The sequence below is a fragment of the Salinibacillus aidingensis genome, assembly GCF_055393355.1.
On record NZ_AP043759.1, the window covers coordinates 3,157,484 to 3,215,154 of the forward strand.

The 57,671-nt window shown below is 41.8% G+C and carries 51 protein-coding genes (1 of these 51 cut by a window edge); 18 read left to right on the forward strand and 33 right to left on the reverse strand.

Annotation, left to right across the window (positions count from 1 at the left end; genetic code table 11):
- Window positions 1-1,258 carry the 3' portion of an EAL domain-containing protein gene (locus ACZ5OK_RS16290; protein WP_343838727.1) on the forward strand. The gene continues 425 nt to the left of window position 1, outside the view, so the window shows 1,258 of its 1,683 coding nt (coding positions 426-1,683); the start codon falls outside the window, past its left edge; it ends in the stop codon at window positions 1,256-1,258.
- A 44-nt stretch (window positions 1,259-1,302) separates the two neighbouring features.
- On the opposite strand, the gene ACZ5OK_RS16295 is transcribed toward ACZ5OK_RS16290, so the two are convergent.
- From ACZ5OK_RS16295 to ACZ5OK_RS16325, 7 genes are all read right to left on the reverse strand, one after another.
- Window positions 1,303-1,482 (reverse strand): hypothetical protein, encoded by a 180-nt coding sequence (locus ACZ5OK_RS16295; protein WP_343838729.1) that lies wholly within the window; start codon window positions 1,480-1,482, stop codon window positions 1,303-1,305.
- 58 nt (window positions 1,483-1,540) lie between these two features.
- Entirely contained in the window at window positions 1,541-2,002 is a 462-nt protein-coding gene (locus tag ACZ5OK_RS16300; protein WP_343838730.1) for a DUF6884 domain-containing protein, read from the reverse strand.
- 94 nt (window positions 2,003-2,096) lie between these two features.
- Complete coding sequence (gene nagZ, locus ACZ5OK_RS16305; RefSeq protein WP_343838732.1) at window positions 2,097-3,290, reverse strand: beta-N-acetylhexosaminidase; 1,194 nt, start codon at window positions 3,288-3,290, stop codon at window positions 2,097-2,099.
- A 76-nt stretch (window positions 3,291-3,366) separates the two neighbouring features.
- A complete protein-coding gene (locus ACZ5OK_RS16310; RefSeq protein ID WP_343838734.1) occupies window positions 3,367-3,891 on the reverse strand; it encodes an acyl-CoA thioesterase in 525 nt (174 codons plus the stop codon).
- A gap of 257 nt (window positions 3,892-4,148) precedes the next feature.
- Window positions 4,149-4,976: an STAS domain-containing protein gene (locus tag ACZ5OK_RS16315; RefSeq protein WP_343838736.1), complete on the reverse strand. Its 828-nt coding sequence runs from the start codon at window positions 4,974-4,976 to the stop codon at window positions 4,149-4,151.
- A gap of 299 nt (window positions 4,977-5,275) precedes the next feature.
- The gene (locus ACZ5OK_RS16320; RefSeq protein WP_343838738.1) at window positions 5,276-6,232 is read right to left on the reverse strand and encodes an L-threonine 3-dehydrogenase; all 957 of its coding nucleotides are present in this window, start codon (window positions 6,230-6,232) and stop codon (window positions 5,276-5,278) included.
- 175 nt (window positions 6,233-6,407) lie between these two features.
- Window positions 6,408-7,604, reverse strand: a complete 1,197-nt coding sequence (locus ACZ5OK_RS16325; RefSeq protein ID WP_343838739.1) for a glycine C-acetyltransferase — start codon at window positions 7,602-7,604, stop codon at window positions 6,408-6,410.
- Between the two features lie 272 nt (window positions 7,605-7,876).
- Between ACZ5OK_RS16325 and ACZ5OK_RS16330 the strand changes: the two genes are divergently transcribed.
- The 3 genes from ACZ5OK_RS16330 to ACZ5OK_RS16340 all read left to right on the forward strand — a co-directional run bounded on the left by ACZ5OK_RS16330 (window position 7,877) and on the right by ACZ5OK_RS16340 (window position 10,937).
- Complete coding sequence (locus ACZ5OK_RS16330) at window positions 7,877-8,119, forward strand: stage VI sporulation protein F (protein WP_343838742.1); 243 nt, start codon at window positions 7,877-7,879, stop codon at window positions 8,117-8,119.
- A gap of 191 nt (window positions 8,120-8,310) precedes the next feature.
- A complete protein-coding gene (locus ACZ5OK_RS16335) occupies window positions 8,311-8,997 on the forward strand; it encodes a CPBP family intramembrane glutamic endopeptidase (protein WP_343838744.1) in 687 nt (228 codons plus the stop codon).
- A gap of 407 nt (window positions 8,998-9,404) precedes the next feature.
- Window positions 9,405-10,937, forward strand: a complete 1,533-nt coding sequence (locus ACZ5OK_RS16340) for an FAD-dependent oxidoreductase (RefSeq protein ID WP_343838746.1) — start codon at window positions 9,405-9,407, stop codon at window positions 10,935-10,937.
- A gap of 90 nt (window positions 10,938-11,027) precedes the next feature.
- Here ACZ5OK_RS16340 and ACZ5OK_RS16345 read toward each other — a convergent pair whose 3' ends face one another.
- Window positions 11,028-11,888 (reverse strand): DUF421 domain-containing protein, encoded by an 861-nt coding sequence (locus tag ACZ5OK_RS16345; RefSeq protein WP_343838748.1) that lies wholly within the window; start codon window positions 11,886-11,888, stop codon window positions 11,028-11,030.
- A gap of 76 nt (window positions 11,889-11,964) precedes the next feature.
- Between ACZ5OK_RS16345 and ACZ5OK_RS16350 the strand changes: the two genes are divergently transcribed.
- Entirely contained in the window at window positions 11,965-12,318 is a 354-nt protein-coding gene (locus ACZ5OK_RS16350) for a DUF4363 family protein (protein WP_343838749.1), read from the forward strand.
- Window positions 12,319-12,387: 69 nt separating this feature from the next.
- On the opposite strand, the gene ACZ5OK_RS16355 is transcribed toward ACZ5OK_RS16350, so the two are convergent.
- From ACZ5OK_RS16355 to ACZ5OK_RS16365, 3 genes are all read right to left on the reverse strand, one after another.
- Window positions 12,388-12,594, reverse strand: coding sequence for a DUF1657 domain-containing protein (locus ACZ5OK_RS16355; protein ID WP_343838751.1), 207 nt, complete (start codon window positions 12,592-12,594; stop codon window positions 12,388-12,390).
- A gap of 97 nt (window positions 12,595-12,691) precedes the next feature.
- A complete protein-coding gene (locus tag ACZ5OK_RS16360; RefSeq protein WP_343838753.1) occupies window positions 12,692-13,588 on the reverse strand; it encodes an NAD(P)/FAD-dependent oxidoreductase in 897 nt (298 codons plus the stop codon).
- Between the two features lie 84 nt (window positions 13,589-13,672).
- A complete protein-coding gene (locus ACZ5OK_RS16365) occupies window positions 13,673-13,873 on the reverse strand; it encodes a cold-shock protein (RefSeq protein WP_044162557.1) in 201 nt (66 codons plus the stop codon).
- A gap of 246 nt (window positions 13,874-14,119) precedes the next feature.
- Here ACZ5OK_RS16365 and ACZ5OK_RS16370 point away from each other — a divergent pair, with 246 nt between their 5' ends.
- Complete coding sequence (locus ACZ5OK_RS16370; protein ID WP_464758228.1) at window positions 14,120-15,016, forward strand: FtsZ/tubulin family protein; 897 nt, start codon at window positions 14,120-14,122, stop codon at window positions 15,014-15,016.
- A 67-nt stretch (window positions 15,017-15,083) separates the two neighbouring features.
- Here the strand turns inward: ACZ5OK_RS16370 and ACZ5OK_RS16375 are convergent, their stop codons facing one another.
- The gene (locus tag ACZ5OK_RS16375; protein WP_343838758.1) at window positions 15,084-17,321 is read right to left on the reverse strand and encodes a S8 family serine peptidase; all 2,238 of its coding nucleotides are present in this window, start codon (window positions 17,319-17,321) and stop codon (window positions 15,084-15,086) included.
- A gap of 196 nt (window positions 17,322-17,517) precedes the next feature.
- Between ACZ5OK_RS16375 and ACZ5OK_RS16380 the strand changes: the two genes are divergently transcribed.
- The 3 genes from ACZ5OK_RS16380 (at window position 17,518) to ACZ5OK_RS16390 (ending at window position 19,553) form a co-directional block, all read left to right on the forward strand.
- Complete coding sequence (locus tag ACZ5OK_RS16380; protein WP_343838760.1) at window positions 17,518-18,411, forward strand: SGNH/GDSL hydrolase family protein; 894 nt, start codon at window positions 17,518-17,520, stop codon at window positions 18,409-18,411.
- 93 nt (window positions 18,412-18,504) lie between these two features.
- A complete protein-coding gene (locus tag ACZ5OK_RS16385; protein ID WP_343838762.1) occupies window positions 18,505-19,122 on the forward strand; it encodes a YpmS family protein in 618 nt (205 codons plus the stop codon).
- A gap of 260 nt (window positions 19,123-19,382) precedes the next feature.
- Window positions 19,383-19,553 carry a hypothetical protein gene (locus ACZ5OK_RS16390; protein ID WP_162038889.1) on the forward strand — a complete coding sequence of 57 codons (171 nt, stop codon included), beginning with the start codon at window positions 19,383-19,385 and terminating at the stop codon, window positions 19,551-19,553.
- 84 nt (window positions 19,554-19,637) lie between these two features.
- Here ACZ5OK_RS16390 and cysK read toward each other — a convergent pair whose 3' ends face one another.
- Window positions 19,638-20,567 (reverse strand): cysteine synthase A, encoded by a 930-nt coding sequence (gene cysK, locus ACZ5OK_RS16395; protein ID WP_343838765.1) that lies wholly within the window; start codon window positions 20,565-20,567, stop codon window positions 19,638-19,640.
- 210 nt (window positions 20,568-20,777) lie between these two features.
- Between cysK and ACZ5OK_RS16400 the strand changes: the two genes are divergently transcribed.
- Window positions 20,778-21,953, forward strand: coding sequence for an MFS transporter (locus ACZ5OK_RS16400; protein ID WP_343838767.1), 1,176 nt, complete (start codon window positions 20,778-20,780; stop codon window positions 21,951-21,953).
- A 59-nt stretch (window positions 21,954-22,012) separates the two neighbouring features.
- Window positions 22,013-23,491 (forward strand): amidase family protein, encoded by a 1,479-nt coding sequence (locus ACZ5OK_RS16405; RefSeq protein WP_343838769.1) that lies wholly within the window; start codon window positions 22,013-22,015, stop codon window positions 23,489-23,491.
- A gap of 264 nt (window positions 23,492-23,755) precedes the next feature.
- Here the strand turns inward: ACZ5OK_RS16405 and ltaE are convergent, their stop codons facing one another.
- Window positions 23,756-24,775, reverse strand: a complete 1,020-nt coding sequence (gene ltaE / locus ACZ5OK_RS16410; protein WP_343838771.1) for a low-specificity L-threonine aldolase — start codon at window positions 24,773-24,775, stop codon at window positions 23,756-23,758.
- 130 nt (window positions 24,776-24,905) lie between these two features.
- On the opposite strand from ltaE, the gene ACZ5OK_RS16415 reads away from it, so the two are divergent.
- A complete protein-coding gene (locus tag ACZ5OK_RS16415) occupies window positions 24,906-25,085 on the forward strand; it encodes an H-type small acid-soluble spore protein (RefSeq protein ID WP_343838773.1) in 180 nt (59 codons plus the stop codon).
- 38 nt (window positions 25,086-25,123) lie between these two features.
- On the opposite strand, the gene ACZ5OK_RS16420 is transcribed toward ACZ5OK_RS16415, so the two are convergent.
- The 8 genes from ACZ5OK_RS16420 to ACZ5OK_RS16455 all read right to left on the reverse strand — a co-directional run bounded on the left by ACZ5OK_RS16420 (window position 25,124) and on the right by ACZ5OK_RS16455 (window position 36,147).
- Complete coding sequence (locus tag ACZ5OK_RS16420; protein WP_343838775.1) at window positions 25,124-25,456, reverse strand: DUF2680 domain-containing protein; 333 nt, start codon at window positions 25,454-25,456, stop codon at window positions 25,124-25,126.
- Between the two features lie 75 nt (window positions 25,457-25,531).
- Complete coding sequence (locus tag ACZ5OK_RS16425) at window positions 25,532-25,618, reverse strand: BBE domain-containing protein (protein ID WP_425542196.1); 87 nt, start codon at window positions 25,616-25,618, stop codon at window positions 25,532-25,534.
- Window positions 25,611-26,900, reverse strand: coding sequence for an FAD-binding oxidoreductase (locus ACZ5OK_RS16430; RefSeq protein WP_343838777.1), 1,290 nt, complete (start codon window positions 26,898-26,900; stop codon window positions 25,611-25,613). Before ACZ5OK_RS16430 ends, ACZ5OK_RS16425 begins: the two co-directional genes overlap by 8 nt.
- Window positions 26,901-27,332: 432 nt before the next feature.
- Entirely contained in the window at window positions 27,333-28,898 is a 1,566-nt protein-coding gene (locus ACZ5OK_RS16435) for a BCCT family transporter (RefSeq protein ID WP_343838779.1), read from the reverse strand.
- Window positions 28,899-29,430: 532 nt separating this feature from the next.
- Window positions 29,431-31,770 carry an RNA polymerase recycling motor HelD gene (helD, locus tag ACZ5OK_RS16440; RefSeq protein WP_343838781.1) on the reverse strand — a complete coding sequence of 780 codons (2,340 nt, stop codon included), beginning with the start codon at window positions 31,768-31,770 and terminating at the stop codon, window positions 29,431-29,433.
- 69 nt (window positions 31,771-31,839) lie between these two features.
- Window positions 31,840-33,354, reverse strand: a complete 1,515-nt coding sequence (locus tag ACZ5OK_RS16445; RefSeq protein WP_343838783.1) for an amidase family protein — start codon at window positions 33,352-33,354, stop codon at window positions 31,840-31,842.
- 130 nt (window positions 33,355-33,484) lie between these two features.
- Window positions 33,485-35,134, reverse strand: coding sequence for a peptide ABC transporter substrate-binding protein (locus ACZ5OK_RS16450; protein ID WP_343838785.1), 1,650 nt, complete (start codon window positions 35,132-35,134; stop codon window positions 33,485-33,487).
- Between the two features lie 83 nt (window positions 35,135-35,217).
- Window positions 35,218-36,147, reverse strand: coding sequence for a fumarylacetoacetate hydrolase family protein (locus tag ACZ5OK_RS16455; RefSeq protein WP_425542191.1), 930 nt, complete (start codon window positions 36,145-36,147; stop codon window positions 35,218-35,220).
- Between the two features lie 197 nt (window positions 36,148-36,344).
- Between ACZ5OK_RS16455 and ACZ5OK_RS16460 the strand changes: the two genes are divergently transcribed.
- Window positions 36,345-36,836 (forward strand): CarD family transcriptional regulator, encoded by a 492-nt coding sequence (locus ACZ5OK_RS16460; RefSeq protein ID WP_343838789.1) that lies wholly within the window; start codon window positions 36,345-36,347, stop codon window positions 36,834-36,836.
- Between the two features lie 204 nt (window positions 36,837-37,040).
- Here ACZ5OK_RS16460 and ACZ5OK_RS16465 read toward each other — a convergent pair whose 3' ends face one another.
- The 5 genes from ACZ5OK_RS16465 to ACZ5OK_RS16485 form a co-directional block, all read right to left on the reverse strand.
- Window positions 37,041-38,207, reverse strand: coding sequence for a M24 family metallopeptidase (locus tag ACZ5OK_RS16465; protein ID WP_425542192.1), 1,167 nt, complete (start codon window positions 38,205-38,207; stop codon window positions 37,041-37,043).
- A 49-nt stretch (window positions 38,208-38,256) separates the two neighbouring features.
- Window positions 38,257-39,243 (reverse strand): cyclodeaminase, encoded by a 987-nt coding sequence (locus tag ACZ5OK_RS16470; protein WP_343838791.1) that lies wholly within the window; start codon window positions 39,241-39,243, stop codon window positions 38,257-38,259.
- Complete coding sequence (locus ACZ5OK_RS16475; protein ID WP_343838793.1) at window positions 39,240-40,292, reverse strand: pyridoxal-phosphate dependent enzyme; 1,053 nt, start codon at window positions 40,290-40,292, stop codon at window positions 39,240-39,242. Before ACZ5OK_RS16475 ends, ACZ5OK_RS16470 begins: the two co-directional genes overlap by 4 nt.
- Before the next feature lie 82 nt (window positions 40,293-40,374).
- A complete protein-coding gene (locus tag ACZ5OK_RS16480) occupies window positions 40,375-41,727 on the reverse strand; it encodes an MATE family efflux transporter (protein WP_343838795.1) in 1,353 nt (450 codons plus the stop codon).
- Window positions 41,728-41,855: 128 nt separating this feature from the next.
- Entirely contained in the window at window positions 41,856-42,791 is a 936-nt protein-coding gene (locus ACZ5OK_RS16485) for a 1,4-dihydroxy-2-naphthoate polyprenyltransferase (RefSeq protein WP_343838797.1), read from the reverse strand.
- Window positions 42,792-42,966: 175 nt separating this feature from the next.
- On the opposite strand from ACZ5OK_RS16485, the gene ACZ5OK_RS16490 reads away from it, so the two are divergent.
- The 3 genes from ACZ5OK_RS16490 (at window position 42,967) to ACZ5OK_RS16500 (ending at window position 47,088) form a co-directional block, all read left to right on the forward strand.
- A complete protein-coding gene (locus tag ACZ5OK_RS16490; protein ID WP_343838799.1) occupies window positions 42,967-44,358 on the forward strand; it encodes a hypothetical protein in 1,392 nt (463 codons plus the stop codon).
- 259 nt (window positions 44,359-44,617) lie between these two features.
- Window positions 44,618-46,726, forward strand: a complete 2,109-nt coding sequence (locus ACZ5OK_RS16495; protein WP_343838801.1) for a metallophosphoesterase family protein — start codon at window positions 44,618-44,620, stop codon at window positions 46,724-46,726.
- Between the two features lie 23 nt (window positions 46,727-46,749).
- Window positions 46,750-47,088 (forward strand): CZB domain-containing protein, encoded by a 339-nt coding sequence (locus ACZ5OK_RS16500; protein WP_343838803.1) that lies wholly within the window; start codon window positions 46,750-46,752, stop codon window positions 47,086-47,088.
- Window positions 47,089-47,101: 13 nt separating this feature from the next.
- On the opposite strand, the gene ACZ5OK_RS16505 is transcribed toward ACZ5OK_RS16500, so the two are convergent.
- From ACZ5OK_RS16505 to ACZ5OK_RS16520, 4 genes are all read right to left on the reverse strand, one after another.
- The gene (locus tag ACZ5OK_RS16505; protein WP_343838806.1) at window positions 47,102-47,827 is read right to left on the reverse strand and encodes an alpha/beta fold hydrolase; all 726 of its coding nucleotides are present in this window, start codon (window positions 47,825-47,827) and stop codon (window positions 47,102-47,104) included.
- A gap of 4 nt (window positions 47,828-47,831) precedes the next feature.
- A complete protein-coding gene (locus ACZ5OK_RS16510) occupies window positions 47,832-48,371 on the reverse strand; it encodes a hypothetical protein (RefSeq protein ID WP_343838808.1) in 540 nt (179 codons plus the stop codon).
- 170 nt (window positions 48,372-48,541) lie between these two features.
- Window positions 48,542-49,435 carry a formyltetrahydrofolate deformylase gene (gene purU, locus ACZ5OK_RS16515; RefSeq protein WP_343838810.1) on the reverse strand — a complete coding sequence of 298 codons (894 nt, stop codon included), beginning with the start codon at window positions 49,433-49,435 and terminating at the stop codon, window positions 48,542-48,544.
- 73 nt (window positions 49,436-49,508) lie between these two features.
- Window positions 49,509-51,686: a type IA DNA topoisomerase gene (locus ACZ5OK_RS16520; protein WP_343838812.1), complete on the reverse strand. Its 2,178-nt coding sequence runs from the start codon at window positions 51,684-51,686 to the stop codon at window positions 49,509-49,511.
- A 268-nt stretch (window positions 51,687-51,954) separates the two neighbouring features.
- Between ACZ5OK_RS16520 and ACZ5OK_RS16525 the strand changes: the two genes are divergently transcribed.
- Window positions 51,955-53,160: an MDR family MFS transporter gene (locus ACZ5OK_RS16525; RefSeq protein WP_343838814.1), complete on the forward strand. Its 1,206-nt coding sequence runs from the start codon at window positions 51,955-51,957 to the stop codon at window positions 53,158-53,160.
- 192 nt (window positions 53,161-53,352) lie between these two features.
- The gene (locus tag ACZ5OK_RS16530; protein WP_343838816.1) at window positions 53,353-53,784 is read left to right on the forward strand and encodes a flavoprotein; all 432 of its coding nucleotides are present in this window, start codon (window positions 53,353-53,355) and stop codon (window positions 53,782-53,784) included.
- A gap of 86 nt (window positions 53,785-53,870) precedes the next feature.
- Here the strand turns inward: ACZ5OK_RS16530 and ACZ5OK_RS16535 are convergent, their stop codons facing one another.
- On the reverse strand, window positions 53,871-55,268 hold the full coding sequence (locus ACZ5OK_RS16535; RefSeq protein ID WP_343838820.1) for a sigma-54-dependent transcriptional regulator: 1,398 nt from the start codon (window positions 55,266-55,268) through the stop codon (window positions 53,871-53,873).
- A 3-nt stretch (window positions 55,269-55,271) separates the two neighbouring features.
- On the reverse strand, window positions 55,272-57,395 hold the full coding sequence (locus tag ACZ5OK_RS16540; protein WP_464758229.1) for an ATP-binding protein: 2,124 nt from the start codon (window positions 57,393-57,395) through the stop codon (window positions 55,272-55,274).
- Window positions 57,396-57,671: the final 276 nt, after the last annotated feature.

Consider the following 57,671-nt stretch of genomic DNA (forward strand, 5'->3'; position numbering starts at 1 on the left):
ACTTCCTTTTGTTGACAACTTTATAGAGCGGTTAGAGACTACACAGCACACGAAAAAGTTTGAGGGGTCCGTATGGTACCTGTTTTACATTGGTATTAATCAGCTGTCCTTTGTTCAGTATTCGAACCAGAACGTGGAGACCGATCTGCTAAAGGAAATCACCAATCGGCTGCAGCGCTTCCTGAAAAATGAGGACCAGCTTAGCCGGGCTTCAGGAAATGAGTTCATCATCGCCGTCCGATCCACTAGTCATAATAAGTCTGAACAGCTTGCCAGCCAGATATATGAAGCCATTCAGCATCCCTATCAAACCGAAGAATTCGAAGTTGTTGTTCAGCCTTCCATCGGTGTTGCTAAAATGTCACCTGAGGACTACAATGTACAGCAGACGGTTACCGATGCCTTTCATGGAATGCTTCAGGCCAAATCAATAAAGGATCGGCAAATCTTTATTACATTCGCCCAGACTCATATTGAAAGCAATTTACGGCAGAAAACCCTGGAGCAGGATCTGGCCTATGCTCTCCAGCACAACGAACTGGAAATATACTATCAGCCAAAGCTTGATATTCGGAGTAATGAGTTCAGTCTTGAGGCCCTGCTGAGATGGAATCATGCTAAATATGGACTGATCCCCCCAAATGAGTTTATCCCGATCGCCGAAGAAAACCATTCGATTCAATCCATTGGGCGCTGGGTGCTGAAACAGGTCTGTCAGGATATGCATTTACTAAAGAAGGTTATACCAAATATTCGTGTTGCTGTTAATATATCTCCTGTACAGTTGAACGAATCAGCCTTTGTTGATTATATAAAAGAAACCGTTGCCGGATATCAAACGAACCCTGAAGACATTGAGTTGGAGATTACAGAAAATGATCTGTTGAACCTGGATGCAGCACAAAAACAATTTGAAGAGTTATCAGATGCAGGTTTTTCGATTGTGCTCGATGATTTCGGGACGAACTATTCTTCCTTAAATTACCTGAAGGAGCTTTCGGTGCAAAAAATTAAAATTGATAAATCCTTTATTATGAATATGGATTACCATCAAAAAGACCAGCAGATTGTGCAAATGATCATTAAGCTGGCCAAAAACCTGGAATTGGAGGTTACAGCGGAAGGGGTCGAAAAAAGAAAGCATATCGACATGCTTTCAAAAATGGATTGTACGGAAATTCAGGGATATTACCTGAGCAAACCCCTTCCTCTTCAGGAAATCATAAAGAAATTAGAGAGTAAGCAAATGGAACTGTGAAAAAATAGTGGGTATGCCTGTTATTTCGGCATACCCACTTTTGTTTACCTTTTATCTGTTCCTCTTATTCCTTTCCCTTTTCTTCCCTGTTTGGAATTCCGGTTAAATCCCTTCATTGGGTCTTCATCCGTATATTCCGCAGAGAACTCCATATCAGGGGTACTCTCCGCCGGTGTCTGGTTCGTTTTCTTTGCAGCTTCATAAGCCGTTTTTCGTTTTGTCATGGGATACCCTCCTTTTTACGATTTAGTTTTTGATAAATCGCAAAAAGGATACGTAACGTTACAGCATCCTTTTATTGTTAATAGCATCCTTCAGGCTCTTCTGCATAGCCCCAATTCCCTTTGAGCCGTGTAAAGGATAGTGTAAAGAAGCCTGAGGAAAAAGCTGCTCCATAATCGGCTTAAACTTTTTCCCGCCCAGCATCACGACCCTTTTTGCATCTGAAAGGCCCTTTTCACTAAGCTGCTGGCTCATGCGTTCTACAGATATGACATCAGGATTCTTTTTCATACTGAAGGACAAATTATAGGTTTCCGGAACAAACTCATCGGGATTCAGAATTCCATATTTAGGCGAAATAATAACCCAATGAACATTGATCATTTCTACATACTGCTGCAGCAATCGATGAAAGGTTCCTGTATAGGCCTCACAAGCCTTCACACTGCCAAGCTCCGGCTTATGGTCCCAGATTTTCGGTTTCCCGGAAGGAATGACATATAGCTCATTCAAATTCTCCAATACTTTCCCCTGCTTTCCTTAAAACAGTCTCTTTTATTATATCAGACATGTTTTCTCCTGATATTCCTTATCTCCCTAACGATTATTTTAAAGTTCAGTTGCTTGCTTCCATGTTTATCAAGAGCTCTTTAATTTTCTGGTTGATCTGGCTTATATCAGCCCGGGAATGCTGATCATTATGGATATTGAACTGACGCTTTTTATCTAGTATCCGATAAACACTTTCGTTAATGCGTTGTTCGGATAAATCCCCTGTCTTTACCGCCTGCTTCAGTTTTTTGAAGGTTTCCGCGACATTTTCCTTTTGATGAGCGATTAACAGGATATCACTACCTGCTTTTACCGATTGTACAGCTGCATCAGCCACTGTATATTGATTGGTGATTGCCTTCATCGTTAAATCATCCGTGATTACCAGGCCTTCAAATCCCATTTGATTACGAAGCAACCCCTGAATCATCCTCTTAGATAGAGAAGCCGGATACTTATTATCAATGTTGGGTACGGATAGATGTGCCATCATTACAGCATCGGCATTCCGCTTAATCGCTGCTTTAAAAGGCTTAAGCTCTAAATCCTGAAGCTCCTCTAATGATTTGCTTACGACCGGAAGTTCCTCATGGGAGTCAAGGGATGTATCCCCATGTCCCGGAAAATGCTTTACAACCGGAATTACTCCCGTGGCCCGTATACCGTTCATTACAGCCAACCCGTGCTTTGTTACTTTTTCTGCTGTGGAGCCAAACGCCCTTCTCCCGATAATTGGATTTTCCGGATTCGTATTAATATCAAGAACAGGGGCAAAATCCATATTAAAGCCGAGGGGCTGAATCTGATTAGCCAGCATATTTCCGTATTGAAAGGACAGCTCCGGCTGATCCACTTCACCTACTTCCCTGGCATCAGGAAGGGCTTTCAACTCATCAGGGACCCTGCTTATTTCCCCACCTTCTTCATCAATCCCCAAAAATAGAGGAATTTGTCCCTTATTCTTATGCTTTATATGATTTAACAGCTTTGTAGTCTGCTCTACATCGAGGAGATTTTCTTTAAATAGAATGAGTCCCCCTACGTGATAGTCCTCAATATAAGCCTTCACTTCCCCGTTCAAACGGGTCCCCTCAAAGCCGACAAGCAGCATCTGACCAATTTTCTCGTCCAGACTGAGGGACTCAATCTGCCGTTCAATATCATCAGGATGTTCTTTTGGATCGCTGCTCCCAATTGTATAAGGGAAAATAATCATGACAATAAAAATAAAAGCATACAGCCACGCTTTTTTAAGCATTACAACACCTCGGTTGAATGTAATAAGGGTTATTCCTGTTGTTTCTCAGTTTAATCATACTCGTACAATAGAGACGTTATGCTCTGAACCATGGCAAATCTGTTCCAAATTTTTCTGCCATATCCTTGGAATCCTTTTTTCTTCCCTTCCGATAATCCGCCCGTTTTTCCGCACCCTGATGGAGCCACTGTTCCTCTTCTGTTTCCGGATAAACCTGCGGGACAGGGGCAGGCTTACTATTTTCATCAATGGCTACCATTGTAAGGAATGCCGTTGCACAAATATTTCGCTCCCCCGTAAGAAGATTCTCCGTTACAGCCTTTACGAATACTTCCATAGACGTTTTGTGTGTATAAGTGACAAAAGCTTCCAGACAAATGGTATCCCCCTCATGTACAGGGGTAAGAAAATCCACTGAATCCGTAGAAGCCGTCACAACCGTTTTTCTGGCATGACGTGATGCGGCAATAGCTGAAACATCATCAATATAAGCCATGAGCTTCCCGCCAAAAAGTGTTCCATGAGCATTCGTGTCTGGAGGGAGCACATGCGAAGTTTTCACTGTTAACGAATGTTTACAAGGTTTTTTTTCATTTTCCATTATTGCTTTCCTCTCTTCCTTTATTCAATCTTTCCTAATTCTTAGTTTTCCTGTTTCTATTAAATTCATCCATAACGGGGTGAATGATAAAGTGAAACTTCCATCAGTGGGGGGCTCCATCCCCCCACTTAGTCTTGTTGGGTTACCCTCAAAACTTGAAGTGGGGGTATTACGGCCAGTTAATACGTGATAAACTAATTTATATCAAAGAAGTAGGCGGATGGTCAAAAAGAGCAGCTTGCCTGTTTGGCAGCTGCTCATTGAGAAAATTCACTCATATATTCACTTAATGTTTGCTGTAAGGTTGCTTTGGTTTCGACGTCCAGTTTTCCGAAATTCATAAATTTACGGACCAGTTCCGGACGAATGCCTGTAAGCAATGGTTTACATCCCATCATCTTAACCCCATCAATTACCTTTAAAATTTGACTGATGGTATCTTCCTCCATATCCACGACTCCGGAAAAGTCCATAATTAACGTTCCAATACGGACTTTGCCAATTTCCATCAATACCTGCTCTTCGATAATGCTGGCCCGGTTATAATCAATGGTTCCAATTAAGGGAAGAACGCTTATGGTGGAGGTAATCGGAATAAGTGGAACTGATAATTTTTCTACCAGCCGCTTATGTTTCTCAATCAGTTCATCCTTATACCTTGAATAGCTTATAAAAAAGGCGTTCAAAAACTCATCCATTTGATCATTAATTTGTTTTTCCTGCGTATAGAAGTGATCAATCGTCGCCTCTTTATTATGCTTCTGATCATATTGATACAGGAAAAACCACAACGTTCTTCGGATTGCATTTACCCATTCCAGCTTAAAAGCTACGGTTAAAGAGTGCTTGGCCCAGGCTATGCCTTCCTGTCTGGCAAATGCCACAACCTCTTCGTGCTGCTCTTCAACAATATATAACACTAGTTTATGAGCATTATTAATTAAATTAATATTACCGATGCGATGAATTTCATCAATTTTATCCCGTACATTGACCGCTTCTTCCAGCAAATACTCTTCAAATTGATCACGATTATTGACTAAAAAGCTTTTCATATCCTGTCCTTCTTGAAAATTCAATTCCAAAGAACATCGCTCCCTTAGCTACTAAGTAAGTTAAAATAAAATGATTAAAAAATGCCTATGTATAAAAAAAAGGTATAATTAGTATAGCAAATTTCTAATATTTAGTCATCGTGTTTTCTATATATACAGTTACAATCATGCAAATAGGGGTTGTAAAGTTGTATCTGCTCATTCGTATACGTGGCATGGCCAATTTCTACGTAAAATAGCATATCAACCAAACAGTGGGCTGATATGCTATTTCCACTTTCATCGTATTCCTCGGGTATACTACATTTATTTTTTCATATCCAGGATTATTACGCTTCGTTTGTTGCTTTTAAAGAAATTTTCTCAAGCATATCCTTCGTCATCGTTTGTAAATCATAGTTTGGCTTAAAGCCCCATTCGTCCTTCGCTGCACGGCAGTCAATGGAGTCCGGCCAGCTTTCGGCTATAGCCTGACGGGCGGGATCTACATCATAGGTCAACTGAAAGTCAGGGATATGATGTCTGATTGCTTCAGCAAAATCCTCTGGTGCAGCGCTTATGGCCGATACATTAAACGCATTTCGGTGGACCAGGCGGCTGCTGTCGGCTTCCATCAGTTGAATAATCGCCTGAATCGCATCTGGCATATACATCATATCCATATACGTTCCGGCTCCAATATAGGAAGTGTAGGCTCTTTTTTCCTTTGCTTCATAATACATTTCTACAGCATAATCAGTTGTTCCGCCTCCAGGCTTGGTAACATACGAAATTAGGCCGGGAAAGCGAAGGCCACGGGTATCCACCCCGAATTTTTCATAATAATAGTCACACAATAGTTCTCCGGAAACTTTATTGACTCCATACATCGTGTTCGGGCGCTGGATGGTATCCTGAGGGGTTTGATCCTTTGGGGTTCCCGGACCAAAGGCACCTATCGAACTCGGCGTAAAGAATTGGGTGTTCATTTCCCGCGCCACCTCCAACGCGTTCACAAGCCCTCCCATATTAATGTTCCAGGCCAGCTGTGGGTTCGCTTCTGCTTTTGCTGACAAAAGAGCTGCCAAGTGGATAACGGTGTCCACATTGTATTCCTTCGCTAAGGAAGCAAAATGTCCAGCATTCTGAACGTCTAATATTTCAAAAGGACCGGAATGAACGACCTCACAATCCTGTTTACGAACGTCCGTCGCAACAACAGAAGCATCTCCATATTCCTGCCGAAGCTTCATGACTAACTCAGAGCCAATTTGCCCCAGCGCTCCGGTAACCAATATTTTTTTCATTGTCGTTCCCCCTGCTTCTCCTCGTTGTTTCATAATAAAGTGAAACTTCCATCAGTGGAGGGGTTCTCCATCCCCCACTGATGGTTAGTTGAACTTATCAGGAATTTACTAGCCGATTACCCCTCACCTGCACATTTCGTTTCAGGAATGCTTAAAGGCAGGGGATTACAGCTTGTTAACGTGATAAAATTCCCAATTCTTTACCAATCTTCTCATACACCCCAAGTGCCTGATCGAGCATCTCTTTTGTATGAGCCGCTGTAGGCATATTTCGAACTCTTCCTGTACCTCTTGGAACGGTAGGGAATACAATCGATTTGGCGTAAACCCCTTCTTCAATCAGCCGTTTACTGAATGTCTGCGTTGTATTTTCATCACCAATGATGACCGGCGTAATCGGTGTCTCACTATGACCAATATCATAACCGAGCTGCTTCAGACCATTTTTGAGATACTCACTGTTCTCCCACATTTTCTGCTGAAGCTCCTCACTCTCCATAATCAAATCAATGGCTTTAATCGTTGCAGCCGCATCTGCCGGGGTCACTGCTGTGGAGAATAAAAATGGACGGGAGCGAACCTTCAGCCAGTCAATGAGATTTTGTTTCCCGGCTACATAACCGCCAATAACGCCAATTGCCTTTGACAGCGTCCCCATTTGGAAATCAACTTTATCCTGAAGACCAAAGTGTTTAACCGTTCCTGCTCCCTTTCCAAGCACACCGGATCCGTGAGCATCATCCACATAAGTCATAAGGTCAAACTCTTCGGCAATTTCTACAATTTCAGGAAGTCTGGCTACATCTCCATCCATGGAAAATACCCCGTCGGTTATAACCATAACTTTATTATATTGACCGGATTCCACCGCTTCCTTCGCTTTCGCACGAAGATCATCCATATCCGAGTGATTAAAACGAATAATTTTGGCACGTGATAACCGGCAGCCATCAATAATCGAGGCATGATTTAATTCATCGGATAAAATCGCATCATTTTTGTCCATAACAGCAGAAATGGCTGCCATGTTGCAGTTAAAGCCTGACTGATAGGATATCGCGGCTTCGGTTCCTTTAAATTGTGCCAGCTTTCTCTCCAGTTCATTATGCAAATCCAGCGTCCCGTTAATTGTACGTACGGCACCTGCTCCCACACCATGGGATTTAACGGCCTGAACGGCTTCATCCTTTAAACGCTCATCCGTTGCCAATCCTAAATAATTGTTGGATGAAAGATTGACAAGTTCCTTTCCATTGATGGTAATGACAGGCCCATTGGCTCCTTCTACCGTATCAATCTCGTTGTACAATCCCTTTGTTTTTAAGTCTGCTAAATGTTCATCTAAAAAGTGCTGCAGCTTTTGACTCGTCATCATATCCCTCCTCAGCATTTTCCTGTATATACATTTGTCTATATGATGTGTACATTATGTTTAAGTTAAAGCTTGCTATTACAATTTTATTATAGCATATATTTTATCTATGTTCATTTCAAAAGGACAACAAAATTCTACATATTTCCTTTTTGCAACTAGTACACCTTCATCATTTTTTGCCATACTCCGGCAGCCGTCTATGCTCAAATGAAAATCTTGAATAGGATGATAATGGACAATGGATGATTACGTGCTAAGGAGGGAAGCAGATGGATCGAGGCTTTTTCCAGAACGTAGAGAAATCTACCGGTGTAAAGCAGGATGACATTATGAGACTCGTAAAATCCGTGCAAAGTGCAGATTTAAGTAATGAAAGAACCGTACGAAAATTGATTCACCAGGTATCCAAAATGGCCAACAAACCAGTATCTAAGAAAACAGAAGATCAATTGGTGCGTTCCATTATGAATAAACAGATTCCGAGCATGAATGATTTGAAGAAAAAATTTTAAGGCAACGGATTCGTGGGAGATTTCCTTCATGATCTCCCACTTTTCATTTGTTTGATGAATGGATCCCTGACAAGCTGCTGTGTGGTCTGAGATTCATAGTTCATAGATTCTGTACATTCCGCTCAAGAACTGGGGAAAAATCCCCGCCATGCCTTTCCATTTTTGCTATACTAAACCCAGGTGATAAAGCTATGAAGCGAAAACATGTATTTACCCTTATATTCTTATCCCTCATCAGTTGTTTTCTGATGTTCATGATTGAGCAGGTCTTTAAAGCAACATACGTGCCGAAATCATCGGCCAAAATATTTCTGTTTTTATTCGCCCCTCTGCTGGTCATTCGGTTGATCTGGAAGCAGCGTATCCTGGTTTTTCTAAATCTAAAGGAAATCGACTGGAATCGCTTAAAAGGCGGATTCGGACTGGGAATTGCTGCATTTATTATTGTTTTATTGAGCTTTATTCTGCTTAAAGACTATATCAATATGGACGGAATTACAGGGGATTTAAGATCACGATTGAACATTACACTTGAGACGTATATTTTTGTAGCGATTTACATTACATTTGGCAACTCATTGCTGGAGGAGTTCTTTTTCCGGGGATTTATCTTCTTAAAGCTATACCAGGCGAATTACAAAACGTTTGCCTATTTATTCTCTTCTTCCCTTTTTGCTATTTATCATATGGCAATCTTTGCGACGTGGTTCAATATTTGGCTTATCCTGCTTGCCATCGTCGGACTTTTTACCATTGGAATCATTTTTTGCTGGTTAAACACAAAGTCCAACAATTTTTTAAACTCCTGGATTCTGCACATTTTAGCTGATATTGCTGTGGTTTCGCTTGGATTTTACTTATTTCAGACAACATCATAATTTTATTTTCAGAGAACGGATGCCTCCGTTCTCTTTTTCTTTGTTATGTGATAAACATGACTAATTCGCATGGTCATAAACTGGACGATAGGATACCTTAGCGGAGGAAATATACGTAGACTCCAGCGGGAGGAAGGCCTAGGTGAGACCCCGCAGTGCGATAGCATGAGGAGGATCACCAGCCGCCCCGGCAAAGAAGACACTACGAAAATGACCAAAGGGAGTTTGAGTAGGTGTCGCACTTGTACCCCCTGGGTGAAAGCGAAGTATATTTCCGGAGCGGCGGTTCTACACCCACGCCTCGCTGACCTGATCGATCAGTTGCCTCCGCTTTTCTTTTCCGTATGGTTTTGCTTTATTTGGAAAAATTAGTATTAGTGCTATGAATTGTAAAGGAGGAAAAGTCTATGAAAAACCAAATGCCTTCCTTTCCGGAGCCTTTCTGGAGAGATTCTGTTGAATTTGATCGTTATGACTCTCTTGATAAGGATACAGAGGCCGATGTTGTCATAGTTGGCGGAGGGATAACCGGGATTACAGCAGGCTACTTACTGCAAAAAGAGGGTATGAATGTCGTTATTCTTGAGGCCAGCAACATTTTAAATGGGACCACCGGACATACAACAGCAAAAATAACGGCTCAGCACGATATCATTTACGATGAGTTGATTAATCATTTCGGTCTGGAGAAGGCCCACGACTATTATGAAGCGAATATGAGAGCCAAAACATTCATCGAGGACATAATTAAAGAGCACGATATTGATTGTGATTATAAAGAACAGGACGCCATCATCTATTCTACGTCTGATCAGACACAAATGAATTTGGAAACCGAATGGAAAGCCTATGAACAGCTTGGGATTGAACGGGATTTTCTCGATGATGTTCCCCTCCCTATTGATGTAAAAGGGGCTCTCGTTATGAAATACCAGGCTCAATTCCATCCATTAAAATACTTAAAGCACCTGGTGGATGATTTTCTTCAGAATGGCGGAACCATTTACGAAAAAACCACCGCCGTGGATGTACAGGAAGAGGCTCGCCCTAAAGTCATTACGAGGCCAGGACATAAGGTAGCTGCCCAATATGTCATCTCTGCTTCCCACTTTCCTTTTTACGACTTCAAAGGGGGCTATTTTTCCAGAATGTATGCCAGCCGTTCCTATGTGCTCGGAATTAAAGCAAACAAGGAATTCCCCGGCGGCATGTATCTCAGTGCCGATCAGCCCACCCGCTCATTAAGATCCGCTTCTTATAACGGCGAGGAAATGATTATTGTAGGGGGTGAAGGACATAAGACCGGTCATGGCACCAATACGATGAAGCATTATGAAGCTCTGCAGGATTTTGCCAACAGAACGTTCGGCATTCAGGAGTTTCTGTATCGCTGGTCTGCCCAGGATTTGACCACATTGGATAAAGTTCCTTACATTGGGCGATTCAAAAGCAATGAACCAAACATCCTGATTGCCACCGGATTCCGCAAATGGGGCATGACGACAAGTACTGCAGCCGCTCAACTTTTAACAGATATTATTTTAAAGAAGGATAATCCTTCTGAAGAGCTTTACCGCCCATCACGATTTAATGCAGATCCAAGCCTTCGCAAATTTGTCGGTCAAAATCTGGATGTAGCCGGTCATTTTGTAAAAGGAAAAGTCGGAATGACATCGAAATCCATTGATGACCTTAATCCTGAGGAAGGTGCTGTCGTTAAAGTGGACGGGGAAAGAGCCGGAGCCTATAAAGATAAAAATGGAAAGCTGTATGTTGTCAATACAACCTGCACCCATATGGGCTGTGAGCTGGAATGGAATAACGGTGAGCACACCTGGGACTGCCCATGTCATGGTTCCCGTTTTTCCATTGAAGGGGATGTAATCGAAGGCCCTGCTGAACGGCCATTAAGTCAGATTGATGTGGAAGATGGTTCTTAAAAGCTGCTGATACCCACTTTCCCACCAGCGTGGATAATTGGTCCTGCAATAAAACGAACCCATAAGCTAAGCAAAGCTTATGGGTTCGTTTCATTTTAACAGCGGATTTAAATCATTAATTAACTGCTGCAGCTGCTGAGATTGTTCATAATAAAGCTGTTTCGTTTCCTTATCTTTGGTCTGTAAAGCAAAGCCTTCGAGGTCCGCCTGAATTTTTCTCAGCTGGGCAGCGAGCAATGGTTTCTGTTGAATTTGCTGATCATCCGTATCATCTACATATAAGTCAACATAAACATTTCCCTTTGAATCAATTTGAGCCAGAAAGACATCCGAAAAGTTTTGAGCTCCCTGCTTGTTAATCTCTCCCAGCAGCCATTCTTTCGTATAGCCGTATTCCTTTAACTTCTTTTCAATTAATTTACCGTCGATAATAACGATTTGCGGCCGGTGCTCTTCTTCTACCATCATGCCCATTGTTTGTGGGGTCAAAGGCTGCATCCCACTCTTCATCATGACACTTACCTTTCCGTCTGTCTCAAGAACGGCCAGCTCGACATCAGATACTTTAAAAGCATTTTTCTCCCTCAGCTTGATTAGCAAATCATCAAACGTAAAACGGACCTTCTTTAAGTTTTCTTCCAGTATCTTACCATTTTCTACTAAAACCGTTGGCGATCCTTCCACAATATCCCGAAAAGCTAAGGATTTAAGGGCTATGTAGGAAATGATAAATAAGAAAATCGTTAAATAGATAAGCGCCAGAATTCCATTTGTAATTTTGACCGCTTCGTTAATCGCAATCGTTGCAGAAATACTTCCTATTGTGATTCCTACAACATAATCAAAGAAGGTAAATTGAGAAATCTGTTTTTTGCCCATAATTCGCGCCAATATTAATAACACAGTAAAAGCAATAAAGGTCCGTACCAATATTAATAAAAGGTCCGGCATGTGAAAACCCTCCTATCCATACATATTTTCTCCATTTCAAGAGAAAATATGAGCAGAAATGTCAGAAAGGAAGTGAATGATGGTTAAAAAGCTGATTTACATGACGTTAATTCTATGTATTATAACAGGCTGCTCGGCTACACAGGAAACAACTAAGAAATTTAATGAATATTTGAACCAGCTGGAAATGTCTATCCAAACAAACGATTGGAAACAGGCAAATAAGCAGGTGAAAAAGGTAAAAAAACAACATGATAAAGAATTATGGAAGATGCAATTGCTTGGAGAAGACCGAATTTATGATAACATTCAACTTTCAATTAGTCATCTTAAAGCTGCGGTAAAAGCCGAGAATAAAAAAGAAATTATAAAGCAAACGGAAACAATCAGATTCTATGTTACAGAAATTTTTGGAAAACAAAAGGATTGACGTTTATTTTATAATTTCCTAAACAGTTAAAAAACCCTTGCCAGCAAATACTGACAAGGGTTTTTTTACTTAAAATCCTTTATATTCAGGCTCTTCCTGTTCAATTTGCTGCACGCGGGGCTCAAGGGTCTGAATTAAGGATTGCGTTTGCTGAGCCGCGTTATTATATACCTGCTTTGCTTGTTGGTCCTGTGTTTGAAGTGCGAATTGTTCCAGGCTTGCCTGTGCACTTTTCAGGCCTGCTACCGTCTGTTTTACCTGGGCTGATACAGTCATTCGCATTCCCTCCCTTCAAATAGGCGGTACATCTTTATTATCTGCTCCATTACGCTCCTTATAAATGGGGATTTTTGTTACTTTAAGAAAATTCAGCTCAGCTTTCCTTAAGCAAGGTTTTATGCATCCAGATGGCTGCCTGTGACCCCTCTCCCATCGCAATCGTGACCTGTTCCGAATGGGCGACCACATCTCCCGCGGCCCAGACATTGGGTACACTTGTCATTTTCGTGCGGGGATTGACAACAATATGGCGATTCTCCAGCCGCTCTGCTCCCAGCTGTTTTCCAATATCGGATCTCACTTCATTCCCTCCAAATGCGATAAATCCTTTTTCGGCTTTAATCTCCTGACCATTGTCCAATTTAACCCCACCAAATTGATTTCCGTCTGCCAGCACGTCTGTTATGGACATCTCATAATAGGAAATACGTTGTTTCTCAAGCTGCTTCCTTTTTACATCATCCACATCTGTGCGTTCGTGATTGACATAGATCAAATCATCGGTCCAGTAAGATAGGGTTAAAGCCATATTTGCGCCAGGATTTCCAGAGCCTAAAACCATGGTCCTTTTATTCCGAATCTCATGACCATCACAGTCCGGACAGACATAAATACTTTTTCCGAGACATGGATAAATGGCTTCAAAAGGAGGGAAACGATCCATTACACCTGTCGCTATTAATAACAGCTTCCCCTTATATTCTTCACCCTCTTTTGATTGCAAAAGGAAATAATTCTTTTCATTATGAGCGACTTCAATCTGATCACCAGCAAAATGTACTCCCAGATCACGTGCTTGTTGCTGTCCAATCTCCCGCAGATATGGACCACTGACTCCATCCGGATAGCCCAGTATATTGTGATAGCTTCTGCATAACGTCGATCTTCCGTGGTTCGAATCGATGACTAAGACATTGTGTTCATATCGGCCTAACTGTATAGCAGCCTGAAGACCTGCTATACCTCCACCAAGGATAATGGCATCATACATATACGGATCACTTCCTATGGCTCAAACATATTTAGTAGAAAAAGAAAGGTTCTAACGATTCGCTCGTTAGAACCTCTGTTTACGTTACTCCTTTGTAACGTTTGCGGCTTGTGGACCCTTTTGGCCCTGCTCTACATCAAAAGAAACGGTTTGACCCTCTTCCAAGGTCTTAAAACCCTCTTCCTGTATTGCAGAATAATGAACGAATACATCGTCCTGACCTTCCACTTCAATAAATCCATAGCCTTTTTCTGAATTAAACCATTTTACTGTTCCTGTTGCCATTTCGATCCTCCTGAATAAAGCTTTACTTATGTGATACTCATCAATATCACTACATTTATAATATGTGTAAAAATCCAAAATCCATACAAATTCCCTGAAAAAAACACAAAAGTAGTCACGACTTTATGACAGTGGATGACATCATTTTCAGAGCTTGTCCAGTATAATGGACATAACACGGCTTGAAACATCAGGAGTCTTTAAAGATCAGCAAACCGGAAAAAAAGACAAAGTGGTGAGCAAAATATGGTGAACAATGTAAAGATTTACAAGCTAAAGCATAATGAGTTTGAAACGGATTATTATCAATATGCCCCTCATATGAATCAGGACGATTTCTGCTTTTATCAATTTGTCGGCGGTAATCCCAACCAGACGGAGCAGTTAATTGATCAGCTGCACACAATCAAGAATGAAAAAGCAATGTTAGTCGGAATTTTCCGCTTTCCCTTTCAATTTGAAGGGAAAAAGCGCTTTGAAACAGCCATAGATCAGTACTATCATATGAAGGAAATTTGCGATTCCGTTGCCTTTTTCCACGGAGAGGGTATGCTTGATATGATTCATTCTGACACGACTGTGGTTGAGGCAAACAACTACTTCAGTTCGCTGGAGGATGAACTTGTGGATGCTCTAGAGAACATGGTAAGTGTACCTGGCGAAATGAACATCGATGTCCAGGATATTAAGCATTTTATTAAACAAAATGATGGACCCTTATTTTTGCACACCATAGAATCTGATTCCTTTGATCAGCCCTTAAAAAATATGATTTCAGCCCCTTATCTGCCGGATAATTATGCCGACGGAAAGCAGATGATTCTAAATATCGGTTATACTCGAGAAGTGGATATGGAAGCCTATCGTCAAATCAATCTTCGCCTTCACGATATGTTTCATAAGGCTGACTTAGTTAAATTAGGCTCCTATTTTATTGACAGGCCCGGGAAGAAATTTAAAATTACGCTGCTTGTCAATGGCATTGAGGATCCCTTTCCTCAACCGGAGCATTTTTCCAAAACCTCTTCAAAGGCTTTAAAGTTTAAGAAAAAATGGGAGAATTTATTTAAAAGAAGCCGGGAAGGAAGAGCATCCCAGTCAAAATCAGCCCACACCTCTTTCTCCCAGGAGCGCCATCCTTAGTCATGTGGAGAAATATAATTTTTGGTTTACAAATTTTTTAACGAGTTCCTGCACAGGAGCTCGTTTCTTATTGAAGTGCCTGTATTTTTGCACGAATTTCTATAGGAATGACTCCGTATCCACCTAAAAACACAACCTTACTTTCGTTAAGGTTTAAAAGCCATTCCTTTAATGGAACACTTAGGTTGTTTTTTGGATTTGCTAATAATATAGGATTCTGGGACATTGCAGCCAGAGGTGATCCGGACAAAGCATCAATAAAACTGGTACCACTCGCAAAAAAGACCTTTGATAAGTCAAAGTCATGAGTATACCTTTTTACAATTTCCACACTGGTTTGATAACGATCTGGACCCGCAACCCTTTCAATATCCTTTACTCCCATTTGTTTTAATTGTTGAGCTACATTTGAAGACACAACACCTTCTCCTCCAATGATGGTTACTTTTGTAATTTCTGCATTCTTTATAAAACGAGAAACTTCATCAGGCAATGTATCATATCGGGTTAACAAAATAGGTATTTGCTTCATTCCCGCATACGAAGCAATGGATAAGGGGTCTGGAGACGTTTCTTTACCCGTAACTAAAAATACTTCTGACACTTCCTGATTTATATGAGAAGCAACATCTACAGCTGTTCCGTATCTCGAGGTTCCATAAATACGATGGACTTCATACCCCTGCCCTTTCAAATGGGATTCAATCGATTTTGAAACTGCACCCTCACCTCCTAATAAGTAAATCTTTTGCGGGTTCAGTCTTTTGATCTCTGTCTTTATAATGTTCGGGATTTCAGTTGACTTTGTTAATAATAAAGGAGCATTATACTGTTTTGCGATAACACTGCCCGTTAAAGCATCGATTGGTATATCACCTCGTCCTAAACATACTACTGTTGATCCTTTTCCCCAGCCATACCTGGATATTTTTACACCCGTTTCATATCTTGTTGCCCCATGAAGACTTAATCCATAAGCTGTTTGAATGAGGCCGTATCCATAATTTGTATCCCTACCTGGTTCACCAAGGTCTAAAACATTTGTATTTAACATTTTGCGGATATCACTACTCGAAAGGTCTGGATTTGCTTGTTTTATCAAAGCTAAATTAGCTGCTACATACGGAGTGGCCATAGATGTCCCACTCATTGTCCGATACGTGTTATTGAGATATGTGCTATATATTGATTGTCCAGGCGCCGCAACTTCTGCAGTGTTGCCAACGGAAGAAAAACCAGCTCGTGTATTCGCATTTGTTGTTGCCATTACCGCAATTACTGATGGGTAACGAGCTGGATAAGCTATAGTATCACTAGTTGCTGCTCCTTCATTTCCTGCAGCTGCACAAATAAGAATTCCTTGGTCATTCGCCTTATCCACAACCATTTTTAGAGAACGAGACGCATATTCAGCACCAAGACTTAAATTAATAATATCCATTTCATTTGCAATCGCCCAGTCTATAGCAGATATCACATCAGATTCATACCCATCCCCATTGGAATCTAAAACCTTTAAACTATAAATAGTAGCATTATGGGCTAATCCTACAGAACCTATTTGATTATTTTCAGCTCCAATAATTCCCGCAACGTGAGTTCCGTGACCGTTCTCATCAAAATACTGTTCCGGACTTCCTATAAAGGAGTGACCACCAGCAATATTGAGATCTTCGTGTGGATAAATGCCTGAATCGATAACGGCAATATCGACACCTTCACCTGTATAATTAGACTGCCAGGCTAAATGCCCGTTAACCTTTTCTATTCCCCAATCCTCTTGCTGTGCCGCTGCTTTTACAACCTGGTCTTTTTCAACTGAAATAATTCCTGTTTGCTCATTAGCCAGTCTTTTTACCTCCTCTTCAGGTAACACAGCTGTAATAACAGGAATAGATCTTGCTTCATTTAGAACAACACCATCCACATTTTCAATTGCCTCTTCATCAGGTTCATTTTGAAAAAGAACATTGACAATTGTCCCTTCTTGAGTGGATAATATTTCACCGGTATCGGTATCAATCTTGGCATGATATCCTAATACTGATCCATCATTTGTTTTTGCTTTATAAGTAATTTCATATTGATTATTGGTATTTGTATGAGATTGACTGACAGAATTGCCCCCTGTACTGCTAAGATTCATATACTTATGATTGCTTTGAACCACTTTCTGTTGCCATTGTTGAAAGCTTCTGTCATTCTCAACCTTATTCAGAATGTGATGAAATGACCATTGATTTGTTTCATTATTTACACATGCCGCTAAAATCAAGAAAAGAAGCAGTATAAGTATTTTTCGCACAGAATATCACCTTTAATAATTTTTTCGTATTTAGCTTACCCAAGAAACTCCTTCATACTAGACAAAAAAATAATGAATATAATACAAAATAGATGCGTTACGATTAAACTTTAACGAAATGAATCTGTTTCTTCTTAAATAAAATTGGGAAACGTATAAAGAGAATTAAACCAGTTCATTGACAGGTGTGGATGATATGAGAAAAATACTAGTGACGGTTTTCATGCTGTTATTGGTTGTCGCAATCGGCTTTGTGATCTATCCGCCAGGCAGCGGGGATTTCCAGTCAAACGGAAACCTGTCGCAGAATAGAGAGCCTGGAGCGGAACAGTATGAATCAGAGTCAACCATAAAAAATGAAGAAGATACTATTTCCGATAAGGTATCACAAACGGTAACGGATGTCGTCGAAAAAACGATTGACTTTTTTGTACCTAAAACGCTAAAAATTGCAGCGATTGGGGATTCTCTCACACAAGGCGTTGGTGATGAAACGGAAAATGAGGGATATGTAGGGGTATTAAGAAATCGCCTGCAAAATAGTAATGTTGACGAGCTGGTTATTGATAATTATGGAAAAAGAGGGAACCGAACGGATCAGCTGCTTACCCGTTTAAAAGAAAATGAGGATATAATCAGCTCAGTAAAAAATTCGGATGTTGTCCTGATCACCATTGGGGCAAATGATATCATGAAAATTGTAAAGCAGAACTTCACCTCGTTATCCTATGAAATGTTCAGAGAAGAACAGCCCGCTTATCAGAAACGTCTAAAGGAGATTTTTGAGACCATTCGCCAATATAACAGCGAAGCACACATTATGCTTGTTGGTTTATTCAACCCCTTTGCACAGTACTTTGAAGATATCCCTGAATTAGATAAAATCATTATGGACTATAACTTTATTGGGCAGCAGGTCGTGGCGGATTACAGTCCGGCTACCTTCATACCCATAAAGGATCTATTCATTAACTCAGATAAAAACCTCTTTGCCGACGATCACTTTCACCCGAATTCACAAGGTTACGAGTTAATGGGTGAGAGGATTTTATACTACGTCAAGCAAGTGTATGAAATTGAACAGAATTGAATAATAACCGCTTTATTACTTTAAATATGATGTCCTGCAGATATATTTATTACCTGAAGCAGGCGGAAATGATTGGGGATTGGAGAATCGTTTATGTTTAAGTCGAAAAATAAATGGAAAACCTTGTTTTTCGGAATAGCCGGAATCAATCTGTTGATTCTAATCTGGCTGATTTTATTAATCTTTCTGCCGATCGCTGGGGAAACAAATCCTTTTACAGACAAAAAGGAAGTGGACAAAGGAGATGCTGAATTTACTATATCTTCCACTAAAGAAAATCTAAATAAATTAGTCAATACCTATTTAGATGAATTATCCAAGCATACAGATATTGAATACAGCGTAAATATTGAGGACAGTGTTCAGCTCATTGGTACCATTAAAGTGTTTGACCAGCAAGTCCCATTAACGGCCCGATTTGATCCAATTGTTCAAAATAATGGGGACCTCATGCTCAGGCTCCATTCAATTTCACTGGGAAGGCTCGAGCTGCCAAACAAACGTGTGCTGGATTATGTAAAAGATAACTATCCGATGCCCGAATGGGTTAACGTAAATCCCGGTGATGAAACCATTTACGCAGCTATTACGGAGATGGAAATGAAAAGTAACTTTAATATAGAGGTAACCAGCTTTAATCTGAAAAGCAATCATCTTGCATTCAGAATCAGGGTGCCAAATAAAGCCTTTGATCTAAGCAAAGCCTTTTAGCAGAACAAAGGCGTAAGCGCCCGTTTAGCGACGTACGGACTGGACTGAGCCGCAGGAGACAAAGGAAGCACGACGAAACTTTGTTGAGTCGATGTTGACTTATTGTACGGAGGTGAAGTCTCGCTAGTCGCTGGGCGCTGGAGCCGGACGTGGCCTTTCCAGCGGAAGCACCTTTAGAAGAAAAACTTACTATTATCGTTTGTATCGTTTTTGTTCATAATAACCCTAGATTTCCGGTTTTTCTGAAAGGAGGCTTATTTATGCGACTGCCACAGGCTATGGCCTATACAACGATTGCCATGCAAAAGCTGGGCTATACTCGACGGGAAATGGAGAGCATTACCAATACGATGCTGGAACAATATGAAATTTACGGGGAAGATGAAGCTGAACAATTAGCCGATCAGATATTATTTGAGGACAAGCATTAGACCGCTTGCCCTCTTTTTATGAGTTTTTCGCATAGGTTGTTGTTAGGTCTTTGAAATAGGCTCCGATTTACACTAGTGCAATGTTTATTCATCAAAAAGATCACTTGATAAGTATCTTTCCCCTGTGTCCGGCGCAATGGCTACGATAACGTCGTCAGGAGTCTTCCGCTTAGCTACTTCCAGAGCGGCATAGCATGAAGCACCGGCTGATGCACCAACTAAAATTCCTTCCTCTCTGGCTAACTTTCTCGTGATGTCATACGCCTGTTCATCTTCAATCTGAAAAATTTCGTCATAGACCTCTTCATTCAGTGTATCCGGAATAAAGCCCGGGCTGGTTCCAACCAATTTATGCTTTCCTGGCTTGCCTCCTGACAGAACTGGAGAGCCTGCGGGTTCAGCAACGTGGATGGTCAGATCCTTATAATATTTTTTCAGTTCCTCCCCTGTACCGGTTATTGTTCCTCCTGTACCTGCTGTCGCTACAAACGCTGTAAGAGGTTTATTTAATTCCTTCATATCATTGATAATTTCCACAGCGGTCGTATGGCGATGAGCATCAGGATTAGCCATGTTTTCAAATTGAAGCGGAATAAAGCTATCCGGAATTTCCTTTTGGAGCTCCTCAGCTTTCCTGATTGCTCCAGGCATTTTTTCCGCGCTTGGTGTCAGCACAATTTCTGCACCATAAGCCTTCATTAGCTTAATTCGTTCTTTTGTTGCCGAGTCAGGCATCACTAAAATAGCACGGTACCCACTGGCAGCTGCATTCATAGCCAAACCAATGCCTGTGTTTCCGCTGGTAGGCTCAATGATTGTGGACCCTTCCTTCAGGTAACCCTCTTCCTCTGCCTTTACGATCATATTATAGGCAGCCCGGTCCTTAACACTCCCACTTGGGTTAAACATTTCAAGCTTAACGTAGACCTGTGCACCATCCTTGGGTGAAAGCTTATTTAATTTGACTAACGGTGTATTTCCGATTAACTCAGACATATTATTAACGACGGTCATGTGAAAATCCCTTCCTTTTTGCTTCATTCGTGTGTGTTTTTGATTTTATCATATTTGGGTACATTATCGAATACAGAAAGAATTGGTGCAACTTCATTCCCTTTTTAATCATATTTCGTTATGATATATATTTAGATACACGAAATAATTGGAAGGAAGGGATCTGTCATCTCAGATATAGAAAAAATAACAAAGAGAAATTTAGCGATCATGTGGTTTGCCAACTTCTTTATTGCTGGCAGTATGACGATGGTTATCCCGTTTTTATCTTTATATATTGAAACCTTTGGAAATTTCTCCGATAAATATGTGCAAAACTGGTCCGGATGGGTATTTGCCATTACCTTTATGACGGCCTTTATCTTTTCACCCATCTGGGGAAGGTTTGGTGATTACTACGGACGAAAGAAATTCTTAATTATTGCGGGCATTGGGCTCAGTATCAGTGTATTTTTAATGGGCTTTGTTACGAATGTGATTCAACTCTTCTTTCTGCGTATGTTTATGGGATTATTCTCAGGCTTTATATCCACGGCCCAGGCTCTTATTTCCACTCAGACACCAAAAAAAGATGCAGGAAGAGTGCTCGGTACTCTGCAAACCGGAAACGTTACCGGAACCCTGCTTGGCCCTCTTTTGGGCGGAGTGATTGCAGATACCTTTGGCTATTCCATGACCTTTCTTGTCACATCCGTCCCTCTGATTCTCGCATCCGTATTAGTGATCTTTGGGGTGAAAGAATATAAACTGGAGTCAAAAGAGGAAACCGAAACCAAGTATTCAAGAAAGGAAGTTATTCAGCATATATGGCGATCCCCTGTTTTATTAATGGTGATGTTTATTTCCATCATTGTTCAGGTCGCGCATTTTAGTATACAGCCCATCCTGTCATTATATGTTGGGGAATTGCACGGACCTGCGAATTTAGCCTTTTTCTCCGGGCTTGCCTTCTCTATTACGGGATTGGGAAATTTACTGATGGCCAGAAGATGGGGCCGGTTAGCGGACCGGTTTAACCATGAAAAAATTCTTGTCTTACTGTTGTTCTGTGCTGCAATTGTCTACTTTCCCGGAGGATTTGTGACAAGTATCTGGCAGCTGGTCATTATCCGCTTTTTGCTGGGGATTACGTTAGGGGGAATTATCCCGGTGCGGGTCGCGTTTATTCGTCAGGCTGCACCTATTTCCATTCAGGGGGAAGTATTAGGCTATAACACGAGTCTCCGTTTTCTCGGTAATATGTTGGGGCCTCTTTTAGGGGGACTCATCTCCGGTTATTTCGGAATCTCATCCGTCTTTTTCGTATCCAGTACACTGCTGTTTTTGGCAGGTGTTTCATTTTTCATCACGCTGCAAAGACATCCTGATCCAGTGAATCAATACTAATGAATTCCTGCAGAACGCTGGAGCTGGGCATGGACATTATAAGAAAGGAAAGATGCCATTTGTTTAATAAGAGGTTGAAAGAAATCGCAGACCATCAATTACTGGAAGCTACCATTGATCAGATTCAGCATGCACTCGAAAATGAACGAATCACATCCAAAGAGCTTGTTTTGATGTATTTGTATCGCATTCAGCGTTATGATCAGGATGGTGTAAAACTGAATTCTATTTTGGAAATCAATCCTGAAGCTATTCATCTCGCCGAAGCACTCGATACAGAAAGAAAAAATAAAGGAAAAAGAAGCTCATTACATGGAATTCCGATTCTGTTAAAGGACAACATAGATACCCATGACAAGCTGCATACCAGCGCCGGCTCCCTTACCTTAAAGGATCACACTGCCAATAAGGACTCTTTTGTTGCCAAACAGCTCAAGCAGGCAGGGGCCATCATATTAGGAAAAGCTAATATGACGGAATGGGCAAACTTCATGACAGACGGAATGCCCAATGGCTACAGCTCCAGGGGTGGCCAGGTGCTGAATCCTTATGGCCCGGGAGAGCTTGACGTTGGGGGATCAAGCAGTGGCTCAGGGGCGGCAGTGGCGGCCAACCTGGTCACGGCAGCTATCGGAACAGAAACATCCGGCTCGATATTAAGTCCGGCAAGCTCAAACTCGGTTGTAGGGGTAAAACCAACTGTAGGGCTAATCAGCAGAGCAGGAATTATTCCCATTTCCCACAGTCAGGATACAGCCGGACCTATAGCAAGAACCGTAAAGGATGCTGCGATTGTACTAAGTGCCATTGCCGGAGTGGATGACGAAGACCCGATAACGAACACCAATCTTCATCCAACTGTGGATTATGTATCCTTTTTAGAAAAAGAGGGGCTGGAAGGGACCACCATAGGTATTGCCCGTGATCCTTATTTTGGATTACTGGATGAGGAAGAAAAAGAAACAATGGAGAAAGCCCTGACTGTGTTAAAAGAACATGGAGCAGAGCTTGTGGATGATGTCAAAATGCCTTCCCAGGATGAAGATTGGGATATGAATACGCTGATCTATGAATTTAAAAACGGAATTAATACCTATCTTCAACAGACAGAAAACCATGTTCCCGTAAAATCGTTAGAAGACGTGATCCAGTTTAATGAGAAGCATGAGGGTCGTATGCTTAAATATGGACAGACCTTATTAACCAGCAGTGAAGAAACGAGCGGAAATCTCACAGAATCGGCCTATTTAAAAAGTCTGGAAAAGGATGTCTATATGTCCCGGGATAAAGGAATAGATGCGGTCATGAAGGAGAACGAACTAGACGCCATTCTGTTCCCAAACAATGTCGGTGCCGCCATACCTGCAAAGGCAGGATATCCATCGATTACAGTTCCGGGCGGATATACACGCAGTGGAAAGCCTCTGGGCATTACATTAACAGGAAAAGCCTTTGATGAGGGGAAATTATTAAAAATGGCCTATGGATTTGAACAGGCAACTCAATTGCGGAAACCACCGGAATTAAAAGATTCATGATAAAGTGAAACTTCCATCAGTGGGGGGGTTCTCCATCCCCCCCACTGATGGTTAGTTGAACTTATCAGGTATTTACTGGCCGTTTATCCCCCACTTAGTCTTGTTGGGGTACCCTCAGGTATTACGGCCAGTTAATGCGTGATAAATCCTTAAATACACCCCTTTAAAATGGACCCCAAAATTCAGCTTTTGGGGTCTGTTTTATGTGGGTTATAGGACTCAGCAGATATATCCTTAAAAAATATCAAATCCTTTAAGCTTGCTCTAAATGATTCCCTTTATTAACTTCAATACTGTCTCTATATCCTCACTGGTTACATCCAAATGTGTCACGAGACGAATAGAATCCGGCCCAATGGCACCGGCCAATACACCCTTTTCCTTTAGACGTTCAACAAATTCAGACGCTGTATATGGTGTGCCCTTTACATTTAACACAATAATGTTCGTTTCCACATCATTTTCAACGGTTAACCCATCCAAGCGGTCCAATCCTTCTGCCAGTTTTTTTGCATTTTTATGATCCTCTGTTAACCGATCCACCATGTCCGTTAATGCAACAATCCCGGGCGCAGCAATAATCCCTGCCTGACGCAGGCCCCCGCCCAGCCGTTTTCTCCATTTTCTGGCGCGCTGAATAAAGTCCTTAGAACCAGCGATGATTGAACCAACCGGCGCTCCCAGTCCTTTCGACAGGCAAAATTGTACAGTGTCTGTATAACTTGCATAGGTTTGAACCGATATCCCTGATGCCACAGAGGCATTAAACAATCTCGCCCCATCTAAATGAACGGGTACCTGATTTCTCCGGGCAACTTCATAGATTTCCTTCATATTTTCAAACGGAAGGATGGTTCCACCTGATTGATTGTGGGTATTTTCGAGACCAATCATCCCTGTTTCAGGAAAATGAATATCATCCGGCCGAATTGCCGCCTCCAAGTCTTCCGGATTCATTGCACCCTTCGTTCCCTTAATGGGACGTGGCTGCACCCCGGCAAGGGCAGAAATAGCCGCACCTTCAAACTTATAAATATGCGCATCCTCTTCCAGGATTATTTCCTGTCCTGGTTTGGTATGCGTAAGTACGGCCAACTGATTCCCCTGCGTACCACTTGTAACAAATAGTGCAGCTTCCTTGCCGGTTACTTCAGCAGCTTTAGCCTCCAGTTCTTTAATCGTCGGGTCTTCTTCATACACATCATCCCCAACCTCTGCTTCCAGGCTTGCCTGGCGCATTTTATCTGTTGGTTTTGTTACGGTATCGCTTCGTAAATCGATCATTGTCCAGTCCTCCCTTAACCTCATCATACTATAGCCATCAAATGGTGAGAAAGAAAATCCGCTCTGTATAATTAAGAAAAAATTCCAAAACCTAAAATTGGCAGGAACATCGATAAGAGGAGGTAGGAAAATGGACCGTCAGCGAGCACAGGAAATTGTAGACGCACCAAAATTAATTAATGTTACCCATAATGGAACACCTGTTTATATTCAGCATGTAGATGAACATAGTGATATGGCTCGCATTTATCCTTTAGATTCACCCAATAAAGAAGAGGATGTTCCACTAAAAAGTCTGAAAGAGCATTAAAAAGAAGGGCTGTACCCCGCTAGGTACAGCCCTTCTTTTTAATCTTCTTCATCTTTCTTGTGTTTTTTATCCTTCCAATATGGGACATAACCGTTTTCCTTGAGTTTTTCCTGATGCTCTTTCATATGCTCCAGTTTCTTTTCCGCTTTTTCCTCGCTTAAAACCCCAAACTCTACATATTTGCTGACCAATTGTTCATGCAGTTTGAACATTTGACTATGCAGAGCCTCAAGCTCCTGCTGTTGAGCATCATTGAGTTCGATGTCTTCCAGATTGGTCTCCATTTGATCGTGATCCTCAGCACTGATAACAGGAGCCGAAAGACCGAGAGTGAGCATGAAAGCAAAGCATAAGGCGATCCATTTTTTCATATGTATATCCTCCTTCGCATCGTGATTCTGTCATAGTTTGTGAGCAAAAGTGGAAAATATACATATTTTTTAAGATTAAGATTGCGGGGAAATGTTGTGATTATGACGGAATACATTTTCAGGATCGTATTGCTGTTTTATCTCTTTTAGCCGGTTAAAAATTCAGCCCATAGGCACGCTTGGTAATCGAGTCCCCTAATCCTATCCCATTTAAGTAGGATGCGTTCAGATGAGAGTAGGGCAATAGCTCATGATAGACCGATTCCACCCAATTTTTTAATACTTCTGCATCCATATCCGGCATGACCATAGCATCGATGAATAGTACAAAGGCAGCATCACGTACAGCAAATGCAGTTTCATCAACAGGTACCCGATTCATTTCACCATTCAGGGCCCATAATTGCACTAAGATGCTTGAAGAAGGAGCCTGATCTAATTTTGTCAGAATTTTATTTATGACACGATCATCCAGCGAGGAAAAATAAAGGGAGGTTCCATATACAGGGATATTGCTTTCCACCATGGCATCGAGCTTGGATTGCAGCTCTGTGTAAGGGAAAACACCCGATTGATCAACAACCGGCTTGGTAATGTTGCGGAGAGGCATTAGGACAGATTCTCCCTCCTCAGGGTCGCCTGCATACATGCCGGTAAGTGAAATGACTTTTCGATGATGCAAAAAGTCCGGTAAAAATGGAGCCGGGGGCAGCTGCATGGCTGTAATATTAAAGGATACTTCATCGGGGGCATCTTTTATATACGCCTGAGCTTTACGTAATACCTCACCTGCATCTTTAAAGTCATACATGACATCCAAACCTAAAATATTCGGGCCTATTTCATGAAGTTTAAGCGCAAACTGAGTCACAATTCCAAAATTACCGCCCCCTCCGCGAAGGGCCCAAAACAAATCCTGATGATGCTTAGAACTGACCTCCAGCAATTTGCCATCTGCTGTTACAATACGCGCACTCAAAAGATTATCACTCGTCAATCCATATTTGCCTCTCAGATATCCTAATCCTCCCCCAAGAGCCAGGCCCCCAATTCCAGTCTGGGATACTGTACCCGTTGGAGTAGCCAGCCCATACTTCTGAGTTTCCATATCAATATCCCGCAGTATGGCTCCACCTTCGACATATGCAATTTTCCGGTCAGTGTCAACGTCGACATTCCTCATTTCGGATAAATCAATCATTAATCCATGATCACATACAGCTGTCCCTGCTACGTGGTGGCCTCCACCCCTCACGGAAATGGTTAAGATCTCTGTCCTTGCAAATGTAACAGCAGCCCTTACATCCTCTTCCGTAAGACAGACGGCAATAGCCTTTGGATACCGTTCGATTCCGCCATTAAAGACCTTTCTCCTCTCATTGTATTCATGGTGTTCAGGCAGTAACAGCCTGCCCTTCAGTTTTTTACTAAGAACATACGACATTGCAATCATCCTTTATAACGAATTTAATATATTGATTATACCAGTTTCAAAAGCAAAGGGGTATATGGATTTTGAACTTTCAAAATATTTTTGCATAAAAAACAAGGCACGCTCATGAAGAGAATGCCTTGTTTTTTTATTATCGAGCGGCGGCTATAGGACCTAAACGGTCGCCTTCGCTTTTCTTTGTCCAGCTGCGGCTCCTAGGTCAAGGCGGATATAAGTCAAAGCCATTCCGTGGCCAAATGCATGCCACTCCATGTCTTCGTCTTATCCCGCATGACCTGATCAGTCGCCTTCGCTTTTCTTTGTCCAGCTGCGGCTCCCAGGCCCAAGCGGTCATAAGCAGAATATCCTACATGGCCAAAAGGCGGCCACTCCGGATATTCTGCTTATGCCGTCGGACCTAAACGGTCGCCTTCGCTTTTCGTATTAACTTGCGGCTTTTTCTGCTTCTTCTTTATCTGCAGCATCTGCAGCTGCCTGTTCTTTTTCGCTCCACATCATTTTGGCCACTTTTACAGACGTCCATACAGGAGGCAGTAAGAGCAGGGAAACCGGAACAGCAGTTACTACGATAAAGTTTTGTAATGCTGAAATACTTCCCTCACCGATGGTTAAGAGAACAACCGTCAGGATACCGAACATGACCGCCCAAAATACACGGATCCATCTGGCTGGGCTGTCAGAGCCGGTAATGGTAACGGCAACGGTATAAGACATGGTGTCAACCGTTGTAGCAACAAATACGACCGTAACCAATAGGAAACCTAAAGCTAAAATGAATCCCATTGGCAGCTGATCCATGATGGCCATTACAGTTGCCGGCATTCCACCTTCATTAAAGGCTTCAGAAATAGAGCCTGGATTATTGAGCTCCTGGAATAAACCAGTACCTCCAACAACCGTAAACCATAAGTTACTGACGAGTGGGGCAATGACAGAAACAGCCACAATTAAATCACGGATCGTTCTTCCGCGGGATATTTTACTGATAAAGATAGCCATCATTGGTCCATATCCCAGGAACCAACCCCAGAAGAAAATGGTCCAGTAACCCAGCCATTCCTGATCGGCCCGGTACATGGACATTTCAAAGAAGTGCTGTAACTGAAAGGCCTGAGCACCAATAAAGGAATCAATAATAAACATTCCTGGCCCTACTAATAGAATGGCAATTCCTAAGACAAGAACCATAATAACATTGATACGACTTAATAACTGAATTCCTTTATCTACACCTGTTGCGGCTGAAATCGCAGATATGGTCACAAGTCCTGCCATAATAATAATATTTGTTGTCAATGTATTTGGAATCCCAAATAAATCATTTAATCCATAGCCAGCCTGTAATCCAAGAAAACCAATTGGACCCATTGTACCGGCAGCCACTGCGATAATGGATACGATATCCGCCGTAGATCCAATGACACTTTTACCAAAGATTTTCTCACCAAATAATGGGTATAAAATTGTACGAGGTTTTAGTGGATATCCTTTATGATAATGTGCATACATGAGGACGATTGTTGCTAAAGTTCCCAATGTTGCCCATGCCAGGAATCCCCAATGCATAAAGCTCTGCGCCAGAGCCGGGAGCACGGACTCAGAGGGTGTCATTCCTTCTGATGCAAACAATGGCGGAGTGGACATGAAGTGTTGTATAGGTCCGGATGCAGCCCAAAACACACCACCACTAGCGAGTAAAGTACATAATATCATAGCAACCCAACGGAAATAACTGTTTTCTGGTTTGTCTTTTTTACCAAGTTTTAAACTTCCATATTTGGAAACAGCTAAGCCAATCCCTACAAAGAAAATAGCCAGCAATAAAATTTGCCAATAAGCACCAAAGTATTTTGCTGACCAATTAAACGAACTTGTCACCCATCGGCCAACCATATCCATATCAATTAAAGAAAATATAACAAATAGTCCTAAAAATCCACCACTGACGATCATCGTGGTCCAGTCCGTTTTCGGTTTGAACGATTTCATTCTTTTCCTCCTAAAGTAAAATACACAGTTTATTTTTCATCATGCTTCTAATCTTTCGTTCTTATTCATTTTTCTAGTATAGTTTTTCGAATGAAATCGTTTATGGGACTGATTTACAAACGGCTTTTTTACGAATAATTAAATGCCTAAAGTAGTCGTCTTGGATACTTACACCTACCCTGTTTTTGTTTTATCAGAGCCCTGTTTGAAAGGGGCATGTTATGATTTACCCAAATTGAAAGCTCTTAAAACATCTTTTTAGAATTATAGGGAGAAAATTTATGTGCGTCAACACTCATTTTGTTTCAAATCCTTCCAATTCTTCTCATATGGATATAAAGAGGGGATGTGTTGTTAAGTATATCTTTTATTGCTATGGTATAGCGTCATATGCTCCCGGATAAAGCAGATTTGTCCATTTATCATGGATTTCAGCTTTGTTCAGAAGAGATACCCCCGACCTTTTTCCCTTACCGCAAGTCTAAAAGTAAGAAGTCAAAAGTCAGCTGGTTATGACTTTTGACTTCTTTGTCTAATCTTTTACCACTTCATATTTATCTTTTGGAACTTCATGAATAAATGTGCATGGCGCTCCAGCTGACATCATCACCAGTTCATGCATGGCCCGAGTGCATGCAGTATAGAAAAGATTCCGCTCCAGTTCATCCTGGTAAACATGTTCAGAAGCATTATAAAGAATCACTGCATCAAATTCGATTCCTTTTGCCAGATAGGTCGGTACAATGACAATGCCTTTTTCAAATGTGGTGGTTTCTTCATCAATTAACGAAACAGAAAGCTGTTCCTGCAATTGATGATAGGCTTTTTCAGCTTCCTGCATGGAATGACAAATGACCGCTATCGTTTCATGCCCTCTCGATTGCAGCTCCTGAATCGTATTCTTAATGGAGGCGGACAGATGCCCTTCCTCAGAAACGATTTTAAGAAGAGGCACTTTACCGTCCCTGTTGAAGGCTTGGATCCGGTCGCCTCCCTCAACGATATGCCGGGTAAATTCCACAATCGGCTTTGTTGAGCGATAGCTCTTCATTAATGTAATTTTCTCCATTTTCTCCTCATGAGAGGCATCAATAACTGTATCCCCCAATAAGGCATGAGCATAAATAGCCTGATTCACATCGCCTAACACGGTCATCTGGCTGCTTGGAAATTTATCCTTTAAATAAGCAAATTGAAAAGGAGAATAATCCTGAGCCTCATCAATAAAGACATGACGTATCCCCCGATCTTTCATGGACCCCAGTAAATGGTCATGAACATATAAGTACGGGGTAACCTCCTCCCATGAGAGAAACTTCCGGCTCAGATTTTCAATACTTTGTCCACTGATAACTCCCCATTCTCTCGGAAGATTTTCCTGGTTGAAGTCATAATGGGACCATTCCTGATAAAATTTCAGATAGGTCAGACGTACATTAACAAACTGCAGCCTTTTTATTTTTCTCCTTAGTGGATTCATCCGCCTGCGGACAACCCATTTACGCAGCTTTTGTTCTTCTCTTTCGTAATCATCAAAGGTTTCATCATTAAAGTTTTTCTGCTGATCCAGCTCCTGGAATGCCTGGGCATAATCCTCTTTGTCCAGCAGCTCGATTTCAGATAAAACCCAATCCTTTTGCCGCTCTGTTTTTTCAACTTCAGCGAGCTTTTCCAGAATCCAATCACAAACCTCATCCATCCGATGGGCAATAGTAACGTGGGAATCAAGGCTGTAAAAATAATGATAAATCTCATCCTTTGAGACAAGCACCCTGCCTTTAAAGGTTATATTGCGAAACTGAATCCCTTCTGCCGACAAGGCGTCGAGGAAGTTATCCAGAAGCTGTTTAAACGTTAAACTGGATTTAAAGTGAATCGCAGCCATTTTCTCCTCATATTGTCCGTCAAATCGACGGGTTAAATATCGTTCCATCTGCTCGAACGGGGTTTCGATCTTGAAGGATTCCCTCAACCGTTTTTCTAAGTATTCCTGGAAGGTCGTCTGTTTCATATTTGCTTCCCCAAGCTCAGGCAATACATTAGCCACATAGCTGTTAAACAGAGGGTTGGGGGAGAATAGTAAAATGTTTTCCGATGTCAGGGACTGACGATGGCGATACAATAAGTAAGCCACCCGCTGTAAGGCTGCAGATGTTTTTCCACTTCCCGCCACCCCCTGGACGATCAGAATTTTATTATTTTCATTACGGATAATCTGGTTCTGCTCCTTTTGAATCGTCGCCACAATACTTTCCATCGTTTCACTGGCATTTTGGCCAAGCACGGACTGCAGCAGGTGATCTCCAATGGTTATCCCTGTATTAAACATTCCTTCCAGCTTGCCATTTCGAATAATGAACTGGCGTTTAAGCTTGATTTCGCCTTCAATCGTCCCCTCAACTGTTTCATATTCCGCCCTGCCTGGGGGATAATCGTAATACATGCTTGAAATAGGCGCCCGCCAGTCATAGATTAAAAAGTTTTCCTCATTGGCATCCATTAATGATGAAATACCAATGTAAATCTGATCGGTCTCTTTTTCCCCATCCTCTAAAAAATCGATCCGGCCAAAATAGGGATTATCCTTCAGTTTATCAAGGGTCTTCAGCCTTTCACTCCACTGTCCGTGGCTTCGTTCTCTTTCTGAAAGGAGCTCGGCCTGCTGTTTAATACTCGCCTGGGTCTCAATGACATCATCAGGCTCATCAAGATTGACCGTCACATCCTCCCAGAAGTTCTTCCTCAGCTCAAGAACACGATCCTTTACTTCACCAACATTTGTTTTCAGCTTTTGTATGACTTTATCGATCTCTTTTTGAACGTTTCTAATCCGATGTTCTTCGGCTAATCGCTCCTGATTTTGCTCATCCACGTAATCACTACCTTACATGATCTTATGTTTTCTACTTCTCATTCTATTATGGTATGGCCTGTTCTATTTCTATACAGAATAGCTGTGTTTTGCTGCAGATTTTTCCTGTTGTTTGTTCACTTTTAACCAATGCTCCGTCTGTTCTAATTGACCGGCCAGTTCCAATAATAAATCTTCCCGACCTCTCGCTGCAATAAACTGAACTCCAAGTGGCAGATTATGGTCTGTTTTGTGCAGGGGAATGGACATGGCGGGCTGCCCTGTCAAATTGGCCAGCTGTGTAAAAGGGGTTCGTTTCAGGCTGTCCTCCATGATCTGATCAATGATCCTGACCTTTTTTAATACTTTCCCTAAATGCAGGGAACTGGCTATGCGGATAAGTCGTTTCTCGGACGGCTTCGTATCAAGCTCACCAATCCGCGCCGGTTTAAAGGCTGTCGTCGGTGTCATATATAAGTCATACTCTTCATGGAAGCTCTCCATCTTAATGGCTGCCTGATCCCACTCCCGCATGCTCAGCACATAGTCTTCAATTGATCCGGCTTTACCGAGCATCCCAAGCAGCCAGGTTTCAGGCTCAACATCAGATGGTTTTGCCTTCCTTCCCAGTACGTCCTGCAGATCATGTAAAGTAGCGGAGACTTCCCCGAAATACATCGTAAAATAACTTTTGGCCAGTGCCCGTCCATTTACACCAGGCTCTTTTTCTTCCACAATATGACCCATATCCTCCAGTAACCGTGCCGTTTTTTCCACCGCTTCTATACAGTCCTGTTCAACCTCTGTACCTATTGGTGATTGAGTGGAATAGGCAATTTTCAGCGGGCGGCTTTCCAAGGCTTGTACAATGTCTAAATAGCTTCCGTCAAAGGGCGGAGCGTGAAAGGCACCTGCTTTTTCGTAAACCCGTAATTCATCCAGCATGGCCGCACTATCCCGTACCGTTTTGGATAAAACATGATCTACGGAAGCCCCTTGCCAGTTCCGGCCCACATTAGGTCCAACAGGAGTTCTTCCTCTGCTCGGCTTCAAACCAAAAAGACCGGTATAGGCAGAAGGAATGCGAATCGACCCTCCCCCATCATTGGCTCCGGCTATCGGGACCATACCTGAAGCTACTGCAGCTGCTGAACCTCCACTTGATCCTCCAGGAGTATAATCAGGATTCCACGGATTTCTTGTGGGACCATAATGCTTCGGTTCAGTGATTCCCATCAGTGCAAACTCCGGTACATTGGTTTGTCCTAAAAAAGACACCCCTGTTTCCCTTAGTTTTTTAACAAAGTTTGAATCCTGTTTTGCCCGGTAATTGTTAAATGCTTTGGAGCCTGCTGTAATCGGTTCACCCTCGATCTCCTGGGTGATATTCTTCAAAAGCATCGGCACACCTGCAAACGTTCCAGTAACCGGCTGCTGACTTTGTTTTTTTGCCTGATCGTACATTTTATGAATAACCGCATTCAGTTGTGGATTGTGCTGCTCAATCCGTTTTATTGCCTCTTCTGTCAGTTCTTCCGGCTTTACTTCCTTTTTCTGAACCAGCTTTGCCAGTCCAAGTCCATCATAATCTTCATAATGAAACATACCAGCCACCACACTCCCATAAACAAAGTCTATTTATCAGTTTATTCGCGATAGGCTGGTGTTTTCCTTTTTCCTTACAACAAAAAAGAGAGCACATACCAGGTATATGCTCTCTCCCTCAATAGCCTATTTATTCCATATAGGCCCATTTATATTCATATTCTGCACCAAAGTCATTTCGAATGACACCCTTCAGATCAGGGTTGGTTAATTGTGCTTTGCCCTGCTGGTATAATGGAGCAATTACGGCATCTTCAAATACAATTTTTTCAGCCTCAAGCAACGCTTCGAAACGTTTAACCGGCTGCTGAGCTAATTCTGTAACACTGCTTTGAACTAACTGATCATATTCAGAATTCGAATAGCCTGTTTCGTTATTTCCTCCATCAGTCAGCCACAGGTTCAGCCAGCCATATGGATCAAGATAATCGGCCCCCCAGGATGAAATAGCCATATCATAGTTCATATTGGAGGTTAGATCCAGCTGCTGTTCAAACGGCACCTGCTTCAGAGTAACCTTAAGTCCAGGAAGGTTTTGCTGTAATTGGTTCTGGATATATTCGTTAATGGTTTTACCGGTTTCTGTATCACCGGATAAGAACTCAAGCTCAACGGTATCCTTTCCAATTTCTTTAAGTCCTTTTTCCCAATACTCCAAAGCTTTTTCTTTATCGAAGCTAACCATATCTCCATTGATTTCACGAAAATCTTTTCCTGTTTCGGGATGGAAGGAAAAGTTCTTTGGAACCGCACCTGTGGCAGCAATCGCTCCATTATTCATAATTTCATTCACCATAGCCTCTTTGTTGATGGCATAGCTAATGGCTTTTCGAATATTAACATTCTGGAGAGATTCTTTTTCCGTCTGGTTAAATTTAATAAAGGTTAACACAGGTTCTGTAACTGTGGAAAACTCGTCCTCGGACCTATACATATCAACAAGATCAGAGGTAAGATTCACACGGTCCAGTTCACCTTTATTATATAAATCCACAGCACTTTGCGGGTCCTTCATGACATCAAATGTGATTTTTTCCAGCTGAACAGTGTCAGCATCCCAGTAGTCCGGGTTCTTTTTAAGAGTCCATGAGGTTGAAGTGCTTTCCCAGTCTTCAAGGATAAAAGGACCACTTGCCAATAATGTATCAGAGCTTGTCCCATAACTGTCACCCTGCTCTTTAACAAACTCTTCGTTTAACGGCAGGAATGTACCAAATGTCGTTAATGATTCAAAGTATGGAGCAGGATTTTCCAGGTTGACTTTTAACGTATAGTCATCCACTGCTTCAACACCAAGCTTCTCGGGTTTCATGTCGCCCTCACTGATGGCTGTTGCGTTTTTAATCACTCCACTCATCATATAAGGGCCATATTCTGAACCTGTCTCAGGATCAACCGCCCGCTGCCATGCATAAACAAAATCATGAGCTGTGACAGGATCTCCATTTGACCAGACAGCATCCTCACGTAAATCAAATGTCCATGTCAGTCCATCTTTACTTTTCTCGTGAGTTTTGGCGATTCCTTCCTTAATTTCACCATCCTTACCCAAACGATATAGACCTTCCGTTGTTGCACTTAAGAATTGAAAGGCATATTCGTCTGTTGCCATCGATGAATCCATAGTAGGAATGGTGTCCCCATTACTTAGATGTAAGACCTGATTATTGTCTTCACCTTCTCCTGATTCCTCAGCATTATCATTACCGCCACAGGCTGCCAAAAAGGCTGTCAGCAATATAGCCATGGCTAACAACAATGTCTTCTTAGATGATCTCATGCTGCTTCCTCCTTGCTGGTTTCTAGTTGTAGAGTTAAAAGCTACAAAGAAAATTATACATTTTCATCTGTTTCTTTGCATTATTATTGCCTTACATCATTCTCTAAAATTCCAATTTTCTCAATCTCAATCTTTATTTGATCTCCATTTTCAAGAAATTGGGGCGGGTCCATAGCAAAGCCGACGCCATCCGGTGTGCCTGTTAAAATCACATCACCAGGCTGTAAAGTAATTAAACTTGAAATAAATTCAATTAAATAGGGAATATTAAAAATAAAGTGACGGGTGTTGGAGTACTGCCTCTGCTCTCCATTGACAGTGGTCTTAATTGTCAGGTCGTGGGGGTCCGGCACTTCATCAGCAGTTACCATCCAAGGGCCAATGGGTGTACTATGATCCAACGTTTTTCCCTGCAGCCATTGAGGGGTCCGCTTTTGCAGATCTCTTGCCGATACATCATTTCCGACTGTATATCCTGCAACATAATCCAAAGCCTTATCCCGGGAGACCTGGGACGCTTCTTTACCGATGATCAGAGCAAGCTCACCTTCATAGTCCAGCTTATTCGTTTTAGAGGATTTTTGAATCTGATCTTCCGGCCCAATCATAGCATTTGAGAATTTAGCAAAAAGCACGGGGAAATCAGGAATCTCACTTTTCATTTCCGAGACATGGTTCCGATAATTTTTTCCAACACATATCACTTTAGCTCCCTGCTTCAGAGGTGCCTTTAATGTGACCAGATTTCGGTCCAGCATCACACTGTCTTCCTGGTGTTCTATGGCGTGAGAAACGGCCTCCTTCGTTCGATCAAAAGCTGCCTTTCCCAGAGCAAGATAATCATTGACTGAAGCAGGCACAAGCTGGTCCGCTGACGATGCAGAGGCTTCGTTATATGTAAGGAACGACCGATAGGCTTCATTCACATCAATGACCTTGTTATCGTACAACACTCCTGTCCGAATCTGACCAAACGTATTTTCAGGCTCATAGAAAACAATTCTCAAAATCATTCCTCCCTTAACTCATTTTGTACATACCCTAGCCTATGCGGTCATGGATGTCAATCATTGTTAGAATCTTTAGACAAGCAGCGATTTTTTATCATAAATTTGTTGACATCATAATAGTATGGTGGTAAAATATAAAATTTTACTGTTAGGAAATTTTATGTTATAATATAACTATGAATGAACCTGGGGGTGTCCTATTGTTTACAATTGGTGATAAAATTTTTTACCCAATGCATGGCGCTGGTGTTATTGAAGGCATTGAAGAAAAGGAGTTCAGAGGAGAGAAAAAGCTCTATTACATCATGAAGATCCCCACTCAAAATATGAATGTCATGATTCCTAAAGGGAATGAGGATAAGCTTAAATTACGTAAGATTGTAGATTCAGATAAGCTTGAGGAAATGCAAACGGCTTTGACAACAGACGATGATGATTTAAACGTTCATCCAAACCAGAGACATCGAGTCTATATGGAGAAAATAAAAAGCGGTGACATAGTTGAAGAAGCTAAAGTGATCAGAGATTTAACCAGAATCAGCAGAAACAAAACACTCGGAACTGCTGACAAAAATATGCTGACAAACGCACAGCAGGTATTAATCAGTGAGCTTGTAATGGTGAAGAATATAGACGAAAACAAAGCACATCAGTACCTGGATGAAGTCATGAAACAGGGCTTTGGAGCATAAAGTGAAACTTCCATCAGTGGGGGTTTTCTCCATCCCCCACTGATGGTTAGTTGAACTTATCAGGTTTTTACTGGCCGTTTATCCCCCACTTAGTCTTGTTGGGTTACCCTCAAAACTTGAAGTGGGGGGTATTACGGCCAGTTAATACGTGATAAATCCTGAAAAAATATGATTAATGGAGCTGTCTCGATATAGAGACAGCTCTTATTTTTCAAACAGATCTCTCGAGAAATTGGCAAAAGTCTCAATTCCACTATCCGTTACGGCAAAAGATTCGCTAATCTCAATGCCAAAATCCTCATACCATATACCCGGAATAAGATGGAAGGTCATATTCGGCCGCAGAATGGTTTTGTCTCCCGCTCTCAGGCTTGCTGTATGTTCCCCCCAGTCAGGCGGATAGCTCAGCCCCATGGAATATCCTATTCGGGAATCTTTTATAAAGCCATATTGGGCAACGGTTGTACGCCAGACCTCCTCGATTTCCTCACACGTCACACCCGGCTTAATAAAGGCCAGCGTTTCCTCAATCCCTTCATTTACAACTTTGGCGGTATCCTTTGCCTTCTGACTCGCCTCACCAATGACCAGGGTTCTTGCCAAAGGCGCATGATACCTTTTATAACAGCCGGCAAGTTCTATAATGACATAGTCGCCATTTCCATATGATTTATCGGACCAGGTGATGTGAGGGGAAGAGGTGCTTTCCCCGGAAGGAAGCAGGGGAACGATGGAAGGATAATCCCCGCCGAATTCATGGGTTCCCCAAATTTGCGTATAGAAAATATTGGCCACAACCTCGTTTTCTCTTACCCCTTCTTTAATTTGTTCAACGGCGGTTTTCATTGCTTTTTCCACCAGTTTTCCGGCTCTTTTCATATAACTGATTTCTGTATCGCTCTTAATAAGTCTCACATAATTCACCAGTAAAGAGGCATCCTTAAATGTTGCCTGGGGGAGACCTTTTTGCAGCTGCTCAAATGCCTTAGCCGTAAAATAATAGTTTTCCTTTTCCACTGCGATCACACAGTTTCCAAATCCTTTTTCCGTTAAAATACGTGCAATTTCATCCATGGGGTGTTTGGTAATGGCATGCACATAGTCGTCCGTATAGGAAAAAATATTTTCGTGATCGATCCAGGTCGTTGTTTTGGCTGAATTCGCATCCTGTTTCCTGCCAATCCACAGAGGCTGATCTTCATCAAGGATAACCACGAGCATCTGATGAACGTAAAAGGACCAGGCATCATACCCTGACAAATAATTCATATTGGACGGATTGGTTACGAGTAATACATCCATTCCTTCCAGCGCCATCCTTTCCTTCGTCTTTTTCATTCGTTCTTTATATTCCATAATCGGGAACATCACATCAGATCCCTCCCTTATGTTTTTCTCAGGCAGTCATTGCTTTGGAGGGTTATGCATTGGTGATTTCGAGCCCTTTTGAATAACGCTCCAGCTCGTCATAGGCTGATAGAGCGATTGCTGTATCCTGTACGCCTGTTCCGGTGAGGTCACAAATGGTGATTTCATTATCTGAAGTTCGCCCGGATTTATGACCTGTAATAACCTGACCAAGCTCGGTTATCTCCGTTTGATCTGTAATCACACCCTCATCCTTTGCATGATGAAGCTCCCCAAGCCGCACACACTGACTTTTGACATCACAAAAAATCCGGTCTGCATGGGAAAACACATCTGCGGCAATTTCCTGTTTGTGTTCTGCATCCGATCCCATGGCGGTAATATGAAGGCCGGGATGAAGCCAGTCAGACTGGATTAATGGATGCTCCGCCGGGGTTGTTGTGACAACTGTATCACTGCTTTTTACAACCTCTTCCATAGTCGGACAAACCTTTACCTCTACATTAAGTTTCTTTTTCATATCCTCTTTAAAGGAAATGGCTTTCTCCTGATTTCTCCCGTAAACCTGTAATTTTTTGAAGCTGCGTACCTGTGCCAGTGCCTCAATTTGAAAACGGGCCTGGTTTCCAACACCGATCACACCAGCTGTATCAATCATTTCCTTTGCAAAATACTTTGCACTAATGGCACCCGCTGCAGCTGTCCGCACATCGGTTAAGTAGCCATTATCCAATAAAATCGCCTGTGGCCGTCCTGTTTCCGTGCTTAATAAAATCATCATGCCACTTCCACTCGGGAGTCCTAGTTTCGGGTTATCAAAGAAACCAGATGACATTTTAATGGCAAATTTGCCGTACCCTGGAATATAGGCTGTTTTCAAATCCACTTCTCCATTATTTTCAGGAATATCAATCCGCATAATCGGTGGCATTCCGACCTCTTTGGTAACCAGACTGGCAAACCCGTCCTCAATAATTTTGATGACATCCTCGTTTACGTTCACCGTATTTCGGAGCTCGTTTTCGGTATAAATTTTCATAAACACGCCCCCTTTTTATCCTCCAATGGCTGATCCTGCTCCTCTCTTAAGGCGCTGATGTCACCGTTTTTCCCACTAACTATTAGCACAATGGATTCTCCGGGCTGCTCCAGTTTTTCCTCCAATAAAGCAGCGGTACCCACAGCCGCAGCACCTTCAACCATAACCTGCTCTTTGAATACCATATGAGACATTCCTCTTCTTATTTCAGGTTCGGTTAACAGATGCAGATCATCCATCACCTCTCTTACCATTCTCAGGGTATATTGATTATGAGCACCAATTCCACCTAAGAGACTGTCTGCCAGCGTGTCTGTTTCCGCAACATCAACCGGATAGCCCTTTTTCAGACTCTCACTCATAGCCGACGCTCCTTTGATGGATACCCCGGAGATTCGAACGTCTGGATCAACACTTTTTATGGCCGCTCCTATCCCCGCTAATAATCCACCTCCTGACAAAGGAATGATACAATGATCCACCTGGGGCAAATCGTTAAGCAATTCCAGGCCGATCGTTCCCTGACCCGCAATCACTTCCTGATCATCAAATGGCGGAACGATGGTCATACCGTATTTACTTTCCAATTCCCGGCAGCGCTCACCAGCATCATCCTGACTATCTCCCGCAATCTCCAATTCCGCACCAAACTGGGCTAATGCATCGATTTTTTCCTGTGGGACCCGATTGGAAACACATACAACTGCTTTTAGGCCTAATGCTTTCGCCACATAGGAGACCGCCAACCCATGATTTCCTGTTGAAAAGGTGGTCACGCCCTTGCTCTGCTCCTCTTTTGAGAGGGAAAGGATTTTGTTCGCCGCCCCTCTTAGTTTAAATGCACCTATGGCATTTGCCGTTTCAAGTTTGAAATAGACCTTTTTATTCGTGAGGTTTGAAAGAATCGTGGATGGAATAAGCGGGGTTTTTTGAACAAAGGGCTGAATTCTTTGTCTGGCCTGCCAGATTTTTTTCGGTATCTTAGGTTCAGACTGCACCAAAGCCTCATCTCCCTCCTTCTGGTAAGCGATAACCTTTTTAAAGACCATATGAGCATAAATTCTATTTCATTCACACATAAATGAAAAAATCCTCCCTTTTTCAGATTAGAGAGGATTTATCACGATATATTTAGTTCTCATTTTTATTTTCTTTAAATAGCTCCTTCTTTCTCCATCCGCCAAACTGAAAATACAGAAAGGCAAACAGACTGCTGATGACAAAGCTGATCCCCATCCCCAGCGCAATTCCATGGTCTCCGAATAGGGATGAAAACAAATACGTAAGCGGATAACGCAATACCCAGAACGACAGAATATTTAACACGAGCACCTGATACATCGCTCCCGATGCCCGCACAATACCATTCAGAATAAAATTAATTCCCAGAAATGGATAGAAAAAGGCAACCGTCTTTAAGTAATCACTGCCAAACTGGACAGCCTCTTCCTCCTGAATGAAAAGACGTATACCGAAATCCGCCAGCCAGACAAGCAGAAAGGCAATCATAAGCATGAAGCCCAGGTTATAGAAAAACCCGTATTTTGCAATTTGATTGACTCGCTTCCACTTATTTACACCAATGTTTTGACCGGCCATACTGTTCACAGCGGTCCCCAGCGCCTGTGCCGGCAGCATAAGTACACTATCCAGTCGCTGGGCCGCACTGAATCCTGCAACCACGCCTTCTCCAAAGGATGTAACGACACTCATGATCGCTGCAACGCCGGCGGAAATGACAGACATCTGCAGCCCTGAGGGAATCCCTAAATGCAGAATAAGCGTAACTTCCTGCTTCTTCGGGATCCTCGGCACGGTAAAAGGAATCCGGTTATATTTAAGTACAAAATATAATCCGTATAATAGCGCAAATCCTTGAGAACAGACGGTAGCTAAGGCTGCCCCGCTAACCCCTAAATCCAAAACAGCAATAAACAAAGGATCCAGGAGGGTGTTTAAAATAACAGCCATCATCACAAAACGAAGCGGAGTCCGGCTATCCCCAACCGCACGCAGGGCCGTTCCGATAAAGTTGTAGCCTAATAGGAACAAAAATCCCAATGATGTGATTTGCAAATAGGCTTTGGCTTCCGTCATCATCCCATCTGGTGTTCCCATCAGCGACAATATCCATTCAGCAAAAAGAAACCCAATCAATCCCAGGAAAAGAGACATCACCGTCAGAACGACCACAAAGGCGTTCACATAACTTTTTAAACCCTCTTCATCGTTTCGTCCTTTCTGCTGGGACAAGACGGTTAGCGTAGCATTATTAATGCCAATAACAAATGATAAAATCGTAAAAATAATCGTACTGGAAACCGCTACCGCTCCAAGTGCATTTGCCCCCAGTAAATTACCCACCCAAAGACTATCAATAAACTGATAGGAGGTCTGGAGCAGATTGGTAAAAATAATCGGGGTTGAAAAAAACAATAGCTGCTTTAAAATATTCCCTTGAGTAAAATCCTGCTGGTTACTCATAAAAAGACTCCTTTAGACCAACGTCCTTCTTATTATATAAATAAAATTGCTATTATCATCAAATTTAGCATAAGTGCTAACTAGTATCCATTCGAAGACAAGAAAAAAACGCCTGTGTATTAAGGCGTTCAATCAAGAGTACTGATAAATAATCCGACACTCAGCAATAATCCGAAGATCGTATTCGTCTGAGCCGTCGCTTTCATCGCCGGCATCATTTGTACCGGAAGCTTTTTATCAATAAATTCACGATAGGCTTTTAACGGTTTAGGCAGGCTGAGAAGGACAACCAGCGGCCATGGAGTAAGGATTCCCGCAATCACTAAGCCGATAATCCATAAATAGGCAATCGCAAACAAAATGCCTAGGAAAATCACTGCTTTTTTATGCCCAAGCAAAATCGCGAGCGTTTTTCTCCCGGATTTCTCGTCCCCTTCACGATCTCGTATATTATTGGCCATATTAATCGCCCCGACTAAAATAGCAACAGGAATGGAAATAAGTACACTCTCACCATTCACATAACCGGTTTGAATAAAAAAGGAAATGATAATAAATGCTGACCCCATACATAGCCCTGCCAGCAGTTCACCTAAAGGCGTTGAAGAAATCGGTAAAGGACCACCTGTATATAAGTAGCCAATTCCCATACCGATTAATCCGACAACAGCCAGCCACCAGGAGCTTGACATACAAATGTAAACCCCCAGTAACAGTGCAATCCCATAGGAACCTACAGCCATTCGTAATACCGATTCAGGCCTGAAGCCATCTCGTACAATTGCTCCCCCAATTCCTACAGATTCCTCGTTATCAAGACCACGTTTGAAATCATAATATTCATTAAACATGTTTGTAGCAATTTGTATAAAAAGACAGGATAAGAGCATCGCCATAAACAATGGCACAGACAAGTCACCGTAATGCATGGCCAAAACCGTACCAATTAAAACCGGTACGAAGGATGCGGTTAACGTGTGAGGACGGGTGAGCTGCCACAATATTTTCCCGGTACTTTGCTTAGCAGCGTGTCCGTCATCTATAAATTGAGATTTTGGATTCATTCCGCTTCTCTCCTTAAACAGTTTTCTACAATTTATATAATATCACATCTTTGACAAATTTTTGTCCTATTCCATTCGTTAAATTTATCCTTTTATTTTCAGCTCAGAAAAATTTCCGGTTCGTTTCCAGGAGGGAAAATATGTTATAGTATAGGAAAGCGAAGGAGGTATTTACATGTCCGAACAAACGGTCTCGATTCAGCACCAGAAACAATCGCACGAACTGGAAGTACGACGCATGGCGCTATATCAACAGAGTAAAATTGTAGAAGCTAATGACGATGAAACGACCTATTTTTTATTTTTCTATAAAGACCACTATCTTACCTATGTAAAATCACCGCAAGTAAAACCGGATTCCTTTGCCGACCGGGCCTTTACTTCAGGTATTGTATGTTCCGCCCAGCACCCCTTAACAGTAGCCTTCCTTTCATCCGAAAAATCGTTTCGTAAGCATTCCTTTGAGCAATTATTCAGGAAAATGGAACAAAAACATACGCCCTATGAAGCAGGTTTAATCGCAGCATTTTTTGATTCCTTTATAGAAAAAGAAGAGCTGGTTTCCTACTTTAAGGAATTATTTTACCGCTACCGCCGAAATGGGCAGACCTACCTAAGCTATCGAATCATCCGGATGCTCTTAGATGTACATCCAGACCATACATGGGTTCAGGACTTTGCCAAAAAGTTGGAGTTCCAAGCCTATGCCGAGTGGTATAATCACCCCGATAGTGACCTGTTTCAAAAAGATCCTTTATTTGCCGAAAAGGTATACTTCCACAATCTTCAGGATGACTCATATTTTGAAGCCCTCTCCACGCTTCTTAAGCAGGAGGACCGTCTGACTGACCTGCTGGCGATCACCATTTATAAGTTTTCGAAAAACCCGACAGAACCTCACTATCATAAGCTTTACTCTATGCTCGATGAATACTTAACCAAGGAACAAGTAGCAGATGTATTACAATCTCTTCTTGATTCAACTGGCGATTTCAAACCGATCACCCAGGACCTGATAAAGCTTTCCAGTGCATTAAGCAAGCCTCATAAAATGATTGATATGATTACCAATCATGCTCTGACCATTCCTGAAACAGAGGTTCCACTCGTTGAATCTGTGCTGGATCAGATCCATGTTCAATCCCGTGAAATAGATGTTAATAAATTTAATCAGCTCCTCCCCTCCCTCTATCAGTCTGATTCAATACGCCTGGAAAAATTATTAAATAAATGTGTCAATCAGCTTCTCCTGGATCATGATATATCCTATGTGGCAGAATGGGCTGAGCCCTTTAAAAGCACACACCCGGAGTTACCCATTTTACGTAAAATTGATCAAATGCTTGAGATAGAGAATGATCCCGACCAACAGCAGCTTTTAGGTGAATTATACTTTCAATTTGAACATTTCCAGCAGGCCATTGAATGCTTCAGCTTTGAAATGGAATTAAAGGAAGATGACCCTAAACCGGTCAGATGGCTATCAAAAGTTTATCAGGAGATGGGTATGCAGGACGAATCGAAAGCCTACCAGCAGCTTTACAAAAACATTCAAAAAAACGCTTAGGCATCATTTAAACGGCACCCGAAATAATCTGCCTGTCCAGGCACGACATACACACACTTCCCAATAGATGAATAGGCTATCCCATAGCTTTTATTAGTGGAACCTAATTCCCACTATTTATCACGTATTAACTGGCCGTAATACCCCCACTTCAAGTTTTGAGGGTAACCTAACAAGACTAAGTGGGGGATGGAGAAAACCCCCACTGATGGAAGTTTCACTTTATTGACAGTCTTTCATCTATTGGAGTTGATGGCATATGTTTCCTATCCCCAAACTTTTATCAGGTCCTGTGCTTAGAAGGATTTCACCGGAAGGAGCGTACATCTGGTTAGCTGCAAGTAAGCCCTATTTCATCGATGGCGAGGTTTATCGAATTAAGGAAAATCCACAGGCTGATATACAGGATGATCCTCATCAATATGAGTACCTGAATGTATCCACAGGACATGACATGATTCAGGCTGGAGAACATGTGTATATCTCACTAATAAAACTCACTCCCAAACAGGGATCTTTTCCTGTTGATCAGCTGTTAGGCTATAATTTATTTTTCCAATATCAGGGTGAACGTGTGGATTTAGGGGACCTGAATCTCCTTTCTGACAGTAATCCTCATTCAATCGTTTACGGGACATTAAAACTTCCCACCTTTTTTATACCTGGAAGAAAACAGACGAATATTCTTTATGGATCCTGTCGCAAGCCACACGGAGAGGGACAGGATACCTTTACCAGTGCAGATTTAGCCATCCAGCAGCATCATCTTCATCTGGATCAGCGACCAGGCTCCCTGTTTTTAATGGGCGATCAGATTTATGCGGATGATATTGCAGATCCAGTATTTGCTATGGTTACAAAATGGGTGAAGCGATTATTTGGAGACAACGAAGACCTGACAGATATTGATCCCCGCCTGAAACAGGAGCCCCTGCAATCATCGATCAACAAAATACATGCAAGACAATATATTTCAGAACAATTCTGCCAGTTCACTTCCAATCATGCACACAATCACCTGATGTCATTCCCAGAATATGCGGTAAAGTATCTACTTCACTTCGGTCCCCAATTATGGGAGACCTCAGAAATTCCAGCCTTTGTAGACCTGATGAAACAAGATGCTTATTATTTCATTTATGGTGAAAATGAAGAAAATCAGGATGAACGAATGGATGAATTTGAAGAGCATCAATTGCGGTATCAGCAGCAGTTAAATCACATGGAGTCCTATCTTAAGGCTCTTCCACTGGTCAGACGTGTGCTGGCAAACACACCAACTTATATGATTTTTGATGATCATGATATTACCGATGATTGGAATCTCTCCCAGGAATGGAGAACAGCGGTTTATGAAGCACCACTTGGCCGGCATGTGGTAGCTAATGGACTCTCGGCTTACTTTTTATTTCAAGGCTGGGGCAATCAGCCGGATTCATTTGATAATCGTTTTATTGATACTTTATCAAAGCATCTACATTCCCTCTCTCCGGATTCACCAGTGTATGCAATCTGGATTGAACATCTATGGCGCTTTCATTCCTGGCATTTTACAGCACCAACGAAACCGGTCAGTTTATTTTTAGATACACGGACCATGCGTGGCTATGATCTGACACCAAAGCCCGTGCAAATTGGAAATCTATTAGAGGAAAGTATACCTCCTCCCCATTTGATAGGCAAAAGGGGCTGGAAACGAATAAATCATACTCTGTATTCAAGTAGCTGGGAAAAAGGGGATCCTTTGATTATTGTATCTGCTACGCCTGTCTACGGAATCGGTCTTATAGAAACGTTTTTACAGGATTATGTCTATCCGCTGAAAGCTTTAGGGGTGCAGATCCGCTATCAGCTCGATTATGAGGCCTGGAAATATAACCATGCCGGATTTTCACTTCTCATGGACCAGATTTTATCCTGGAATCCAAAGCCTTGTATCATCTTATCAGGGGATGTGCATTATGGTGCGTCCGTCAAGTCAATCGTGACAAAAAAGAATCACCAGAACCTGCCCATCTATCAATTCACCAGTAGTCCCATTCATAATATGAGCTTTTCCGGAGTATGGGGACTCCTGCTGAGAAGTGCCGTCTGGTTTAATGCGTATAAGCGAAAACGAAAAGCCATTTATCGAACCTGTGATGAGCACAACCGCCTTCATACAGGTGAAAACCAGCCGCCTGACAGCCGTAGCAGTGAGAAATGGCGCGAGGAAATTCATTATTTAAGGACAAATAAAGCATCTTTAATGGAGACAGATAATAATATCGGCCTCATTTCAATCCGGAATAAATCTATTCAGAATAAATTATTAAAATATGACGGCAAATTGTCAAAGGAAGTTCATTATTCTTTAAATCCCGATTAATCCGTTCACAGCGGCTAATCAGGGTGACCGAAACGGAGCATAGATTACTGGAGTGGTGGCTTTACAATCAAATACTGGGCTATCAAACTGAAAATATCGAGGGCAGCCTGCTTGCTCACAGCTGTGCATTAGGAACATGGATGAGGAAGTATGAAAATAATCCTGAAGTCAAATTGCTGTCTTCCTTTAAAAAGGCCAAAAACCTGCACGAAAAATACCATCAAAAGCTGGAACAGATTCAGTCACACATCCAGAATCAGAAGACCGAGGAGGCCTATCAGCAATTATTGGATGTAAAGAATACATCGAGTCGTTTGGAACAATCTCTTAAGACATTGGAGACAGAACTGCTCAAAGTTTAAAAAAGAGAACGGACTAAATGTTCGTTCTCTCTCTATGTACTCTACCAATGAATTCTCTAACTAAACGGTTGTAAATATCAGGCTGATCGATGTTTGCCGTGTGACCTGCATTAGGGATAAGACCAACTTCTATATGAGTGTTTTGTCTTTTCATATTAGCAGCCGCTTCTGCCTCATGTAATTCCTCGCTTCCATTTAAAACAAGTGCAGGCACTGCTATGCTCCTTATCTCATCAGCAGATAACGATGGATAGATATAGGTCATCGAATATAACACTTTCTCCAGTGTATCCTTCCATTTATCTCCATGCAGATCCTTAAAATGCCGCACAAGTTCATCATCACGATCTTCAATGTTACGAAAATAGTGATACTGCTGTTCCATAGCTCCAGTCATCTCCTCGGGTATCTCTGGAGAGTACCCCGTTAACACAATTCCTTTTACAGACTCAGGAGATCTTAGAGCCGTATGAACAGCTAAGGAAGCTCCGAGGGAAAGGCCGATAATATAACCTTCTCCTCGCTCTTTAATATAAGAAATCACCCATTGAAGCGCATGCTTAAAGTACTCTTTATCAGCCTTCTCTGTTGAATAACCATGCCCTGGTAAATCAACAGCTTCCACGTTCATATCTTTAAAAGCTGACAGCTGCTTTGCAAAATGCGTTTGACCCGTTCCCATGAAGCCATGTAAAAAATAAACCTTGTCGATAAAAACCCCTCCCTCCGTTAAAATCATGAAATCACTCCAAAGGCTGCTGTAAAATTTCACTCATCAGCTTATTTGCAGTAGAAAGCGCTTCTGAGCGATTCCCGGCAGGAGCAGTAATCATCATACCATCCTTACTGCTCCATCTTGAACCTGATTCCCGCTGATCGTGAATCGTCAAGGCAAGTTCACCAAGCTGCTGGTTTAAAAAGATGGTTCCAAGAAAATATAATGAAGGATAATTCTCATCTTCTTTTATTACTGTATACTTCACACCGTCACCGCGATCTTTAATATCAAACTGTATCCCCACTTCCCCGGCATTCTCAGGAGGGATGTTTTGGCCATCAATCAGGATTGTGCCCCTAAACGTTCTGTTTCCAAATAAACGATTTTGAATTTCTCCATCAAGTTTTATCGTAACTGGCTCCTCCATTCCCATATTTTCACTGCCTAATTGATAGCGAACTCCTTCAAAGGTATGGGTATATGGTTTGGGATAGATATACCATAACGTAAACAAAAGCACTGCTGTCACCAGTATCATAGCGGTCCATAAACCCTTTTTTCTCAAGTTATCCCCCCACGACTTTCTGCGAGTAAAATGAAAGCTTCTTAGTAAGTTATCTAAGTAATAACATTTAAACTATATTTCTATATATTTCGACATAATTACAGTCATAGCCTTCAATGTTTGAAAAGATTTATAGCTTTCAGGCTTCTTGAAGCGGATGCCATTTTCTTTTAAAAAACAATCGTCTTATTTTCATGGACAAGAATTCGATCCTCTAAGTGCCACTTCACAGCCCTGGTTAACACACTTCGCTCAATGGAAGCACCAATTTTCTTTAAATCCTGAACGTGGTCGCGATGATTAACCCTCATCACATCCTGTTCAATAATAGGGCCTTCATCTAAATCATTCGTTACATAGTGTGAGGTCGCTCCAATAAGTTTGACTCCCCGCTCATAAGCACGCTCATATGGCTTTGCTCCCACAAAGGCCGGCAAAAAGGAATGATGAATATTAATAATTTTACGCTCATATGCCTGGACAAAATCCGACGTTAAAATCTGCATATATCTGGCCAGTACAATCAGGTCAATCTGGTATTCCTTCAGAAGCTGCAGTTGTTGCTCCTCTGATTCCTGCCGGGTTTCTCGCGTTGCCGGTATGTAATAAAAGGGGATATTCAAGGACTCTACAACGCCCCGAGCCTCTTCATGATTACTTATGACTAAGGCAATTTCTGTCATCATATCTCCTGATTGCCATTCCCAGAGAAGCTCACGGAGACAATGCAGCTGTTTGGATACAAAAATCGCCGTTCTTTTTAACTCCTGGACGAGACTTAAATCCCAATTCATTGAAAATTTATCCGCAATCGTATGGAACTGGCTTTTTAATTCCTCTTTTCGATTCGCTAAATCAGGACACTCAAACTCAATCCGGATAAAAAAGGTTCCTCCCTCAGGGTTTGTTGAATGCTGATTTGAATCCATAATGTTCGCGTTAAATTTATACAAAAATTGAGATACAGCCGCGACAATTCCCGGCTGATCCGGACAGCTAATCAGCAGCCTTCCCCTGTCTTTCTGATTTTCCTTATATTGATGCAGCTGTTCTTGAACTTCCATTGTTTCTGACTCCTTTTTATGAATTTATGAATTATACGATCTGAGAACTAAACGGTCGCCTTCGCTTTTCTACCTACTTAAATTCCATTTTCCATGAAAAGTATTTTTTATCAGGGTCTTTTTCGTATTTTAGGTAGGCGCTGAATTTTTTGCCTTTTTTGCTGGTCAGGCCTTTTACGTGGGCGCGGCCGTTTTTGAGTAAAGATTTGACCATCGTTTTGGTGGGCTTCTTTTTCATGCTGGCCAGGTACTTATCATTTTTCCAGATAGCGAATGAGCAGCCCTTTCCCTTTTTCCAGTTGCTGCAGCTGAAGGCCACGTATGAATCGACGACATTTTCGCCGCACACCGGACATTTTCCAAGGACTTCATTGCTATTTTTCGATGACTTGATCTCATTGATGGTAATGTCTTCAGCCTGCTTGATTTTTTCGACCGAGTCAGATGTGAAGGAAAATACCAGGTCTAAAAACTGGTCCTTTTTTACCCTGTTTTTCTCAATATCTGATAGAGTTTTTTCCAATCGTCCTGTGAACTCCAAATCAAACAGCTCCGGGATAGGGAAGGATTCTACAAGTCTCTTTCCTAACGGAGTACAGATCAGATTTTTCTTATCAGCTTTAATATATCCGATATCCTTCAGCTTTTTGATCGTTTCTGCCCTGGTGGCCGGAGTTCCGATACTGAAACCAGCCAAAATACTGCCCAGCATTTCCTCATCGCTCGAGTCCTCGCCTGCATCTTCTTCCTCTTTATAGCTCTTCCCACAGGTCTCCATCACTTTAAGGAGTGTTTTTTCCGTATGACGTTTTGGCGGTTTGGTCATATGGGAGGAAACCTTTGCGTCCACCACAGAAACCTGGTCATTCAGATTTACCTTTGGCAGGATGACATCTTTGGATTGAATATGGTCAACCTTTTTCCAACCTTCAACAATCTGGACCTTACCCTTCGTTAAAAAGTACCCGTTTACATCCTCTGCATCCACTTTCGTTTTTAACAGCGTCTGTTCTGATTCAGCAATCGGCATAAATTGCATAATAAAACGATTTTTAATGGCTGTATAAACGATTTCCTGATCCCGGGTCAGCTGTTTCGGCTTCATGTATGTAGGAATAATTGCGCTATGGCTTTCTACCTTTTGATTATTAAAGACACGCTTTGATTTTTTAAAGGTAATTTCATCTTTATAAGGGAGATTCTCTGAATGGACTTTTAATACCTTGGCTGTTTTTCCAACCAGACTTTCATCCAGGGCGATACTGGACGTCCTAGGATAAGTAATCAATTTTTTCTCATATAAAGATTGGGCCACTTTCAAAACTTTATCACTGGACCAGCCCTTAAATTTATTTGTAATAAATCCCTGCAAGTTTGATAGATTAAATAAATAAGGAGGGAACTCTTTTTTCCTTTCCACCTGCTTGTCGATGACGTTTGCATCCTTGTTCGTGACCGCATCCTGAATCCGGGTTAAAACGTTCTGATCATTGAACTTTTCCTGTTTCTCTTCAATGTACGTTCCTTCATACGTTTCTCCATCCTTCGTTTTGAAGGCTGCCGTAAGTTTAAAATACTCTTCCGGCTTAAACTGCTCAATTTCCTTATCCCTGTCATAAATAATTTTTAACGTTGGCAGTAAAACGCGCCCGATATTGAGTGCCTTCCCTTTCCCCTTTTGATATTTCAACGTGGCTACAGATGTAAGGTTGATTCCAATCACCCAATCTGCCCACTGTCTGCTCATACCTGCATCTAGTAAAGGACGCAATTCCTGGTTGGGCCTGAGCCGGTTCATTCCTTCTTTTACTCCCTCTGGCGTCCATTCATTCAGCAGCAACCGATAGACCTGCTTTTTCGGCTTCTGTTTATAGATTATACTGTCCCCGATCAACTGCCCTTCACGGTCATAATCACAGGCAGAGATAATCGCTTCTACATCTGTTCGTTTCATTAACTGATGAACAGTTTTGAGCTGCTTTTGCACACCCCAGTCCGGCTTGGAGCGGTCTTTTGGGTTGCTTTTCACTTTATACTGGAAACTGGACGGAATAAACGGGAAGTTGTCCATTTTCCAGCGGGCCATTTTGGAGTCATAATCTTTGGCATCATAGAGCTCAAGCAAATGTCCAAAAGCCCAGGTGATAAGGAAATTGTCCCCTTCATAATAGCCATCCTTTTTGCCTTTAACGTTTAGTGCATCGGCAATGTTCTTCGCTACGGACGGTTTTTCCGCTAAAATCAATTGCATCCTCTTTCACTCCATCCCAAGTTGCGTTTCACACATTTCCTTCATTGTATAGCTAAATTATATTCCCGTCTAATTCAATAAATAGATTAATATGAAGCTTAAGTACCCAAAGAAATCAATGATGCGTTTATAAAATCCTGTTTTTCTTCATGATCATAGAGGCATCTCAAAATTTTGGTAAATAGCGAAAAAGATTGCATTTCCCTTTAAATTCTATTAATATTCTCTAGTACTCATTTATTTTACAACCAGAAAAGGTCGGATAATTATGCCTAAGCACATCTGGATTCTTATTATCGGGATGGCCATTAATGTCACTGGGGCTTCTTTTATATGGCCCCTAAATACAATCTATATGCACAATGAATTAGGGAAATCTCTGGCCTTTGCAGGGATTATTTTAATGCTTAATCAGGGATTTGCCATTTTGGGGAATCTGATTGGCGGTACTCTTTTTGATAAAATCGGCGGCTATAAAACCATCATGCTCGGAATTTCAATTTCCATGCTTTCTGCGACCGTGCTCGCTTTCTACAACAGCATCGTTCCGTATATGATTCTATTAATGACGATTGGATTAGGCTCCGGAATGGTGAAGCCTTCCATGTTTGCCTTTGCAAGCTCTGCATGGCCAGAAGGAGGGAGGCGTGCGTTTAATGCCATATACGTGGCACAAAACCTTGGTGTAGCACTCGGGGCTTCCCTTGGCGGTTTTTTTGCCAGCATCTCCTTTTCGCTTATATTTGTCGCAAATGCGGTGACGTTTCTCCTTTTCTTTATCATCGTTTTATTTAAATTTAAGCCCATTGAACAAAAAATGGACAATGTCGCCTACACAGGCGGGATGGATTATCAGGAAGATAAAGGAAAAGACAAAGCGTCCTTCCGTGCGTTAATGATTCTGGGGATTGGCTTTTTTATAAGCTGGATTGCCTACGTTCAGTGGCAGTCCACCATTTCTTCCTATACTCAGGAGCTGGGAATATCCGTAAGTAACTACAGTACACTGTGGACGATAAATGGTGTATTAATTATTGCTGCCCAGCCCCTCGTAAAATTGATTGGTAAGTGGATTCCCTCTCCAAGAGTTCATATTTATATTGGGAATACGATCTTTCTGTTTTCCTTTATCTATATTCTATTTGCCGAATCCTTTGCCTCGTTCGTAACCGGTATGATTATATTGACATTAGGTGAAGTTTTAGTCTGGCCAGCGGTCCCAACTTTAGCGGATCAACTGGCTCCAAAAGGAAAATCCGGTTATTACCAGGGGCTGATTAATAGTATTGCCACAGGCGGCCGTATGTTAGGGCCTGTACTCGGAGGATTAGTCGTGGATCATTCAAATATTCATTATTTATTCTATGGATTGATCTTCCTGCTAATGGTTCCGTATCTAACTACTTATTTATACGACCGGGGCCTGTTGAAGCAAAAAACGGTGTCATCACAAGCGGAGCAGCATTTATCTTAAGCCACTTATTAATGAAAAAAATCGAACAGCCAATCAAATCCACGCGGTTGATTGGCTGTTTTTTGTTACAAGCAAAAGGCCGTGTCTCAGACTATATTTTTTAAAAAATAATGGAATATTATGTTAATATTAAACTGAGAATCTTATGCTGAGCGGACAAAATCTAAGGCAGGATATAGGAGGACTATTATTATGGACAATTTTTCATTTCGCAAGTTTCTTCAAACATATTTAGAGGTTTGGAGAAATTCGTCTTTAACTGACATAAAGGAAATGATTTCTAAAGATTATCAAGCCAGAGAGATTTCAAATGGTGAATTGGCAGACTTCGGTTATAAAGAGGCGATAACAGGCTGGGAACAAGGGTTTACATATGCCAAACAGGAAGGTCATAAATGGGACGTAAATGCAGTATCGATCATTCCTTTACGTCAAGATGAAGTAATGGCCATTTTATCGGCGACACTCATTATGAATGGAAAAAAATTAGATAATGTCAGCTTATTCTTTCAGACATTTAAGAGGAATGAAAACAATGATTGGAAGTTGATTAGAAGTTATATAGAAGCTGGAGTTCCTAATGAAAATTTAAAGAAGTTACAATTCAACGAAAAGGGCTTTTGAGCAATAAAATAAAACGCTTGGATGATGTGAGATCCAAGCGCTTTTCTTTGCCCATGTCTGCTATTCAATAAACGTCTACTTCTCTCTTAATCCCTGTCCAAATCAATATTGTACTTCCTGATTTTATACAATAGACTTTGTCTGGAAATATCCAATCGTTCAGCGGCCCGCGCCTGATTGCCATGCTCGGCCCTTAGTGCTTCTTCTATTGCATGAACCTCCACCTGCTCAATATGGTCGGGCAAGGAGAAGTCCTCATCAATGGAAAGGTTGATACCCTCTTCGTCCCCATGAGTATCCCCTTCAAAATACTCAATCACTTCATAAGGAAAATCGTCCAGTTTTAATTCGCCATCTGTTGTTAAAACGACCGCTCTGGCTATTGCGTTTTGCAGCTCACGGATATTTCCCGGCCATGGATATTTGCACAGCTTCTGCACCAGGGAATCTGAGATTGAGTAAGAACGCTGATAATCCTTCTCATATTCTGACAGGAATTGCTGGATCAGTCCGGGAATGTCCTCTGTCCGTTCTTTTAGCGGCGGAAGTTTCAGCCCTATGATGTTTAATCGATAATACAGGTCCTCCCGAAATTCTCCAGCCTGAACCATGTCCCATAAATTGCGGTTTGTTGCAGCAATTAAACGTACATCTGATGAGACTTCTTTTCCGCTACCTAATGGAGTAAAGGTTTTATCCTGGGTGAACTGCAGGAGCTTGGCTTGCAGATCAATTGATATTTCCCCAATTTCATCCAGAAACAATGTCCCTTTATCCGCTGTTAGGCATAGTCCCTTTTTCGATGTATCTGCTCCGGTAAACGCGCCTTTTTCATAGCCAAATAATTCACTCTCCAGCAGATTGGATGGAATGGCGGCGCAGTTTACTTTAACAAAGGGACCATCCTTCCTGCGACTTTCCTGATGAATGGCTCTTGCACATCGCGATTTTCCGGTTCCACTCTCCCCTTCCATGAGCACGGTCACATCCTGTGGAGCCACCCGTTCAATCAAGTCAAACACGTCAATCATACTTCTACTTCTGGTAACCATCCCCTGGAGCTGAAATTTATTTTCGACAGCGGCCTTGAGCTCCCTGTTTTCATAGTGAAGATCCTGCCATTCAATCGCCCGTTCAATGACCACCTTTAATTCCTCTGCCTTCATAGGCTTGGTTAAATAATCAAAAGCCCCCATTTTCATCGCTTTTACCGCATCTCCTATATCTCCATAGGCTGTACAGACAATAATCGGGATGTCCTCATACTGCGGCTTCCAGCTTTCCAGTAATTTTAAACCTGTTGTATCGGGCAATAATATATCTAACAGAATAATATCAATTTCTCTTTTATTGATTTTGTGAGCAGCCTCTTCACCACTGGCAGCCTCAACTACCTGATATCCTGTTTTTTCTAATGTCATGGTGGAAAGTCGACGGAATTTCTCGTTATCTTCTACAAATAAAATGGTTTTTGGCTTACTCAATCGTCATTCCCCTTCCTCGTTTGACCCCTTATTTATAGGCTTTAAATAAATGAGCATCGTTGTTCCGACGCCTGTTTCACTCTCTACTTCCATGTAACCGCCGTGGTTATTAATAATATCATGCGTGATGGATAATCCCAGCCCTGTACCTTCCTGCTTGGTTGAATAAAAAGGATTAAAAATACGCTTCATTTTAGACTGGGATATTCCCACTCCATCATCCATCACTTCAAGCACATATTGCTGGTCCACTTTTTCAATCGCAACTTGGATTTTTCCCTGCTGATCAACCGCATCCATAGAATTTAAGAACACATTTAAAAGGGCCTGTGTTATCTGGTTGCGATCTCCCTTAACAAATGCCTGTTCTTCAGGGAAGATAGTATTTATTTCAATTTTCTTCTGTTTCATCTGGTGAGATAGTAGATGGAGAATTTCATTAACTAATTCTGTCAAATCAAAGATGCTTTCTTCTTTCTTCGTTTCCCGGCTGAATTGCAGAAAGCTTTTCACCAGTTCGTTCATACGGTCCGTTTCATCCTGAATATCGTTCAGCGCTTCCTTAATCGTTTCAGGACCCTTTCCTTTAAAGGAATAGCCCTCTTCCAGTTCCTTAAATTCCGACTCTATTAAATCACTGGCCATTTGTATCGTACCCAGAGGATTTTTCACTTCATGGGCGAGGCCTGCTGTCATCTGACCTATGGCTGCCAGTTGTTCTGATCTCTGGATATGCTGTTCCAGCTGCCTCACTTTGGTGATATCCCAGAAGGTCGTCACAACCCCAATCACCTGTCCCTTTTCATCTAACAGAGGAGAGCTGAACCGCCTTAAAACAAGCTTGCGCCCATATAGATTTCTGTATATATACTCATCTTCTATTCCTTCAAAGTCAGATGAGGCATTTTTACAAGTCTCAAAATGTTCCTTTAAGGGGACAGGCAAAGCAGAAATCGACTTTCCTTTTAGCCTTTTATGTTTACGATTTAATAGCTGTTTCGCTTTGTCATTTACAGATGTCACATTACCCAGCGGATCCATGGTAATGACACCAAAAGGAAAGGATCCCAGAATAAGCTGAAGATAGCGTTCCTTTTCCTTCAGGCTGGTGGCCATGTAATTTAAGGCCTTCGATAAGGTTTTTACCTCGTCTTTTTCCTGCAGCAGATTGAATTTCCATTTTCCACCCTGAACATATTGATTGGCTTCTTCTGTTAATGCGTTAATCGGTTTAATCACCCATCTCACACTAAAATACAAAAGGATGGTAACAGCTATCGTTAATACAACAAGTCCCATAATTAATGAAAATGTTAAATTTTTTGTCGCGGCATTTACATGATCAACAGGGATTGTCGTTACAGATAAAAAAGGAAGATGATCCACGGGACTGTAGGCAATCAGCACATCCTCCTGCAGCACAGATTCATAGCGAATGCCTGTCCTGCCTGAATATCCCTCTTCCACAGCGGGAGATGTCAGGCGTAATCCCATACTTTTATTATCGTTTGTATCTATGAGTACCGATCCATCCTGATCAAGGAGAAAGCTCCTTCCATCCTGTCCCACAATATTCTGTTTGCTGTTTTTTTGCAGGAAATCCGGACTCACCTGTGCAATGAATCCGCTGTGAACCTCTCCATGTTCCTCTGACTGTATCGGAACGGCTATGAAAATACCAGGTACTCTATCATTTTTCGTCACAATCGTTGACGAAAAGGAAGAACGTCTCCATTTCAGTTCATCCAGTATGGGTTGAAGTTTTGGAGGAAGGATATCCATTCCCTCCTGATTAGTGGGGGCCTGATGGAGGATTCGTCCGTCCTGGCTGACTAAATAAATCTGCTGAAAAAAAGCATCATTGACGGCTAAATCTGTGATTGCAGAACGGGTCCATTCCGATGCATGATTCGTCAATCGATCGGTTACTGATATATTTTCAAGCAGCTTCTTTTTATATTCAAATAAATTCGTAGTCTGATTGGAAAGATTTTTGGTCACTTGTATCGCCTGATTTTCTGTCTGATTATCCATGATACCCTTTGAAGACATCACACCTAAATACATGATTACAAATAATGGAATCATAATCAGAAACAGGCCTAAAACGATAAATCTTTTAGTCAATCTTGCTGGGAGAATCTTTTTCATCGTCTGTAAACACCCTTCAAAATAGATAAAGTGAAACTTCCATCAGTGAGGGGGTTCTCCATCCCCCACTGATGGTTAGTTGAACTTATCAGGAATTTACTGGCCGTTTATCCCCCACTTACTCTTGTTGGGGTACCTTCAAGACTTGATGTGGGGGTATTACGGCCAGTTAATGCGTGACAAAGTGAAACTTCCATCGTTGGGGGTTCTTTATCCCCGGCGGATGGCCAACGAAACTTATCAGGCCATTTA

Coding starts and splice junctions, on each gene's coding strand:
- ACZ5OK_RS16295 (WP_343838729.1), bottom strand. CDS start 1,482: ATGACAAAACGAAAAACGGCTTATGAAGCTGCAAAGAAAACGAACCAG.
- nagZ (WP_343838732.1), bottom strand. CDS start 3,290: ATGCTTAAAAAAGCGTGGCTGTATGCTTTTATTTTTATTGTCATGATT.
- ACZ5OK_RS16310 (WP_343838734.1), bottom strand. CDS start 3,891: ATGGAAAATGAAAAAAAACCTTGTAAACATTCGTTAACAGTGAAAACT.
- ACZ5OK_RS16320 (WP_343838738.1), bottom strand. CDS start 6,232: ATGAAAAAAATATTGGTTACCGGAGCGCTGGGGCAAATTGGCTCTGAG.
- ACZ5OK_RS16325 (WP_343838739.1), bottom strand. CDS start 7,604: ATGACGAGTCAAAAGCTGCAGCACTTTTTAGATGAACATTTAGCAGAC.
- ACZ5OK_RS16330 (WP_343838742.1), top strand. CDS start 7,877: ATGGATCGAGGCTTTTTCCAGAACGTAGAGAAATCTACCGGTGTAAAG.
- ACZ5OK_RS16335 (WP_343838744.1), top strand. CDS start 8,311: ATGAAGCGAAAACATGTATTTACCCTTATATTCTTATCCCTCATCAGT.
- ACZ5OK_RS16340 (WP_343838746.1), top strand. CDS start 9,405: ATGAAAAACCAAATGCCTTCCTTTCCGGAGCCTTTCTGGAGAGATTCT.
- ACZ5OK_RS16345 (WP_343838748.1), bottom strand. CDS start 11,888: ATGCCGGACCTTTTATTAATATTGGTACGGACCTTTATTGCTTTTACT.
- ACZ5OK_RS16350 (WP_343838749.1), top strand. CDS start 11,965: ATGATGGTTAAAAAGCTGATTTACATGACGTTAATTCTATGTATTATA.
- ACZ5OK_RS16355 (WP_343838751.1), bottom strand. CDS start 12,594: ATGACTGTATCAGCCCAGGTAAAACAGACGGTAGCAGGCCTGAAAAGT.
- ACZ5OK_RS16360 (WP_343838753.1), bottom strand. CDS start 13,588: ATGTATGATGCCATTATCCTTGGTGGAGGTATAGCAGGTCTTCAGGCT.
- ACZ5OK_RS16365 (WP_044162557.1), bottom strand. CDS start 13,873: ATGGCAACAGGAACAGTAAAATGGTTTAATTCAGAAAAAGGCTATGGA.
- ACZ5OK_RS16370 (WP_464758228.1), top strand. CDS start 14,120: ATGGTGAACAATGTAAAGATTTACAAGCTAAAGCATAATGAGTTTGAA.
- ACZ5OK_RS16380 (WP_343838760.1), top strand. CDS start 17,518: ATGAGAAAAATACTAGTGACGGTTTTCATGCTGTTATTGGTTGTCGCA.
- ACZ5OK_RS16385 (WP_343838762.1), top strand. CDS start 18,505: ATGTTTAAGTCGAAAAATAAATGGAAAACCTTGTTTTTCGGAATAGCC.
- ACZ5OK_RS16390 (WP_162038889.1), top strand. CDS start 19,383: ATGCGACTGCCACAGGCTATGGCCTATACAACGATTGCCATGCAAAAG.
- cysK (WP_343838765.1), bottom strand. CDS start 20,567: ATGACCGTCGTTAATAATATGTCTGAGTTAATCGGAAATACACCGTTA.
- ACZ5OK_RS16400 (WP_343838767.1), top strand. CDS start 20,778: ATGTGGTTTGCCAACTTCTTTATTGCTGGCAGTATGACGATGGTTATC.
- ltaE (WP_343838771.1), bottom strand. CDS start 24,775: ATGATCGATTTACGAAGCGATACCGTAACAAAACCAACAGATAAAATG.
- ACZ5OK_RS16415 (WP_343838773.1), top strand. CDS start 24,906: ATGGACCGTCAGCGAGCACAGGAAATTGTAGACGCACCAAAATTAATT.
- ACZ5OK_RS16420 (WP_343838775.1), bottom strand. CDS start 25,456: ATGAAAAAATGGATCGCCTTATGCTTTGCTTTCATGCTCACTCTCGGT.
- ACZ5OK_RS16430 (WP_343838777.1), bottom strand. CDS start 26,900: ATGTCGTATGTTCTTAGTAAAAAACTGAAGGGCAGGCTGTTACTGCCT.
- ACZ5OK_RS16435 (WP_343838779.1), bottom strand. CDS start 28,898: ATGAAATCGTTCAAACCGAAAACGGACTGGACCACGATGATCGTCAGT.
- ACZ5OK_RS16445 (WP_343838783.1), bottom strand. CDS start 33,354: ATGTTTCATTATGAAGATTATGATGGACTTGGACTGGCAAAGCTGGTT.
- ACZ5OK_RS16450 (WP_343838785.1), bottom strand. CDS start 35,134: ATGAGATCATCTAAGAAGACATTGTTGTTAGCCATGGCTATATTGCTG.
- ACZ5OK_RS16455 (WP_425542191.1), bottom strand. CDS start 36,147: ATGATTTTGAGAATTGTTTTCTATGAGCCTGAAAATACGTTTGGTCAG.
- ACZ5OK_RS16470 (WP_343838791.1), bottom strand. CDS start 39,243: ATGAAAATTTATACCGAAAACGAGCTCCGAAATACGGTGAACGTAAAC.
- ACZ5OK_RS16475 (WP_343838793.1), bottom strand. CDS start 40,292: ATGGTCTTTAAAAAGGTTATCGCTTACCAGAAGGAGGGAGATGAGGCT.
- ACZ5OK_RS16480 (WP_343838795.1), bottom strand. CDS start 41,727: ATGAGTAACCAGCAGGATTTTACTCAAGGGAATATTTTAAAGCAGCTA.
- ACZ5OK_RS16485 (WP_343838797.1), bottom strand. CDS start 42,791: ATGAATCCAAAATCTCAATTTATAGATGACGGACACGCTGCTAAGCAA.
- ACZ5OK_RS16490 (WP_343838799.1), top strand. CDS start 42,967: ATGTCCGAACAAACGGTCTCGATTCAGCACCAGAAACAATCGCACGAA.
- ACZ5OK_RS16495 (WP_343838801.1), top strand. CDS start 44,618: ATGTTTCCTATCCCCAAACTTTTATCAGGTCCTGTGCTTAGAAGGATT.
- ACZ5OK_RS16505 (WP_343838806.1), bottom strand. CDS start 47,827: ATGATTTTAACGGAGGGAGGGGTTTTTATCGACAAGGTTTATTTTTTA.
- purU (WP_343838810.1), bottom strand. CDS start 49,435: ATGGAAGTTCAAGAACAGCTGCATCAATATAAGGAAAATCAGAAAGAC.
- ACZ5OK_RS16520 (WP_343838812.1), bottom strand. CDS start 51,686: ATGCAATTGATTTTAGCGGAAAAACCGTCCGTAGCGAAGAACATTGCC.
- ACZ5OK_RS16525 (WP_343838814.1), top strand. CDS start 51,955: ATGCCTAAGCACATCTGGATTCTTATTATCGGGATGGCCATTAATGTC.
- ACZ5OK_RS16530 (WP_343838816.1), top strand. CDS start 53,353: ATGGACAATTTTTCATTTCGCAAGTTTCTTCAAACATATTTAGAGGTT.